General features: G+C 71.4%; 43 protein-coding genes and 1 pseudogene (1 of these 44 running past the window's edge). 29 read left to right on the forward strand and 15 right to left on the reverse strand.

Annotated features, from left to right (window positions below):
* The coding region (locus CAP_RS09835) for a metallophosphoesterase (protein WP_197041099.1) at nt 1-949 on the reverse strand (949 nt) is incomplete at its 3' end.
* Nucleotides 950-1,170: 221 nt separating this feature from the next.
* On the opposite strand from CAP_RS09835, the gene CAP_RS09840 reads away from it, so the two are divergent.
* From CAP_RS09840 to CAP_RS09860, 5 genes are all read left to right on the forward strand, one after another.
* A complete protein-coding gene (locus CAP_RS09840) occupies nt 1,171-2,388 on the forward strand; it encodes a peptidase associated/transthyretin-like domain-containing protein (RefSeq protein WP_231511272.1) in 1,218 nt (405 codons plus the stop codon).
* A 19-nt stretch (nt 2,389-2,407) separates the two neighbouring features.
* Nucleotides 2,408-2,953, forward strand: coding sequence for a 16S rRNA (guanine(966)-N(2))-methyltransferase RsmD (gene rsmD, locus CAP_RS09845; RefSeq protein WP_044239047.1), 546 nt, complete (start codon nt 2,408-2,410; stop codon nt 2,951-2,953).
* 81 nt (nt 2,954-3,034) lie between these two features.
* Nucleotides 3,035-3,418, forward strand: a complete 384-nt coding sequence (locus CAP_RS09850) for a hypothetical protein (RefSeq protein WP_044239049.1) — start codon at nt 3,035-3,037, stop codon at nt 3,416-3,418.
* Nucleotides 3,419-3,436: 18 nt separating this feature from the next.
* A complete protein-coding gene (gene truA, locus CAP_RS09855) occupies nt 3,437-4,234 on the forward strand; it encodes a tRNA pseudouridine(38-40) synthase TruA (protein WP_044239051.1) in 798 nt (265 codons plus the stop codon).
* A gap of 64 nt (nt 4,235-4,298) precedes the next feature.
* A complete protein-coding gene (locus CAP_RS09860) occupies nt 4,299-5,741 on the forward strand; it encodes a trypsin-like peptidase domain-containing protein (RefSeq protein ID WP_044239053.1) in 1,443 nt (480 codons plus the stop codon).
* A gap of 115 nt (nt 5,742-5,856) precedes the next feature.
* On the opposite strand, the gene CAP_RS44155 is transcribed toward CAP_RS09860, so the two are convergent.
* Complete coding sequence (locus CAP_RS44155; protein WP_052374653.1) at nt 5,857-6,720, reverse strand: RNA polymerase sigma factor; 864 nt, start codon at nt 6,718-6,720, stop codon at nt 5,857-5,859.
* Between the two features lie 384 nt (nt 6,721-7,104).
* Here CAP_RS44155 and CAP_RS09870 point away from each other — a divergent pair, with 384 nt between their 5' ends.
* The gene (locus CAP_RS09870; protein WP_052374656.1) at nt 7,105-9,099 is read left to right on the forward strand and encodes a YgiQ family radical SAM protein; all 1,995 of its coding nucleotides are present in this window, start codon (nt 7,105-7,107) and stop codon (nt 9,097-9,099) included.
* A 236-nt stretch (nt 9,100-9,335) separates the two neighbouring features.
* Complete coding sequence (locus tag CAP_RS09875) at nt 9,336-10,559, forward strand: aminotransferase class V-fold PLP-dependent enzyme (protein WP_044239058.1); 1,224 nt, start codon at nt 9,336-9,338, stop codon at nt 10,557-10,559.
* A gap of 15 nt (nt 10,560-10,574) precedes the next feature.
* Here the strand turns inward: CAP_RS09875 and CAP_RS09880 are convergent, their stop codons facing one another.
* Both CAP_RS09880 and CAP_RS09885 read right to left on the reverse strand, forming a co-directional pair.
* Nucleotides 10,575-11,543 (reverse strand): hypothetical protein, encoded by a 969-nt coding sequence (locus CAP_RS09880; protein WP_044239061.1) that lies wholly within the window; start codon nt 11,541-11,543, stop codon nt 10,575-10,577.
* Nucleotides 11,544-11,551: 8 nt separating this feature from the next.
* Nucleotides 11,552-11,803 (reverse strand): hypothetical protein, encoded by a 252-nt coding sequence (locus CAP_RS09885; RefSeq protein WP_044239064.1) that lies wholly within the window; start codon nt 11,801-11,803, stop codon nt 11,552-11,554.
* 625 nt (nt 11,804-12,428) lie between these two features.
* Between CAP_RS09885 and CAP_RS09890 the strand changes: the two genes are divergently transcribed.
* Entirely contained in the window at nt 12,429-12,926 is a 498-nt protein-coding gene (locus CAP_RS09890) for a hypothetical protein (protein ID WP_044239067.1), read from the forward strand.
* A 21-nt stretch (nt 12,927-12,947) separates the two neighbouring features.
* Here the strand turns inward: CAP_RS09890 and CAP_RS09895 are convergent, their stop codons facing one another.
* Together CAP_RS09895 and ligD are read right to left on the reverse strand one after the other, a co-directional pair.
* Nucleotides 12,948-13,427 carry a DUF6841 family protein gene (locus CAP_RS09895; protein ID WP_044239070.1) on the reverse strand — a complete coding sequence of 160 codons (480 nt, stop codon included), beginning with the start codon at nt 13,425-13,427 and terminating at the stop codon, nt 12,948-12,950.
* A gap of 114 nt (nt 13,428-13,541) precedes the next feature.
* Entirely contained in the window at nt 13,542-15,302 is a 1,761-nt protein-coding gene (gene ligD, locus CAP_RS54920; RefSeq protein WP_044239073.1) for a non-homologous end-joining DNA ligase LigD, read from the reverse strand.
* 42 nt (nt 15,303-15,344) lie between these two features.
* Here ligD and ku point away from each other — a divergent pair, with 42 nt between their 5' ends.
* From ku to CAP_RS44160, 3 genes are all read left to right on the forward strand, one after another.
* Nucleotides 15,345-16,328 carry a non-homologous end joining protein Ku gene (gene ku / locus CAP_RS09905; protein WP_197041100.1) on the forward strand — a complete coding sequence of 328 codons (984 nt, stop codon included), beginning with the start codon at nt 15,345-15,347 and terminating at the stop codon, nt 16,326-16,328.
* A gap of 198 nt (nt 16,329-16,526) precedes the next feature.
* Nucleotides 16,527-17,198 carry an MEDS domain-containing protein gene (locus CAP_RS09910; protein ID WP_044239076.1) on the forward strand — a complete coding sequence of 224 codons (672 nt, stop codon included), beginning with the start codon at nt 16,527-16,529 and terminating at the stop codon, nt 17,196-17,198.
* Nucleotides 17,195-18,808, forward strand: coding sequence for a sensor histidine kinase (locus CAP_RS44160; protein ID WP_156040658.1), 1,614 nt, complete (start codon nt 17,195-17,197; stop codon nt 18,806-18,808). The genes CAP_RS09910 and CAP_RS44160 overlap by 4 nt, the downstream gene beginning before the upstream one ends.
* Before the next feature lie 65 nt (nt 18,809-18,873).
* Here CAP_RS44160 and CAP_RS54925 read toward each other — a convergent pair whose 3' ends face one another.
* A complete protein-coding gene (locus CAP_RS54925) occupies nt 18,874-19,830 on the reverse strand; it encodes an alpha/beta hydrolase (protein WP_044239078.1) in 957 nt (318 codons plus the stop codon).
* A gap of 299 nt (nt 19,831-20,129) precedes the next feature.
* Between CAP_RS54925 and CAP_RS09925 the strand changes: the two genes are divergently transcribed.
* Nucleotides 20,130-22,289: a prolyl oligopeptidase family serine peptidase gene (locus tag CAP_RS09925; protein WP_081864728.1), complete on the forward strand. Its 2,160-nt coding sequence runs from the start codon at nt 20,130-20,132 to the stop codon at nt 22,287-22,289.
* Between the two features lie 103 nt (nt 22,290-22,392).
* Here CAP_RS09925 and CAP_RS09930 read toward each other — a convergent pair whose 3' ends face one another.
* Together CAP_RS09930 and CAP_RS52140 are read right to left on the reverse strand one after the other, a co-directional pair.
* Nucleotides 22,393-23,436 carry a phosphotransferase enzyme family protein gene (locus CAP_RS09930; RefSeq protein WP_044239083.1) on the reverse strand — a complete coding sequence of 348 codons (1,044 nt, stop codon included), beginning with the start codon at nt 23,434-23,436 and terminating at the stop codon, nt 22,393-22,395.
* Nucleotides 23,437-23,495: 59 nt separating this feature from the next.
* Entirely contained in the window at nt 23,496-25,613 is a 2,118-nt protein-coding gene (locus CAP_RS52140) for an esterase/lipase family protein (protein ID WP_052374662.1), read from the reverse strand.
* A gap of 175 nt (nt 25,614-25,788) precedes the next feature.
* On the opposite strand from CAP_RS52140, the gene CAP_RS50180 reads away from it, so the two are divergent.
* Together CAP_RS50180 and CAP_RS09945 are read left to right on the forward strand one after the other, a co-directional pair.
* Complete coding sequence (locus CAP_RS50180; RefSeq protein ID WP_231511273.1) at nt 25,789-26,274, forward strand: hypothetical protein; 486 nt, start codon at nt 25,789-25,791, stop codon at nt 26,272-26,274.
* Nucleotides 26,275-26,411: 137 nt separating this feature from the next.
* Complete coding sequence (locus CAP_RS09945) at nt 26,412-27,860, forward strand: lamin tail domain-containing protein (protein ID WP_052374665.1); 1,449 nt, start codon at nt 26,412-26,414, stop codon at nt 27,858-27,860.
* Between the two features lie 162 nt (nt 27,861-28,022).
* Here CAP_RS09945 and CAP_RS09950 read toward each other — a convergent pair whose 3' ends face one another.
* Nucleotides 28,023-30,602: a DUF2169 family type VI secretion system accessory protein gene (locus CAP_RS09950; protein ID WP_044239086.1), complete on the reverse strand. Its 2,580-nt coding sequence runs from the start codon at nt 30,600-30,602 to the stop codon at nt 28,023-28,025.
* A 138-nt stretch (nt 30,603-30,740) separates the two neighbouring features.
* Nucleotides 30,741-31,580 carry a leucine-rich repeat domain-containing protein gene (locus tag CAP_RS09955; protein ID WP_231511275.1) on the reverse strand — a complete coding sequence of 280 codons (840 nt, stop codon included), beginning with the start codon at nt 31,578-31,580 and terminating at the stop codon, nt 30,741-30,743.
* 168 nt (nt 31,581-31,748) lie between these two features.
* On the opposite strand from CAP_RS09955, the gene CAP_RS09960 reads away from it, so the two are divergent.
* The 14 genes and pseudogenes from CAP_RS09960 (at nt 31,749) to CAP_RS10025 (ending at nt 47,073) form a co-directional block, all read left to right on the forward strand.
* Complete coding sequence (locus CAP_RS09960) at nt 31,749-32,525, forward strand: N-formylglutamate amidohydrolase (RefSeq protein ID WP_044239088.1); 777 nt, start codon at nt 31,749-31,751, stop codon at nt 32,523-32,525.
* Nucleotides 32,526-32,627: 102 nt separating this feature from the next.
* A complete protein-coding gene (locus CAP_RS09965; protein WP_044239090.1) occupies nt 32,628-34,805 on the forward strand; it encodes an alpha/beta hydrolase in 2,178 nt (725 codons plus the stop codon).
* A complete protein-coding gene (locus tag CAP_RS09970; protein ID WP_197041101.1) occupies nt 34,802-36,652 on the forward strand; it encodes an inositol monophosphatase family protein in 1,851 nt (616 codons plus the stop codon). Before CAP_RS09965 ends, CAP_RS09970 begins: the two co-directional genes overlap by 4 nt.
* A 231-nt stretch (nt 36,653-36,883) precedes the next feature.
* Nucleotides 36,884-37,816: an alpha/beta hydrolase gene (locus CAP_RS44165; protein ID WP_052374667.1), complete on the forward strand. Its 933-nt coding sequence runs from the start codon at nt 36,884-36,886 to the stop codon at nt 37,814-37,816.
* 29 nt (nt 37,817-37,845) lie between these two features.
* Nucleotides 37,846-38,520 (forward strand): hypothetical protein, encoded by a 675-nt coding sequence (locus CAP_RS44170; protein ID WP_052374669.1) that lies wholly within the window; start codon nt 37,846-37,848, stop codon nt 38,518-38,520.
* 101 nt (nt 38,521-38,621) lie between these two features.
* A complete protein-coding gene (locus CAP_RS09985; RefSeq protein WP_081864731.1) occupies nt 38,622-40,088 on the forward strand; it encodes a DUF2252 domain-containing protein in 1,467 nt (488 codons plus the stop codon).
* Nucleotides 40,089-40,142: 54 nt separating this feature from the next.
* Entirely contained in the window at nt 40,143-40,847 is a 705-nt protein-coding gene (locus tag CAP_RS09990) for a DsbA family oxidoreductase (protein WP_044239093.1), read from the forward strand.
* A 297-nt stretch (nt 40,848-41,144) separates the two neighbouring features.
* A pseudogene (locus CAP_RS55690) lies at nt 41,145-41,640 on the forward strand (hypothetical protein).
* Between the two features lie 87 nt (nt 41,641-41,727).
* Nucleotides 41,728-43,323: a fatty acyl-CoA synthetase gene (locus CAP_RS10000; protein WP_081864752.1), complete on the forward strand. Its 1,596-nt coding sequence runs from the start codon at nt 41,728-41,730 to the stop codon at nt 43,321-43,323.
* Nucleotides 43,301-44,383, forward strand: coding sequence for a hypothetical protein (locus tag CAP_RS44175; RefSeq protein ID WP_052374674.1), 1,083 nt, complete (start codon nt 43,301-43,303; stop codon nt 44,381-44,383). Before CAP_RS10000 ends, CAP_RS44175 begins: the two co-directional genes overlap by 23 nt.
* A gap of 49 nt (nt 44,384-44,432) precedes the next feature.
* Complete coding sequence (locus CAP_RS50185; protein WP_156040661.1) at nt 44,433-45,266, forward strand: AAA family ATPase; 834 nt, start codon at nt 44,433-44,435, stop codon at nt 45,264-45,266.
* 61 nt (nt 45,267-45,327) lie between these two features.
* Nucleotides 45,328-45,732, forward strand: coding sequence for a hypothetical protein (locus tag CAP_RS10015; RefSeq protein ID WP_044239096.1), 405 nt, complete (start codon nt 45,328-45,330; stop codon nt 45,730-45,732).
* Nucleotides 45,733-46,173: 441 nt separating this feature from the next.
* Nucleotides 46,174-46,581: a group II truncated hemoglobin gene (locus CAP_RS10020; protein ID WP_044239098.1), complete on the forward strand. Its 408-nt coding sequence runs from the start codon at nt 46,174-46,176 to the stop codon at nt 46,579-46,581.
* 258 nt (nt 46,582-46,839) lie between these two features.
* Nucleotides 46,840-47,073: a hypothetical protein gene (locus CAP_RS10025; protein ID WP_044239100.1), complete on the forward strand. Its 234-nt coding sequence runs from the start codon at nt 46,840-46,842 to the stop codon at nt 47,071-47,073.
* Nucleotides 47,074-47,475: 402 nt separating this feature from the next.
* Here the strand turns inward: CAP_RS10025 and CAP_RS10030 are convergent, their stop codons facing one another.
* From CAP_RS10030 to CAP_RS10040, 3 genes are all read right to left on the reverse strand, one after another.
* The gene (locus tag CAP_RS10030; RefSeq protein ID WP_044239337.1) at nt 47,476-47,763 is read right to left on the reverse strand and encodes a GlsB/YeaQ/YmgE family stress response membrane protein; all 288 of its coding nucleotides are present in this window, start codon (nt 47,761-47,763) and stop codon (nt 47,476-47,478) included.
* Between the two features lie 144 nt (nt 47,764-47,907).
* Nucleotides 47,908-50,487, reverse strand: a complete 2,580-nt coding sequence (locus CAP_RS10035) for a hypothetical protein (RefSeq protein WP_044239103.1) — start codon at nt 50,485-50,487, stop codon at nt 47,908-47,910.
* The gene (locus CAP_RS10040) at nt 50,484-54,095 is read right to left on the reverse strand and encodes a poly-gamma-glutamate biosynthesis protein PgsC/CapC (protein WP_063748665.1); all 3,612 of its coding nucleotides are present in this window, start codon (nt 54,093-54,095) and stop codon (nt 50,484-50,486) included. The genes CAP_RS10035 and CAP_RS10040 overlap by 4 nt, the downstream gene beginning before the upstream one ends.
* A gap of 345 nt (nt 54,096-54,440) precedes the next feature.
* Between CAP_RS10040 and CAP_RS10045 the strand changes: the two genes are divergently transcribed.
* Nucleotides 54,441-56,885, forward strand: a complete 2,445-nt coding sequence (locus tag CAP_RS10045; protein ID WP_231511277.1) for a hypothetical protein — start codon at nt 54,441-54,443, stop codon at nt 56,883-56,885.
* 58 nt (nt 56,886-56,943) lie between these two features.
* On the opposite strand, the gene CAP_RS10050 is transcribed toward CAP_RS10045, so the two are convergent.
* Nucleotides 56,944-57,671 carry the 3' portion of a PspA/IM30 family protein gene (locus CAP_RS10050; RefSeq protein WP_231511278.1) on the reverse strand. 16 nt of this gene lie beyond the right edge of the window, so only the last 728 of its 744 coding nucleotides appear in the window; its start codon lies off the right edge, out of view; it ends in the stop codon at nt 56,944-56,946.

Consider the following 57,671-nt stretch of genomic DNA (forward strand, 5'->3'; position numbering starts at 1 on the left):
CGCCGCCCGCGCCGCCCGCGCCGCCCGCGCCGAGGGCCGTCCGCTTCCCTGCCGCGGCGTACCCACCCAGCGCCTCGCGCCGCGTCAGCAGCTCCAGCGCCTCCCGCCCGTCGAGCGCCTCGATCCCTGCCACCCCGGCCCCTGCCACCCCGGCGCTCCTGCTCCCCAGGAACCCCGCCGACAGCCGCCCCTGATCGTAGAGCCGCCGCGCCGCGATCTTCGCGAACGAGAACAGAGACGCCCGGTACTTCGCCGGCAGACCCAGCAGCACTGCCGGCACGGGCACCGTCTCCGGCTTGAGCAGGTCCACGAACGCGTACTCCAGCTTGATGTCGTTCATCACGTCCACGACCAGCCGGGTCCCTGCGTTGGGCTCCCAGGCGGGCGGGACCTCGTGTGCCTCCACGGCCTGGGCCACCCGTTCGAGCGCCTTGAAGTCCACGGGGTTCCACGGGTCCACCTGGTTGCCGTGCACGCAGTGCACCCGCCGCCCGCCCACCTCGCAGGTGTACCCCTGTCCATCGAGGCCGAGGCGCACCCGCGCCCGCGCCTCGGTGTCGTCTCCGGCGATGCGCCCCACGAGCAGCTCTGTCACCGTGGGCAGCGCCAGCTCCACGTCGTGGTTGCCGAGCACCAGCACCAGCACCGCGCCGGGCGCTTGCACGAACCCTGCGAGCGCATCCCACACCGGCCGGAACGCCTCGTCCTCGAAGATCCCCTGCAGCTTGGCGGGGGCGCCCAGCGGGTCGAGGTAAGCTGCACCCTCTTCGGCGAGGAAGTCGACGATGTCCCCGTTCAGCACGAGCCCCACCCGGCGCGCCTTCGCCACCTCGCCGAGGTGGTCGATGACGGCTGCCAGCGCGCGGCCCTGGTTGAAGATCTGGTGCCCCGGGATCCCGCCGAGGTGCAGATCGGACACGATGTGAATCTGGTCGAGCGCGTCCATCATGGTCCTGCGGCGCGTCCCACGCCCCTCGCCCAGCGTAGCACGCCACCCTCCCTGCTCTCCGCACCTGAACAGCCGAACGCCTGCCCGCGATCCCTCAGTTTCCCCGTCCCCGCGCGGCGCATCTCCCCTGCCTTGTTTCCCGCCCTTCATCTCCTCCGCGCGGTCCCCACCCCCACCTCCGTCCTTCCTCCCGCGCGGTCCTCACCGCACGGTCCTCGCCCGTGCTCACCCGCCCCAGCCGCCAGATTGCGTTCGCGGTGCGGAGCCAGGTAACGTGTCACCTGAACCCGAACTGGGACCTGATCCTGATGATGAAGCGCGCAGAGAGAACCGGTCTCGCAGCCACGCTGGCCCTCACGGCATGCCTCGCCGCGGCGGCCCCCGCGTCCGCGGACGAGCCCGGACCCAACACGGTCCCCATTAACGTCGTGGCCATCCAGACCGGGGAGGCCTACGACCAGGCCGAGTCGCTCACCAAGGCGCTCCGCGCGGCGATCAAGGCGGTGCCCGGGTGGTCCCTCGCCGAGGGCGACTACGCGCTCGAGGTCCTCACGCTGAGCTTGAAGTGCAGCGACGTCCCCGACGCGGCCTGCCAGTCCCGCATCGCCGACCAGATCAAGGCCGACCGCTTCATCTGGGGCAACCTCACCCAGAAGGGCAACCTCGTCACCGGCCAGCTCCACCTCTGGTCCCGGGGCCAGGGCACCACCAGCACCCCCATCGAGTACAGCGCCAACCTCACCGAGGCCAACGACGAAGCCCTCCGCCGCGTCGCCACCGACTCCATCCAGGCGCTCACGGGCGGTCCCCCCAAGGGTGCGATCCACATCAAGGCCGGCGCCATCTCCGGCCAGGTCTTCATCGATGGACAGCCCGTCGGCGCCTTGACCAACGGCGAGGGCACCTTCCCCGTGGCCGCCGGCAAGCACCGCGTGCTCGTGAAGGCCACGGGCTACTTCGACGCCGAGGCCACCGTCGACGCCAAGGCCACGGGCGCCGCCGATGTCGTCCTCACCCCGGTCCCCAGCAACACCAGCGAACCGCTCAACTGGCGCCGCATCGGCGGCTTCGTCGGCATCGGCGGCGGCGTCGCCCTCGGCGCCGTGGGCCTGGTCAGCGTCTTCCAGGTGAACGGCACCCGGAACAACGAGGCCGTCCAGGACTACCGGGGCACGGTCCAGGGCAACCTGTGCGAGTCCGCGCGCAACGGCACCACGGGCCACACTCGTGAGGCCGAGGTCGCCCAGAACTGCGACAAGGCGCGCACCTTCGAGATCATGCAGGCCATCTTCTTCCCCCTCGCTGCGGTCTCTGCGGGCGCCGGCGTCTACCTGCTCGCCACGAGCGGCGACAGCGCGGACACGAGCGGCACGGGCTGGACCTTCCAGCCTTCCGTCGGCCTCGAATCCGGCAGCATGAGCGCGACGTACCGGTGGTGATCTCCGGCATCGCACCCGGATGCGGGTGATCGCGGGCCGGCTCGGGGGCCGGCGCCTCACCGCTCCTCACGGCGCCGCGACCCGCCCCACCACCGACCGCGTGCGCGAGGCCCTCTTCTCCGCGCTTGGCGATGTGGGCGGACGGCGCGTCTGCGACCTCTACGCCGGCACGGGAGCCCTCGGCATCGAGGCCCTCTCCCGCGGCGCTGCCCGCGCCGTCTTCGTCGAGAGTGGCCGGCCTGCCCTCACCGCCCTCCGCCAGAACCTCAGCGCCCTCGGCCTCGACGCCGAGGCCCTCGTCATCCCCCTCCCGGCCGAGCGCGCCTTCACCCGCCTCGCCGACGAGGCCCCCTTCGACCTCGTCCTCCTCGACCCTCCCTGGGCCGACCTCGCGTCAGCCGCGGACGTCGCCGCGCGCCTTGCCCGCCAGGGCCTCCTCGCGCCGGACAGCCGCCTCGTCCTGGAGCATGCCCGCCGCGACCCACCCCCGCCCCTCGACCTCCTCACCCTCGACGCCACCCGCATCTATGGAGACACCGCCGTCTCCCTCTACACGCGCCCCTGACCGAGAGGCCCCTGATCCAGGGTACGCAGTACTACGCAGTACCCCCTTCCCCTCGGGGCCCTCAAGCAATAGGAATTCAGCATGCGCAGGCTCGCCACCCCGATCGCGCTTCTCCTGGCCGCCCTGGCCCTTGGGTCGCTCGCTTCTGCCTGCGGCTCCGAGGGGACCACGCCTGACTGTGTCAACAACGTCGGCGCGGATGGCATCACGCCTGCGGAAGACGGCTGCCAGCGGTTCGCCGTCTGCCCCGAGGGCAGAGCCGCGGACTGCTGCACGGTCCAGGACAGCCCCTACCAGACCGGCGAAGACCCCTCGTATCCCTGCTGGCAGGCGCGGTGTCTCTACGGCTTCGGCGAGGCCATCGACGTCACCTCGATCTGTGGTGGCGCGTCGCCCGCCGGTAGCGGTGGCGCCGGCGGCGGTGGCCCTGGCGGCGGTGGCCCTGGCGGCGGCGACGCCTCCTGATCGCACCTGGACCGCGCGATGACAGCAGAAGCGCGCGGCGTCCTGCTCACGGTCGCCTACGACGGCCGCCCCTTCTCCGGCTTCGCCATCCAGCCGGAGCAGCGCACCGTCGCCGGTGAGCTCCTCGGCGCAGTCCAGGCCATCGACCCCACCGTCCGCGAGATCCGCGGCGCCAGCCGCACCGACGCCGGCGTCCATGCCCGCGGCCAGCGCGTCGCCTTCGACACCACTGCCACCCTGCCTCCGCGCGGCTGGGCGCGTGTCCTCGCGCGCCACCTCCCCGACGAGATCGCCGTCCGCCGTGCCGCCTTCGTCCGCACCGGCCTCGTCCCCCGCTTCGAGAGCCTCGGCAAGCATTACCGCTACCTCCTTCTCCGCGACCGCACCCGTGACCCCTTCTGGAGTGGCCGCGCCTGGCGCCTCGACGACCCCCAGCATTTCTCCCTCGACCTTGCCCGTGCCGAGGCGGCCCAGGCCGTGGGCACCCACGACTTCGCCGCCTTTCGCACCAGCGCCGACGAACGCACCAACACCGTCCGCACCCTCGCGCGCGTCGACGTCACCGAGGACCCCTCGGATGCCCGCTTCCTCCGCGTCGACGTCGAAGGGGACGCTTTCCTCCACAACATGGTCCGCATCCTCGTCGGCACCCTCGTCGACGTCGCCCGCGGCCGACGCGCCTCGGGGGCCATCGCCCGCGCCCTCGCCTCGCGCGACCGACGCGACGCCGGGATCACGGCACCGCCCGATGGACTCCGCCTCGAGCACATCGAGCTGCGCGACGAGGGGACGGAAGCCTGGCCCGCCGACCCGTAAACCGGCCATACTTCCGGCTCGTGCAGCGCCACGGCACCTGGGACCCTCGCTGCCTGGAGGAAGCATGACTGCCCGACGCCCCGTCACCTCCCTTGCCCTCTTGCTCCCCCTCGCCCTCGCCGGCCTCGCCCACGCCCAGCCTGCGCCAGGCCGCCCTGTCCCGGCGCCGAGCGCGGCGCCGAGCCCCGCAGCGCCGCCTCCCATCGCCACCTCGGCGCCTGGCTCCCGCGGCGCTGCCGCCGCTTCCGGATCCATCCAGGACCTCCGCCGCCTTGGCGACGCCTTCGCCGACGTCGTCGACAAGGTCGCCCCCTCCGTCGTCCAGATCGAGGTTGCCGTCGGTGATGGTGACACCTCGCCCCTCCGCCTCTTCCGGGGTGGCGGCGAGCGCCGTGGCGTCGGCTCTGGCGTCATCTACTCCGCCGACGGCGCCATCCTCACGAACAACCACGTCATCGACGGCGCCCGCGCCATCACCGTACGCCTCCGCGACGGCCGCACCTTCTATGCCCGCCTCGTCGGCCGCGACCCCTCCACCGACCTCGCCTTGCTCCGCATCGACGCCCGCAACCTCCCCGCAGCGCCCCTCGCCGACAGCGACACGGCCCGGGTCGGATCGTGGGTCGTTGCCATCGGCTCCCCCTTCGGCCTCGGCTACACCGTCACCACCGGCGTCCTCAGCGCCAAGGGCCGTGGCGGCGTCGGCGTCAACGCCGTCGAGGACTACCTCCAGACCGACGCCAGCATCAACCCTGGCAACTCCGGCGGACCCCTCGTCGACCTCGACGGCCGCGTCCTCGGCATCAACACCATGATCGTCAGCCGCGGCCAGGGCATCGGCCTCGCTGTCCCCGCGGTCATGGCCCGTCGCGTCGCCGAGCTCCTCCTCAAGACGGGCCGCGTCGACCGCACCTGGATTGGCGTCGGCCTGCAGGACCTCACCCCCGAGCTTGCGGCGGCCATCCCCTCGGCGCCTCCCCTGGGTGCCCTCATCAACACCGTCAGCCCGAGCGGCCCTGCCTCCAAGGCCAACCTCAACCCGGGCGACGTCGTCACCAGCATCCTCGGCAAGCCTGTGCGCGACGCCCAGGATCTCATCCGCGAGATCTTCCTTCACGACGCGGGCGAGGCCGTCACCCTCGACGTCAACCGTGGCGGCAAGCGTTACCAGACCAAGGTCATCCTCGAATCGCGCAACGAGCCCCCGCCGCCTGTCCTTCCTGTCCAGCGCACGGCCTCGCAGCAACCTGGCCTCGGCCTCACGGTGCGCGACGCTGCCGACCCCCGCTCACCGCCTGGCACCAAGGCCACTGTCGTCCGCGTGAACGGCGTCGCCACCGACTCTCCGGCGGACCGTGCGGGCGTCAAACCTGGCGACATCCTCCTTGAAGTCGACGGCAAGCAGCAGCCCACCGCCGCCGACGTCGAGGCGGCCACCCGTGACGGCCGCCTCCTCCTGCGCATCCAGCGCCCCAACGCCGTCCTCTACACGGCCGTCCACCGCTGACGCTTCCTCTCCTTCCGCCTCTTCCCCTCGCCCCTCGCGCCCCCTTCCTCTCCTTCCGCCTCTTCCCCTCGCCCCTCGCCCCCGCCCTCGCCCTCGCGTCCCCTGCTGCGGCCCGTCAGCGCTTCTTCGGGCGTCTCCGGGGGGGTAGACGCCGTGCCGGGAGCACCACCTCGGCGCTCTCTGGCATCAGCGCTTGCCGCTTCTCCTCGCTCAGGCGCCGCACGAGCGCCTGGAAGTCGATGCGTGCGAGCCGTAGCCGGTTCTGGGTCGTGTTCCGGTTCAGGCCCAGCTCCTCGGCGATCTGCGGCACCTCCAGCTCGAGCAGATCGTGCAGCACCAGGACCACCCGTCGCTCGATGTCGATCCGATCGAGGATCTGGACGATCAGGCTGACCCGCTCTGACTCGGCGAGAAGGGTGTCGGGGGCTGGTGCCTCGCCGCCGTCGTCCTGTCCGGACCTCGGCGGGAGCAACCCTGCGAGCACCTCGCGACGACGGTAGGCCCGGTGCCGGTAGTGGCTCACCTGACGCCATGCGATGCCGAAGAGCCACCCGCCCAGCGGGCTCCAGGATTTGGAGGCAGTGGGAGGCGCCAGGGCCCCGCTGGCAGAGGGCGTGGCGCCGCCTGCCCAGTCCACGCCGAATGCGTCGCCCGCAGCGATTGCGCGGATGACCTCGAGGGGATCGTGTGCGGAGCCTGCCGCGTCCCTGTCGAGTGAGAGCCCTGCATCGAGCGCGAGCCTCAATGCGCGTGCATCGCCTTCTTCGTCGGCGCGGCTCCCTCGGACCGAGCGGCTCCTCCGGCCTGTGTCGTCGTCCTCGTCCGCGCCGGTTTCCCGGTCTGCGTCGTCGTCCTCGTCGCCTTCACGGCCCTCGCTGCGGCGGCTGCGCGCGTACCTCCGCACGTCGAAGCGGTCGAGGGCCGTGAACGACGCGAGGAGCACGTCCTGCATGACGTCGTCGAGGTCTACCTTGGCCACCCCGAGGGATCGGAGCGTCCGGCGCAGGTGAGGGATGTTATTCGTGTGAATCGAGCTCCAGCTGATTCGCTGCAAATGGCCTACGGTATTCGATGAAGCCTTCACGTGCCTTGATTACGGAGCCCCATGTCGTTCGATGAGACATCCGTCATCATCGGTATGCTTCAATGCTTCAAGGCCATTCTTGCTGTGTTTTGTGAATGATTGAGGCACGATTCAGAGCACGTCTTCGCCTTACTCGCACCCTCGTCTGACACGTGCGCCATTTGCAACGCGCCTCTCCGAGATGCTTTCCCCAGAGCGCGTAAAGATTCTCCCTCGCGACCGCCCGCTCCTGGCGTTTCCCTTGCCGCGCGCCGTCTTGGCCCTTACGGTGGCCTCGCCGTGCAGTTTGTTCAGCTCCGCAAGAGCGCCCGCTCCCGCCCCCGCGATCTACGCGCCTTTCTGCCCACCACCCGCGAGGAGATGGAGGCGCGCGGCTGGGATGCGCTCGACATTCTCCTGGTCAACGGCGACGCCTACGTCGACCACCCGGCCTTTGGGGGCGCCCTGATCGGCCGCTTCCTCGAAGCGCGCGGCTACCGGGTGGGCATGATTTCCCAGCCACCCTGGCAGGACACGAGCGATCTGCTCCGCATGGGCCCCCCCCGGATCATGGTGGGCATCACCGCGGGCAACCTCGACTCCATGCTCAACAAGCTGACGGCCCAGAAGAAGGTCCGCAGCGAGGACCAGTACTCCCCGGGCGGCCAGGTTGGCCTGCGCCCGAACCGCGCCGCTATCGTCTATGGAAACCTCTGCCGCCAGGCTTTCCCGGGCGTTCCCATCATTCTTGGTGGCATCGAGGCCTCTCTCCGCCGCATTGCGCATTACGACTACTGGTCCGAGCAAGTGCGTCGTTCTGTGCTCCTCGACGCGAAAGCCGACCTCCTCATTTTCGGCATGGGTGAGCGCGCCGTATGGGAAGTCGCCGATCGTCTCCGCAATGGCGAGAGCATCCGTGACATCCGCGACGTCCGCGGCACGGCCTACGCCCTCCGCAAGGGCGCGTGGGAGCATCTCGAGCCCTCGCGCTACGTGAAGGACGGCAAGACCGTGGTCTTGCCGAGCTACGAGGAGGTCCGCGCCGACAAGCAGGCCTTCGCGGAGATGTCGCGCGCGTTTCAGTTCGAGACCAACCCTGGCAACGCCCGCCCCTTGCTCCAGGCGCACGGCGCCGAGGCCGTCTACTTCAACCCCCCGGCCATCCCGCTCGACACCCCGATCATGGACGAGCTCTACGACCTGCCTTTCGCCCGCGCGGCGCACTGGTCGTACGAGGAGCCCATCCCTGCCTTCGAGACGGTCAAGCACTCCATCGTCACCATGCGCGGCTGCTTCGGCGGGTGCACCTTCTGCTCCATCACCGAGCACGAGGGCCGGGTCATCCAGTCGCGCTCTGCGGAGAGCATCCTCCGCGAGGTGCGCGCGCTCCGGCGCATGGACGACTTCCGCGGCGTCATCACCGACCTCGGCGGCCCCACCGCGAACATGTACCAGATGCGCTGCAAGGACGAGGCGATCGAGACCTCTTGCCGCCGCCTCTCCTGCGTGTACCCGGGCGTCTGCGAGAACCTCAACACCGACCATGGTCCCCTCCTCCAGCTCATGAAGTCGGTGCGCGAGGAGGCTGGCGTGAAGAAGGTCTTCATCGCCTCCGGCGTGCGTTACGACCTCGCCGAGCGCTCCCCGGAGTTCGTGCGCGACCTCGCCCGCCACCACACTGGCGGCCAGCTCTCCGTCGCCCCCGAGCACAGCAAGAAGGACGTGCTCGACAAGATGAAGAAGCCGGGCATCGAGAGCTACGAGCGCTTCGTCGATCAGTTCCGGTGCGCGAGCGAGGCCGCGGGCAAGGACCAGTACCTGGTCCCCTACTTCATCTCCGGCCACCCTGGCGCCACCTTGCGCGACATGGTGGACCTCGCCCTCTACCTCAAAGAGAACGGCATGCGCCCGCGCCAGGTGCAGGACTTCATCCCCACCCCGATGTCCATGGCCACCTGCATGTACCATACGGGCATCGACCCCTTCACGCGCGAGCCTGTCTACACGGCCCACGACATGCGCGAGAAGCGCCTCCAGAAAGCGCTCCTCCTCTACTGGGACCCGGCGCACCACGAGGAGGCCCGCGAGGCCTTGATCAAGGCGGGCCGCGGAGACCTCATCGGCACCAAGCCTCGCTGCCTCGTCCCTCCGGCGACGGGCAAGGGCGCCCTCCCTATCCGCATGTCCCGCGCCCACCCCAAGGGCCGCGCCCCCGAAGCCCGCCCGGGTGACGCCCCTCCTCCCGCGCCCCGCCGCCACCCGCGCGACAACCCCCGCCCCCCGCGCCCGCGCTGACCTTCCCCGTGCGGCGACGAACGCCGGGTAGCGACCAACGGGAGCGTAGGGGCCGCAGGCCCCTGATCCAGGGTACGCAGTACCGACCAACGGGAGCGTAGGGGCCGCAGGCCCCTGATCCAGGGTACGCAGTACCGACCAACGGGAGCGTAGGGGCCGCAGGCCCCTGATCCAGGGTACGCAGTACCGACCAACGGGAGCGTAGGGGCCGCAGGCCCCTGATATAAAAACGGAGTATGCGTCACACTGCTGAGAGCGCGTCGCCGCGCGAGTTCACTGCACGGCTCGGGGATCGCGGCTTGTTCCCGCATCTCCGGCCGCTCGTGTACCTCAACCATGCGGGCATCAGTGCGCCCTCGCAGCCGGTGCGCCTCGCGGTCATCGCGTACCTCGACGAGTACGCCAAGCTCGGCTCTGCGGCGTATCCCCGCTGGCATGCCCAGCGCCTCCGCCTCCGTGACAGACTGGGCCGCCTCGTGGGGGCCACGGGTGCGGACATCGGCTTCGTCCAGAGCACCACCGCGGGCCTCACGGCCATCGCCCTCTGCTTCCCCTGGCGTCAAGGCGACCGCATCGTTCTCTTCACGGGCGAGTTCCCGGCCAACGTCACCCCCTGGCTCCGGGCGGCGGAGCTGTTTCGCCTCGAACCTGTCTTCCTTCCTCTCGACGGCTTCCGCACCGCTGACGGCGACGGACTCGCGCGACTCGAAGAAGAGCTGCGCCGTGGGGTGCGCCTCGTCGCCACCAGCGCCGTCCAGTTCCAGACTGGGCTCCGCATGCCCCTCGCCGAGATGGGTGCCCTCTGTCGCGCCCATGGTGCCGAGCTGTGTGTCGACGCCGTCCAGGCGTGTGGTGCGGTCCCCGTCGATGTCGGCGCGGCCCAGATCGACTACCTCGCCTGTGGCAGCCACAAGTGGCTCATGAGCCTCGAAGGTGCTGGCTTCGTGTACATCCGGCCCGAGCGCCTCGCCGCGCTTCGACCTTCCGTGGCCGGGTGGCTCAGCCACGAGAACCCTGTCAGCTTCCTCCTCGAAGGCCCGGACCGCCTCCGTTACGACCGCCCCATCCGCCAGCGCGCCGACTTCGTGGAGGGGGGCAACGTCAACGCGGGGGGCTTCGCCGCGCTCGAAGCCTCGCTCGACCTCATCGACCAGATCGGCGTCGCGCAGATCCACGCGCATGCCAACGCCTTCAACGATGCCCTGGAGCCAGCGCTCGTCGAGCGCGGCTTCGCGAGCCTCCGCTCCCCGGACCCTGCGCGCCGCTCGGCCATGCTCTCCCTCCTCCCGCCTCCGGGGATCGACGTCATCCTCCTCCGCGCTGCGCTGGACGACCTCGGCATCACCTGTGCGACCCCGGATGGCGCCCTCCGCTTCTCGCCCCACTGGCCCAACGCCATCGACGAGACCGAGCAGGTCATCTACAGCGTCGACGAAGCCCTCCGCCGCCTGCGCGGCTGACAAGCTTCGGAGGTATCAGGTGGAAGTGCGAGGTGGAGGGGCCTGCACCTCGGGGCTGCCAGCGGCAGATGCCGCGCCCTCGCTGTCGCGCAGGATCGAGCGCATGACTTCCACGACCTGCCGAGCCACCTGGATGGTCTGCTCTGCGTCTGCCTCATCCGCGAGCTGCCCCGCGTGGATGATCTTGTTCCGCTTCGTGTAGCTGCTCGTCAGCTTCTCCCACAGCTTGTCGGGTTCTCGGAACAGCGAACGGCCCGCGATCAGATACATCGCCGCGCTCATCTTGTTCCGCAGGCCGAAGTCGTTGTCTTTGAAGAAATCGCGGCCCTGTCCCCACTCATCGCTCAGCTTGCGATCGACGAGCTGGTCATAGATGCGGTTGAACGTCGCATCGATCGTGCTCCAGCAGAACAACACCGCTTCTCGGAAGCGGCCTGTATGACGAGCTTCCTCGGCATCGAGCAGGAAGAGGTCTGCCACCTCGGGCTCCTGTTGCTCGATGAGCCCTCTCCGGATGGCGTCCTCTAGCTGACGTACCGAAACTGGTCCTGACACGGCTCCAGGGGGGCCTGGCGCATGATGGATATCCTCGATCCATGGTTCCTGCGTGGCGAGGACGGCAAACCTGACCGGGCTGATGCCGTATCTCGTCAACTCGACGAAGCTTGGATCTTGCGTCAGGACCCGGTACCAGCGGATCAGGCGATTGAGGTGGTCGAGGAAGATCCTCTGTTTCTTCTCCGCGGTCTTCTGACGTTCCGCTTCGTCTCCGGGCTTGTTGTCTTCAAAATCGAAGTACGCCCGGGAACGGGTCGTCCCCGCATGGCTCCCCCCGCCCTCCGGCGCGATTTGCTCGATGCCGATGCCGCTCTTGAAGTCCCTCCCCGGTTTGCTGTCCTTGCTGACTGCGACGTCATAAACGCCATCGGGGAGCAGAAAGAGGTAGGGGAGGTCGACGCTCAGCCTGATCGTTGTCGCGGCCATGCTCCCCTTCATGAAAAGAGAAGTCGGAACTTGTCGGTGAACCCGAGCTTCGATGCGATGGTTCGGATTTCGCCCAGATACGTGTCGGTCACGCTCGCCTTGTCGACGCCTCGACCGAAGGAGACGTAAGCGACGAGGATGCCTGCAGCCGAGAAGAAGTCGGCACGTACCTGTGCATTCTCGCTCCGGAACGTCCCCTTGTAGTCGCCATAGAAGCTGGCGACATCCGGACCGAGAGAAGGGTCTTTCTCGAAGGTCATGCTGACTTGCTCCGCTTGAGTCGAGTGTAAGCTTCGGGTGTTCGAACCGTCAACGACATCACAGCAAGCCGCGTGCCAGCAGCAGACAGGGGGGCTTGAGGCGTGCACGGTGCCCTCGTCACCTGCGGCCGACCTCACCGTGCGCGCGACAGGTGCCCTCGTCACGCGCGTACGACGTCACCGTGCGCGCGACAGGTGACGTGGGCACGCGCGTACGAGGTCACCTGTCGCGCGACAGGAGCCCTCGACCGGCGTGAACGACGTCATCTTGCACGCGTCAGGAGCCCTCGACCGGCGCGTACGAGGTCATCTTGCACGCGTCAGGAGCCCTCGACCGGCGCGTACGACGTCACCTTGCACGTGTAAGGACCCCCGACCGGCGTGAACGACGTCACCTTGCACGTGTAAGGACCCCCCGACCGGCGTGAACGACGTCACCTGTCGTGCGACAGGAAGGCACGTCCATGGTTGCAGACGGTTCCTGTCGCGCGGCCGACAGGGTGGAGGACCGGTGTGGCACGGTCCTGTGGGACGGAGACCGGGCAGATCACGAGGAATCTCCGGGGTGTACGCGGCCTGCCTTGCGTTGACAGCGACGCCTCCCGGCTTATCGTGAACGGCTCTCATGGGTCTCCTCAGCTCTCCTGCTGTGCGGCGGACGCTCCTCGGTGTGGGCGTGCTCGCCTTGATGGCCACCCTCGCGACCTCGTGCCGGAAGTCGTCCGGTGAGGCGACACACACGGAGGCTGGCGCGGATGCCGGCGCGGATGCCGGGGATGACGGGGGGGCCGCGGCGCCCCTGCCGCCCGGGGCCAAGGCGTGCGGGCACCCGGCGGCGACGCCGAGCCAGGTCGTCACCGCGTTCCTCGAAGCCAGCAAGGCGCGCGACCTGCAGGGGATGCTCTCGTGCTTCAAGCCGCAGCACCGCCAGCGCATGGCGGGGCGCGAGGCGCGGCTCGAAGAGCTGACCGTGCTCTCGTTCACGCTGGGGCAGGAGACGATCGACGGCGAGAGCGCGGAGGTCCAGGCCACCGTGCAGCGCTACGACGGCCGCGGCGGCATCGAGCACAAGCGCGACCCCATCCGGCTCGAACGCGAGGGTGGCGCCTGGTACTTCCGCTGAGGCGTCCGCCAGCGCGCACCCTCACGTCGCGCGTGCGGGGTCCGGGCTTCCGGACGGCTGACCCGCCGGCTTGAGCCCGTACTTCTCGTAGAGGGCCATCTCGTCGCCGGCGATGAAGGCGATGATCACGGGGCCCGCCTCCCGGAGCTGGAGGATGTAGGTGACGTCGAAGTCGATGGTGAGGGGCTCGCCGCTCTCGGGCCGCGCGTAGTCGGCGCCGTAGAAGACCCGCACCATGACGTGCGCATCGTCGATGGGGGTGACGGCGACGTCGCGCAGCCGCATGCGGCGCGTGCCGATGGACCTGTAGAACGCGTAGCCCTGCTCGAGCGTCTCCGTGAAGCTACCGTCGTTGTTGCCGAGGGAGACCTCGTTCGGGCCGGCGCCGAGGAAGTGTTCCGCGAAGTGGCTGCGGATGGCCGTGGCGTCGACGGCATCGCCGAGCGAGCGGTTGTAGGCGGCGACGTAGCCCTCGAAGAAGCTGCGGACATCCGGGTGCATGAGACCTCCTCTTTCTCTGGAGATGCCAGGCGCGGGCGAGAGGGTGCGCTGGAGGAGCGGGCACGTCGCGCTTTCCTCCCCGGGCCCTGCCGCGGGACTCGCCTGCGGCCCGGGTCAGCCGGCCCGCGCGCCGTGGGACCTCTGCTCCAGCTTCTTCACGGCGGCCGCGACGTCGGGTCGCGCGGTGAACAGGCCCTTGAGCAGCTCGCCTTCCCGGGCCACCCGCTCGGGCGCGGTGAGCAGGGTGAAGGCGGCCAGGTCGAGGTGGGTGGTCACCTCGTCCCAGTGCACCGGCATGGAGACCGTGCCTCCGGCGTTCGCGCGGGGGCTGTAGGCCGCGGCGATGGTGCGGTGGCTGCCGGTTTGCCCCGTGTCGATGAAGACCCGCGCCCCGCGGCCCGCGATGCGGCGCTCCATGGTGGCGGACTTCGGGTCGTGCTTGACCAGCATCTTGCCGAAGAGATCGGCGAGCATCCTCGCGGCCTCGAAGGGGATGCCGGGACCGAGCGGGACGAGCACGTGCATGCCGCTCTTGCCGGAGGTCTTGGGGTAGCCCTCGAGCCCCACGTCCTCGAGCATCTCCCCGAGGGTGACCACGAGGGGGATCGCGGCCTTCAAGGACGACTGCTTGACGTCGAAGTCCATGGTGAAGAAGTCGCAGGACTTCAGGTCGGACACGCGCGCGGCGAGGGTGTGCAGCTCGATGGCGCCGAGGTTCGCGACGTAGAGGAGGGTCTCGACGTCGTCGACGATGATGGTGTCCACCGGGTCCGACGGGTCGTCGGTCGGGAGCCGCTCGGTGCGGATCCAGCTCGGCGCCCCGCGGGGGACGCTCCACTGGTGGAAGTGCTTGCCGCTGATCCCGTCGGGGTAGCGGACCATCATCAGCGGGCGGTCCTTCAGGTAGGGCAGCATCGCCGGGGCGATCGCCTCGTAGTAGGCGCAGAGGTCCCCCTTGGTGATCCCGTCCCCCGGCCAGAGCACCTTGTCCGGGTGGCTGATGGAGACCGCGTGCGCCAGCGATCTGGAGGGCGTCAGCGTCGCCCCGGTCGCCTTGGTGGCCTTGGCAGCCTTGGTGGCCTTGGTGGCCTTGGTGGCCTTGGTGGCCTTGGCAGCCTTGGTGGCCTTGGTGGCCTTGGTGGCCTTGGTGGCCTTGGTGGCCTTGGTGGCCTTGGTGGCCTTCTTCGCCGCCGTCTTCCTGGCTGCCTGCTTTCGCCCCTGGGGAGCGTGCTCCTCCGGGTGGGCCGTCCCCTGCGCGTCGAGCTCCTCCACGGTGAGCCCGCTGAGGACCGAGCGTGGCGCCTCGGCGACGAGATCGGTGCCGGGTGCCGCGTAGGCATCCGACCTCTTGAAGAGCAGCCACTGCTCCTTGCCGGTCGTGGTGCGCTCGCCCTCGCGCCCCCTGTCCGAGGTGCGGATCAGCGTGAACGCGCCCTTGAGCTTCTCCCCCGCGAACTCCATGTCCAGGTGACCCTTGTCGAGCCCCTCTTCGGCCGAGCCGCTCGTGTACCGGATCTTGCCGCGATCCCAGAGGATCATCGGGCCCGCGCCGTAGTTGCCCTCGGGGATCACCTCCTCGAAGTCGATGTACTTGAAGGGGTGCTCTTCGGTGCGCACCGCGAGGCGGCGGTCCTTGGGGTCGAGGCTCGGGCCGCGCGGCACGGCGAAGCTTGCGAGCACGTCGCCCACCTGGATGCGCAGATCGTGGTGGCGGCGGGTGGCGTCGTGCAGATGCACCACATAGACACCCTCGTGGGTGCCTTCTTTCTTCGCAGGTGACGACTTCTTGCGCGCTCGCCGCTCCTCGTCGGCGCTCGGGAATGGCTCGTTCGTACGGCGTGGGTCCCGCTTTCTCCTGTATTCGTCCAGTTTCATGGGAGGGAAGCTCCTGGCATGTACCCCGCTAGGATGCCGATCATGGCCCTGCGCGCGAATGCCTCCGGCACGATTTCCTTCGGTCTCGTGACGATCCCTGTGAAGATCTATACCGCGACGACCTCGCACCGCGTCTCGTTCCACATGCTGCATGAGAAGTGCGGCACGCGGGTGCACATGCAGTATGTCTGCCCGACGGACGAGGAGGTGGTCAGCAGGAAGGAGCTGGTGCGCGGCTTCGAGCACGCGAAGGACCAGTTCGTGACGCTGACGGAGAAGGAGCTGAAGCAGCTCGAAGGGGAGCGGTCTGACCGGATCGACATCCTGGAGTTCGTCCCGGAGTCGGCGGTCGACTTCACCTACTTCTCGGACACCCACTACCTCGGGCCAGGCAAGGGAGGCGATCGGGCCTACCTGCTTCTCGCGCAGGCCATGACCCGGACCGAGCGGCTGGCCATCGGCAGGTACGGGGCCCGCGGCCAGGACCAGCTCGTGCTGCTGCGGCCTTACGAGGGCGGCCTGGCCATGCACAAGCTCCACTACGCCGACGAGGTGCGCTCGATGAGCGACGTCGACTATCCGCGGAAGGTGCCCTTCAAGCAGGCGGAGATGGATCTCGCCGAGCGGCTCATCGACCAGCTCGCCGTGGATAGCTTCGACCCCGGGCGCTACCACGACGAGTACCGCGATCGGGTGCTGGAGGCCGTGGATCAGAAGATCGCCGGCGAGGAGGTCACCGTGGCTCCCGAGGCGCCGCCCGCCAAGATCGTCGACCTCTTCGAGGCGCTGAAGCGCAGCCTTTCTGACAAGTCCGCCGGCAAGGCGGCGCGGGGCAAGACGAAGCGCGGGAGCAGCAAGGACACCCGCGAAAGCACGGGCGAAGCTGCGAGCGAAAACACGAAGAAGGCGCGACCCCGCAGCACCGCGGTGGCCCACCGGACACACGCCAAGGCAGCCCGTCGCCCCGGCGTGCACAAGACCACGGGACGTCGCCGTTCCACCTCCCGCACCGGCACCAGCGGCTGACGCGTCACGGCGCGCCTCACCCGTGGGTCAGGCGCTACACCTGAGACTGCGCAGCACTGTCGAGCCGAGCACACGGTGGTGCGCCTACGGCGCGGGCATGAAACGCAGTCCGTATTCTCCCGAGGAGGGTGCATTGTTCGTTCAGAACAAAGCCCCCATTCCTTGACGGTGCTCAGGTGGGGAAGCACGTTCGTTGCCATGAGCCGGTTCATCTCCGACGCAATCGCTTACTGGACGGCCGACGAGCTGCTCGATGCGATGGCGCCCGCGCTGGTGACGGCGCTCGATGCCGGCGAGCGGGTCGTCTACCTCGCGGACGATCTGCCGAAGGAGACCATCGCGTCCGCGCTCCGTGCGCGGGGGATCGACGTGGACGCGGCCTCGGCTTCGGGCAGGCTGGAGATCACCACGGCGTCGGAGGTGCTCTTCCCTGGCGGGAGCTTCGACGCGACGCGGGCGCTCGCGCGGTTGTCGGCGTGTGCCTCGTACGCGGGGCGGCGGCTCACGGGGGGGTGCGGGGAGGACTGCGCAGGGATCCGGGGCGTGGTGGTGGGGCGCGGGGGAGCGAGGGCTCCGGTGCGCCTCGCGATGGAGATGACCTACCTGCTCGCGGACGTGCCGGCCATCGAGCTGGCGCCGGCGCTGGAAGCGCAGCTCCAGGTGGAGACGCTGGGAGGCGTGCCGTTCACGCGGGTGTGCGCCTTCAACGCGGCGCGCGAGGTGACCGACACGGTGGCCGACGTGCTGCGCCTCCACCCGTTCGTGAGGACGCACGGGATGCCGCTGCCGAACCCCTACTACCGCCCGTGGCGCGAGCTGCACGCGGTGCGTGACCTGACCCCTCTTCCCGGGCGGGGGGTGAGCGCGTGAGGGGCCCGCGCGACGGGAGCGCTGCGCTGTCGGGAGCGGGCCCGTTGCCGGGGGCGATGGCGCTGTCACGGCCCTTCCTGGAAGGCGCGGCGCGCACGGCCAGGGCGCTGTGGGAGGCGGTCACGCCGTCGCCATCGCTCGCGTCCACCTCACCTCCGCGCAGCTCGCGAAGCGCGCGCAGTCCGCGGAGCGAGGCGCCTGCGGGAGGGGAGAGCAGAGGAGAGCGCAGCGCCCAGCGAGAGGGAGAAGGGAGCCGCGCGGAGGAGCGGCTCGCGCTCCTGGAAGCGCTTCTCGGGACCGGAGATCCGGGGACATGCGTGGGGCATGCCGTCGCCTGGCTGGAGGAGCAGGCCGGGGTGCGGCAGGTGGTGTGCGCGCTCGTCGATCCTGCGGGGCAGAGGCTGACGGCGGTGGCGAGCCGGGGTGTCGCGCGGGACGTGGTCGACGCGCTCGCGCTGGACCTCGACCGGAGTGAACACCCGGTGGTGGCAGCGCTCGCCGCGGAGACGCCGCAGTGGGTGGACCTCGAAGGAGGCCCGACGAGGTCGAGGGCCGAGGCGCAGTTCCTGGCGCATCCGCTGGTGGGCCACGGGCCAGGGGGCAGGGTGCCCGTCGGGGTGCTGCTCACCGGGCTGCTGGAGGCGCCGGCAGAGCGTGACGTGCAGTGGCTCCTCGGGGTGCTGTTGCGGAAGCTCACCGTGGGGGGAGCTACGGGCGCCATGCTCATCGAGACGGCTGCGGTCTCGCCCGCTGGGAGCGCGACGAGCGCGGCGAGTGCGGCGAGTGCGGGAGGGGATGTCCAGGCGCCGCGCGAATCCTGCGAGGGGCGCGAGGCTGGCGCCGAGCTGTCGCGGCAGCGCGAGATGCTCAGCCAGCAGCGGGTGGCGCTGGAGGAGGCGGCGGGGATGAAGATGCAGTTCCTCGCGGGGATGTCCCACCAGATCCGGACGCCGCTGAACGCGGTGCTCGGCTACACCAGCATGCTGCTGCAGGGGCTGGGAGGTGGGCTCAGCGAGCGGCAGCGGGGGATGCTCATGCGCGTCGACGAGAACGCGCGGGCGCTGCTTTCCACGGTGAACGACGTGCTCGACGTCTCCCGGATGGAGGCGGGGAAGATGCCGGTGTTCGTGGGGGAGGTGCGCATCGAGGAGATCGTCGAGGGCGTGCTCGACGAGCTGGGGCCGGCCATCGCCCGCTCGAGGCTCGCGGTGCGCACCGAGGTCGCGGCGGAGCTGCCCGCGGTGCGCACGGACCGGGCGAAGGTGAAGCACATCCTCCTGAACCTGATCACCAACGCGCTGAAGTACACGCGCGAGGGCTCGGTGACGCTGCGGGCAGCGTTCGAGGCGCAGACGAGAGAGGTGGTGCTGTCGGTGGTCGACACCGGGATCGGGATCCCGGAGGAGCAGCGGGGGGCGCTGTTCGAGGACTTCCAGCAGGTGGACAACGCCGTGAACCGGAAGCAGGGCGGCGCGGGGATGGGCCTGCCGATCAGCCAGCGGCTGGCGGCGCTCCTGGGGGGGCGCGTCGAGGTGTCGAGCGCGCAGTCGGCGGGGACGACGGTCACGCTGCGGCTGCCGCTCGACGTGGCGGACGCGGCGCGGGGCTGAGGCGAGGCGCGGGGCGCGGGGCGCGAGGCGCGAGGCGCGAGGCGCGAGGCGCGTCGCTGCGTGCGTCAGGGGGCCTGGGCGAAGAGCCAGGTGAGGGCCTCGCCCATGATGCGCTCGGCGTCGGGGCCGTACTTTCCGTGAGGGGCGCCGGGGAGCACCAGGTAGGTGGCGGTGACGCCCGAGGTGGCGAGCCTGGCTGCGGCTTGCTGGAGATGGTCGCGGCGGTCGAGGGCGCCGGCGACGATGGCCACGGCGCTCCCGCGCGCGAAGCTCCGGGCCTCCGGGGCGAGGGGGCCAGCGACGAGGGCGGTGCGGGGGTAGCGGCGTGGAAAGGTGCGGGTGAGGTCCTCGGCGCGCGAGGCGCCAAGGGAGTAGCCGACCACCGTGAGCGAGGTGTCGTCGAGGGGGACGGCGGGCGTGTCAGAGGAGCCAGCGGCGCCGCGCGCGGCGGAGACGGCGGCGAGGGCCCGGGTGATGCGGCGGTCGAGGCCCGTGAGGTCGTGGCTCCAGGTGGTGCGCTGGCGGTCGGGGCAGGGGACGTCGCCCTGCACCGAGACCACCGTGGCGCGCGTGGCGATGGCCGCGGCCCAGGCGCGGTAGGCGAGCGGATCGCCGCAGCGGCCGTGGAGGTAGATCACGACGCGTCGCTCGGTGAGCGGCCCGTGGGCGACGAAGGCGGGGCGGTCGCCCGGAGGCTGGACGGTGGCGGGGAGGTCTGACGGAGGAGGGGCAAGCGGTGCAGGGGAGCCAGGCGGTGGAAGGGAAGCGGCAGGGGCTCCGGGGGGCGCGGCGGCCGTGGCAGAGGCGGCGGATGCGGCGGATGGGGGGGCGGAAGGTGAAGCGGGGAGGGAGAGGGACGCGGGGAGGGAGAGGGACGCGGGGAGGGAGAGGGACGCGGCGCGGACGGTGGCGGTGGCTCCGGGCGCCGGGGGCGCGCGGGGGGCAGGGGGGGCAGGGGGCGAGGCGCAGGCGGCGGTGAGCACGGCCGCAACGAGCGCGAGCGCGCGGGTGATGGCGCTCATGCTCTCCACGGAGCTCGGCGGCGAGGCAGCTTGCCCAAGCCGCGTAGCTTACCAGGCGGCGCGGGAGGTTCGTGGAGCGTGGGGCCCTGCCGGTACCGGCTCCGGGTGGGGCGGAAGGGACGTGCGTTCCTCGTGAGACCCGGCGCGCCTGGGGGGGGCAGGCCCGTCAAATCCGTCGGCTGTGCAGCCCCGGGCTGCCATCGAGCGAGTATGCTCGCGGCGTGCGACTCACGGCCCTCGTGCTCCTCGGCCTCTGCGCTGGCGCCTGCGGCGGCGCGGGGCAGCCTGAAACTCCAACCATGTCTTCGACGCCCATGTCCTCCACGCCCGAGACTCCCCCGAACACTCCCCCGTCCGCAGCTTCGTCCGAACGCCTCGCCTACCCGGCGACCCGCACGGTGCCCATCCGCGACGTGCTGCATGGCGTCGAGGTGGCCGATCCCTACCGGTGGCTGGAGGACGTGAAGTCGCCGGAGGTGCAGGCCTGGATGAAGGCGCAGGACGACTTCACCCGGGCGCAGATCGACGCGCTGCCCGGGCGCGAGGCGCTCGCGGCGAGGCTCAAGGAGCTCTACTACATCGACGCGGTGTCGGCGCCGCGCCACCGGAAGGGGCGATACTTCTACTCACGGCGGCACGCGACCAAGGAGAAGTCCGTCGTCTACTTCCGCGACGGCCAGAAGGGCGAGGAGAAGGTGCTCTTCGACCCCAACACCTGGAGCGAGGACGGCTCGGTGTCGCTCGGCTCGTGGCACCCCTCGTGGGACGGCAAGCGCGTCGCCTACAAGGTGCAGCGCAACAACTCCGACGAGGCCACCATGCACGTGCTCGACGTGGCCACGAACAAGAAGTCGGAGGTCGACGTCATCGAGGGGGCGAAGTACGCGAGCGCCTCGTGGACGCCGGCAGGGGACGGGTTCTACTACGTCTGGCTGCCGACCGATCCTGCGGTGCCCACCGCGGACCGCCCCGGCTACGCGGAGATCCGCTTCCACAAGCTCGGCGAGGATCCCAGGAAGGACCGGGTGATCCGGGAGCGGACGGGCGATCCTTCGACGTTCGTGGACGCCACGCTCTCGAAGGACGGCCACTTCCTCATCCTCACCGTGCAGCACGGCTGGGCCACGAACGACATCTACTTCCGCGACCTGCGCAAGGGCGGCGCGGCCGGCGCGGGCGGCGCCTCCGGCACGGGCGGTTCCAAGGACGTGCCGCTCGTGGTGGGCAAGAAGGCCCATTACTACGCGGAGGTCTACAAGGACCGCTTCTACGTGATGACCGACGAGGACGCGCCCCACTACCGCGTCTTCGAGGTGGACCCGGCCCGGCCCGAGCGCGCGGCCTGGAAGGAGGTGGTGAAGGAGCGCGCCGACGCCACGCTCGACAGCTTCTCGATCATCGGGGGGCACCTCGCGCTCGGCTACCTGAAGAACGCCTCCAGCCTGGTGGAGCTCCGGGCCCTCGATGGCAAGCTCGTGCGCGAGCTCAGGCTTCCGGGGATCGGGACGGTGGGCGGGCCGCTCGGGCTGCCCGACGAGGACGAGGCGTACTTCTCGTTCGAGTCGTACACCTCGCCGCCGGAGATCTTCTCGACCTCGATCAAGACGGGGAAGACGGAGACGTACGCGAAGATCCAGGTGCCGGTGGATTCCTCGCCCTACGTGGTGGAGCAGGTGTTCTTCCCGTCGAAGGACGGCACGCGCATCTCGATGTTCATCGTGCGGCGGAAGGACATGCCGCGCGACGGGAGCACCCGGACGCTGCTCTACGGCTACGGGGGGTTTCTGGTCTCGATGTCGCCCCACTTCATGTCGTCGATGTACCCGTGGCTGGAGCAGGGGGGCGTGTTCGCGGTGGCCAACCTGCGCGGCGGGGGCGAGTACGGGGAGGACTGGCACAAGGCGGGGATGCTGCTCGCGAAGCAGAACACGTTCGACGACTTCATCGCGGCGGCGGAGTACCTGGTGCGCGAGAAGGTGACGCGGCCGGACCGGCTGGTGATCCAGGGCGGGTCGAACGGCGGCCTCTTGATGGGGGCGGCGGTGACCCAGCGGCCCGACCTGTTCGCGGCGGCGCTGTGCGCGGTGCCGCTGCTCGACATGGTGCGCTACCACCTGTTCGGGTCGGGCAAGACGTGGACGGGCGAGTACGGCTCGGCGGAGAACGCCGAGCAGTTCAAGGTGCTCCACGGCTACTCGCCGTACCACCACGTCAAGGCCGGGACGAAGTACCCGGCCATGTTCCTGCTCTCGGCCGACAGCGACGACCGGGTGGACCCGATGCACGCGCGCAAGTTCGCGGCGGCGATGCAGGCGGCGACCACGGGGGGGCCGGTGCTCCTGCGCATCGAGAAGAACGCGGGCCACGGCGGCGCAGACCTGGTGCGGTCGGCCGTGGAGAAGGGCGCCGACCAGTACGCCTTCGCAATCGCGCAGACCGGCGGCATGACGAAGCCGTGAGACGTGAGGGCGGCGGGGGGCGCGTGTCCTCCGCCGCGCCGCGGGTGTCCAGCGCCGTGCGCTGTGGGTACTCAGCGCGGCGGGGGCTCACCCCAGCGCGTGCTCAGCGCCGCGGGTGTTCGAGCAGGGCGCGTTCGAGCAGGGGGCGCTGCCGCCGGGCCGAGAGGGCGAGGGAGAGCTGGCCCCGGGCGCGGTGGAGGTTGTGCGCGACGCGGGAGGGGAAGCGGGTCGGGTCCCAGCCGAAGTAGCGGTCGTCGAAGGCGTCGCGGCAGAAGCGCGCGGCGAGCTCCAGGGCGATGCGCTCGGCAGCGCCGCCGAGGGCCTCGCGCTCCTCGGCCGTGAAGGGTCGCACCGCGGTGTAGCCGGCCACGGCGGCCGCGAAGATGGGCACGTCGAACTGCGTGTCGGTGACGTCCTCGCCGGTGGGGTTGCACCAGGAGCGAAAGGCGTCGCCCAGCTCGACGTCGAGGGGGTAGCTGGCGAGGGTGTCGAGGTCGAGCAAGCAGAGGGCGCGGTCGTCCTCCGTGAAGCGGAGGTTCGAGATCTTCAGGTCGCCGTGGCAGTGGCGCGGGGGAAGGTCGAGGCGGCCGTGCCACGTGCGCCAGGCATCGAGGATGGCCTCGGCGAGGGCGCGGGCGTCGTCAGGCGCAGGAGCGCCGTCGCGCGCGGGAGGGCCTTCGGGCGCGGGGGTATCGGTGAAGGCGATGTCGCGCAGGCGCTCCATGTGGAGCGGGGTGTCGTGGGCGCCCGGGCGGATGTGGCGGTAGTCGTGGGTGAGGTCGTCGAGGGCGTCGTGGAAGCGGGCGACGAAGGCGGCGGCCTCGCGGGCGAGGGCGGGGGATGAGACGCGGTGCAGGGTGCGGCCGGGGATGAAGTCCATCACCCGCCAGACGCCGCCGCTCTCGTCGCGGGCCCACAGGGCGCCGTCGTCGGCGCGGACGAGGCGCGGCGTGGTGAGGCCGCGGGTGGCGAGGTGCGCGGTGATGGCCTCGATGTCGTGGTGGACCTCGGGGGCGAAGACGGGGTGGACCCGCTGGACGACGAAGCGGGGCGGGTCGCCGGCGACGAGGGTGGTGTTGATGAGGCCCGCGTCGGCGGCAGGGCGGATGGAGAGGCCGCGCAGCGCGGACCAGGCGTCGGGGATCACGGCAAAAGGAGGCTAGCCGGGCATGAAGCGCCGGGGAAGCGGCGCCAGGCCGTGGGGACCTACGGAAGAGACGCGAGCTGGTCCTGGATGCGCTCCCAGACGGCAGGGGTCACGCCGACCTCCAGGTGGCCGTGGGGGACGCCCTCTTGCAGCGAGCGCGTCGCGCGCTCCTCGTCGGTCCAGCCCTGGGTGAGCTGCGCCTGCGCGGCGATGCTCACGTCGAAGAGCACTCCGTCGCCGTGGGGATCGCCGGTGGGGGTGTCCATGCCGTCGAACTCGAAGGGCGCGCCGGCGCCGGCCGTGGTCCCGTGCACCACGTAGAGGAAGTCGAGCGCGGTGCTCAGACCGTGGGCGCGCAGCCGGGTGATCAGGTTGCCGCCCATCTCCATGGCCGCCTCGATGCCGAGGCCGTCCATCAAGCGGTAGCGCGCGTAGCCGCCGGTGTACTCCTCGGCGTTGAGCGCGTCGTACGAGACGTGGCGCGCCTCGCACGCCGAGGCCTCGGGCTCGTAGGCGGTGTTGCGGCAGGTGGTGTGGCCCTCGTCGTCGAGGAGGTATCCCGCGCCGATGTAGGGGGGCGCGGGGTTGTAGTCGACCTTGATCCGGATCCACTCGCGCCACTTGGCCTCGTCGGTGTCGATGGTGGACCAGTCGTTCGCGGGCGGGTCGTCCTGGCGGTCGGGGATGGGGTAGTCGGCGCGCAGGTCGTAGGCGACCTGGAGCTGGCCCCAGTACGCGGACACGTGCTTGCCGTTCTCGTCGACGGCGCCCCAGGTGGCGAGGTTGTACTTGTCGAACTCGTAGTCGGTGTCGTCGAGGCCCTGCTCGGTGTTGAGCGCGCGCAGGCTCTCGTCCCACACCGGGAGGCCCTCGGCGTCGAGGCCGGTGATGTTCGAGAAGTAGATGCGCCGCCAGTAGTCGAGCCAGGTCTCACCGCGGTACTCGCACACCGAGGGGGCGTAGGGGTTCGCGGGGATGTAGCCGAACGTCACGCACTGGACGGCCTTCATCCAGCTCCAGACCATGGGGCCCTGGCCGATGGGGGCGTTCTCCTCCGTGCTGGCGATGAGCAGGTTGTTGTACGGGTGGCGCCAGTTCAGGTCGAGGCCGCGGTGCGGCCCGGAGAGCGCGACGTAGGTGCGCACGTCGGACGCGAAGCGAGGCACGCGGCGGGCCTGCTCGGCGGCGAGGCGCTCGAAGTGCTTCGGGCCCCAGTCGTCCCAGGTGGCGACGTCGCTCAGGTAGAGGTCCGCGGAGATGACGCCCTTGCTCCAGCCGACAACGTCGACCTTGGCGGCGCCGGTGAGGGCGCGGATGCGGTCCACGGCGTTGGCGAGGTGAATGGCCTGGTTGAAGTTGTCGCCGTGGAAGCTGCCGAAGGTGACCGCGAAGGTGCACGTGCCGTCCGCTTCCAGGGCCTGGACGAAGCCGGTGGTCTGCGTCGTGCCCGGGTAGGCGTTGCCCTCGCTGTCGTTGCCGCCCGGGTAGAGCCAGACGTTGCCGTTCTGGAGCGCGCCGTGCACGAGGAGCACGGGCGTCCTCTCGGTGTCGCACGCGAGCTGTGCCGTCTCGGGCCCGTGGTGGAGGAGGACGAAGCGCGCCTCGGGCCGGGTGGGGCCCGGGGAGGGGCACGTCGCCGCGCCGGTGGTGCCGACGGTGCCCGCGCAGTCGTTCGCGTAGTGGAGGTTGAAGCCGTCCACGAGCTGCTGGTTCAGGTCCCCGTTGTAGGTCTGCAGGGGGTAGGTCGCGTCCTCGTAGGTGTCCTCCCAGCGCAGCTTCTGGGTGCGGAGGTTGTAGCCCTCGCTCCGGAAGGCCTGGAAGCCTTCGAGCAGCTCGGTGCGCCCCCAGGACCAGTCCGGCGGGGTGACCTCACCGACGACGCGGTGCCCGTCGGCGTAAGCTTCGTCCACGGGCGGGTCGAAGTAGACGTCGAACGGCGCTGCCACGGGCTCGGAGGGGTACGCGCTGGTGCCCGCGCCCGCACCACCTTCACCGCCGGATCCGCCCGTGCCCGCGGCGCCGGCACCACCCGCGCCGCCTGCGGCACCAGCGCCGCCGTCGCCTCCGGGCGGTTGCGACTCGTCCGACCCGCACGCGACGGCGGCGAGGCTCATGGCCAGCGCGGCGCCGCGCAGCAGTGTGACGTTCAGTCCCCCCCGGGACTTCGTGGACTTCATGGTCACCTCCCTGCGCGGAGCGGCGCGCACCCGAGCGCAGACCTCCCGTGACGCAGCAAGGAAGGCTAGGTCCGGGGGCGCTCGGCAAGCAAGAGGGCGCTGGGAGCGACGGGAAGCGGTCATGCCCTGGGGCGCACTTGCCGCCGGCTGCTACGATCGCGCCATGCTTCGAACCATGCTTCTCGGACGTCGCGGGACGCTCGCGCTTGCGGCGCTTGCGGCGCTCGCGCTGACGACGCTCGGATGCGAGACGACGGAGTGCACGGAGATGGGCTGCGTGTCGTCGTTCGCCGTCACCTTCGCCCACGCGGGCGCCTGGGAGGCGGGGAGCTACCGGGTGACGGTGACCGTGGATGGCGGCGCTCCGGTGGCGTGCACGGTGACGCTGCCGCTCGACTGCAACGCGCCGTCGCCCTGCCCGAACGGAACGCCGTTCTACATCTCCACCGAAGGGTGTGCGCTGGACCCGGCGCAGCACGTGCTCGGCGGGGTCGACTTCTGGGGCGTCACGCCGGCCTCGGTCGCAGTCAGTGTCCACCGCGAGGGCGTGCTGCTCGGGGAGGGTTCCTACAGCCCGAACTACACCACCTCGCAACCCAACGGGCCTGACTGCGAGCCCACCTGCAAGAATGCACCGAGCGCGGAGCTTTCGCTGCTTTAGCCGTATCTTTCCGCGGGTTTGATGGAGATTGCGCCACCGCCGCACAGGCGCGGTGGTGCCCTGAAGCGCCGTGATACCACCGCCTCCTACCCCGGCACCGCGCGTGCGCGGTCACCCCCCCGGGGAGGAGGCGCCCGATGTCCAGAAGGCAGCGATTCCACATCTCCTGGTTGGCCCCCCTCGTCCTCGCGTCCTGCGCGCTCCCCGTCGAGGAGGCGCCGGAGCCGCGCGCGGAGGACTTCGCCCAGGCGGTGAGCGTCCCGTCGCGTGGGAGCGCGAGCACGCTTGACGTGGCGACGTGGAACCTCGAGTGGTTCGGGGTCACCGACATGGGGCCCGCGAACGAGGCGCTCCAGCTCCAGAACGCGCGTGACGTCATCCTGGGCGCGGACCTCGACATCTGGGCCGTGCAGGAGATCAGCGGGTCGAGCCACTTCGCCGACCTGCTCGACGCGCTGCCCGGCTACGACGGCTTCCTCTCGAACGACCCGTCGGTGGCGAGCGGGTCGAGCTACTACTACAGCAGCGAGCAGAAGGTCGGCATCGTCTACAAGACCAGCACGGTGACCGTGAACAGCGCGAAGATCATCGTGACCGCGGCCAACAATGACTTCGCGGGCCGGCCGCCGCTCGAGGTGCGCCTGACCGTGAACGTCAACGGCGCCGTGAGCGACCTCGTCCTGATCACGCTCCACGCCAAGGCCAACTCCGATCTGGACAGCTACACGCGCCGCGGGAGCGCCTCCGTCGCGCTGAAGTCGTACCTCGACACGACCTTCCCCACGCAGCGGGTGATCGTCCTCGGTGACTTCAACGACGACGTCGACACCTCCATCCGCACGGGCCAGCCCTCGCCCTACGCCAACTTCGTGGCGGACACGGCGGACTACAGCTTCGTCACCAAGATCCTCTCGGACACCGGCAAGCACTCCACGGTCACCGGGACGCAGATGCTCGACCACCACCTGCTCACGAACGAGCTCGCGCAGCTCCTCGTGAGCGGCTCGCCCCAGGTGTACGAGGTGGACCAGTACGTCCCGAGCTACGCCGCGACGACGAGCAACCACTACCCGGTGCTCGCCCGCTACACGGCCCCGGGCGCGCCGCCCGCCCCCGGCGCGAAGGTGTTCCTCAACGAGATCCTCGCCAACGAGCCCGGGTCGAGCACGAGCGGCGAGTTCGTGGAGATCGTCAACGGCGGCGCGAGTTCGGTGGCGCTCGGGGGCTACACGCTCTCCGACGCGAGCGGCTTGCGGCACACCTTCCCGGCGGGGACCACGCTCGGCGCGGGCAAGGCCCTCGCGGTCTTCGGGAGCGCCGCGGGCATCCCGGTGGGCGTCACCAACGCCGTCGCCGCGTCGACGGGAGGGCTGAGCCTCAACAACGGCACCGACTCGGTGATCCTGGCCAGCCCGGCGGGCACCGTGGTGGACACGATCGTCTACACCAGCGCGCTCGCGTCGACGGACGGCGTCTCCATGAACCGGAGCCCGGACGGGAGCGCCACCGGCACGGTCGTGCTGCACACCACCCTGAACGCGGCGCTCGCCTCCCCGGGCAAGCGCGTGAACGGCGCCGCGTTCTGAGCCCTCATTCACACGGCAGGGGCTCGCGCCCCCGCCCCCCGCCGAGCAAAGCTCGTCGGGGCCCCCCACTCCGCGATCCACCCGCGGTCTCCAGAGCGTTCTGCCGCTTCGGGCCTGACGCCCGTCGCCCCGGGAAGCGGACCATGTCCCCGGCCGTGTGGTTCAGGCGTGCTTCGAACGTGGCACCACGCGCGCCAGCGCCACGGTCCGGAGCGCGACGGCGTGCTGCTCGTACTGGTCGAGCTGCAGCCGCGCCTCGGCCAGGAGCCTCACCCGGAAGCGCTGGTACATGGGCAGCTCGGCCGCGAGGGCCTCGGGCAGGTAGGTGGGCATCGGAGCCTGCCCCGAGGCAGGGGTGAGCAGGCCCCGCAGGAAGCTCTGCCCGAGCAGGGTGCGCTTCTGGTAGGCGCGCTGTTCGAGCAGCGCCCGCTCCGCGTGGGCGTCGAGGTGGTTCGGCGGCAGCGCGCGGTAAGCCTGGGTGAACGCCTCCTTCACGCGGGTGATCAGGGTCTCCACCACGCTGCCGGCGCGGTCCATGCCCGGGGTGGCGGAGATCTCGGTCACCGCGTCGAGGGTGTCCTTGAGCCGCTTGTCGCCGTGCGCGAGGGGGGCCGCGGCCGCGAGCATGGCCTTGAGCATGGCGGCAGGCTCGAAGGGGAGCTCCAGCTCTCCTGTGGCGAGGACGAGCGGGGGCGCCGTGGCGCCGTCGTCCATGGATCTGCCGATCAGCTCCTCGAAGGTCTCGGGGTCGCCCGCGTCGGCGCTGCGCAGGAGCGCCACGATGTCGCGGCGGTCGCGCGCCTTCTGCTTGTCGCCCGCGGCCTCGGGGTCGATGTCGTCCTCGCGCGGCAAGGGCTTCACGTCGACGAGGAGGCGCTTCCACTCGGGCTGCTTGCGGATCCGGGGCACGTGCTTCGGGTCGAGCCACACGAGTTCGAGCAGCTCCGCGGCGCCCGTGCGCGCAGGGGAGGGCGCCTGGTGCGGCCTCGGGGCAGGCGCCGCTGCACCGGGGATGGGGGTGTGGGAGGGATCGGCAGCGGCGTTCGAGACGGCGAGGACACCGAGCGGCTGGGGAGCCGGGTCCGGCGTGCGCACGCCCGGAGCGCTCCCGGGCGGCGCCTGCTCACCCGAGGCGGCGAGGGCCTCGCCCACCGTGCGTCCGTTGCCGCTCGGACGCGCCGGCGGGACCGATGCTGCGGCAGGGGGCTTCATCAACGGCGGCGGTGCGGGGTGCACCGCGGGGGACACGGGGGACGCGGGGGGCGTGGCGAGCGGAGATGCAGAAAGAGGCGGAGCGAGGGGAGGGGCTGCGAGGGAGGATGGGGAGAGGGGAGGCGCGGCGAGCGGTGCGGGGGGTTGCAGGGGCGCTGGCGGCTGCGCGGGGGAGGATGACGGAGGTGGTGGTGCGTGCGGCGCTGGCGCTGCGTGGGGCGGCGGGATGGGGAGCGGCGTCGAGGTCACCGGGATCGAGGCCGCCAAGGCCTGGGTGGAAGCAGGGCCGTGAAGCGGCGACGAAGGCGGGGGAGGCGGCGCCGCCGGACGGTGGGTGGGGCCCGGCGACGAGGGCGGTGAGGCTTGCGGCGACGCGCTCATCGGGCTCGTCGTCGGCCGCTTGGGAGGAGCCGCGCCGTGGACGGGCTTGGTGTTGAGCCAGGCGGGGGCGGCGTCCGGGCGTGGTCCGTCGAAATGCGCGGTGGCGGTCTGGTTGCGGGTCTCTTCCTCGATCTCGATCGTCTCGCGCCCCGGGGCCTCGGCGATGGTGACCACCACCCGGCCGGAGACGTCGGGCTTGCGCAGCGGCACCTGGCCGCGCCACGTCAGGGTGCAGAGGCCGCGGTCGGTGTCGATCCACAGGGTGTCGCAGGTCATCCGCAGCTCCACCGGCCGTTCGCCGAGGATCTCCGCGGTCACCGCGGGCTGCAGGCCGGGCAGCTCGGTGACCAGCAGAGGGTGCTCGCGGTGCAGGTTTTCGAGGCGCAGGCGCTGGTCGGCGCGGAGCACCGCGGCCTGCTGGTCCACGGGGGCGACGTTGAAGAACGAGGGGTCGAGGCGCTCGGGCAGCGGGGCGCGCCGGTGGTGCGTGCCGCCCCAGGTGGTGGCGAGGGGGCCGAGGATCCGGGTGCGGGGCGGCCAGGAGGACGCGATGGGTCCGAAGCCCACAGGCTGGGTGTTGAGGTGCACTCCGAACTCCGCGGCGCCCTCCCAGGTGCTGCCTTGAATGCGGGCTGGTCGAAGGTTCGGGAGTCGCACCCGCCGATGCTCATCGGTGCGGTTCTTGGTCATCCCGACCGGGTTCCACGTGCCCGAGCCGCCCGCGGCCCGCTCGTACACGAGCGGCATCGAGGTGAACCAGGGACCCTCGGTGATTTGACCCTCGGCGCCCAGGGTGCGGTCGACCACGACGCCGATGGACTTGTCGATCTCCGCGACGTTGAGGCGGGCGAGGAGGTCGTGCACGGGCTGGCCGCGTGGCGCGAACGCCTTGCCCACCAGGACCACGTCGGCCTTGGGCTTGAAGGGGACGAGATCGCCGGGCGCGTAGAGGCTGCGCGCGGGGTCGTCGTTCCAGTGCTTGTCGTCCTCGGTGGGGTGCTCCTGCTGCTCGGCGAGCCGGCAGGTGCCGGGGAGCAGCTCGAAGGTGGCCTTGCAGACGATGGTCTGGGTGATCTCTCCGGTGCTCCGGCGCCAGAGCAGCGAGGTCGCCCTGAGGGGGCACAGCGAGATGACGTCGAGCCCGGGCATGCGCCGGAGGATACGGGGAGCGAGGGCTTCTCGGTAGCTCACCGCGTCGCTCACCGCGACGGCGCCGACGCCTCGGCGGTGCGGTGTGCCTTCTCCCTCTGGCGGGCGCTCACCTTGTGGCCGCCTCTGCGCTGCGCGTCAGCCCTCGTGGATCTTGAGGCCCGGGATGCCGAGCAGCGGGCTCGTGTCGTGCACCGCCGACCCCTCGATGTAGACGCTCTTCAGCTTGCGCAGGCCGCGCAGGGGGCCGAGGTCGTTCACCCGGGTCCGCTTCATCTGCAGCATCTCAAGCTTCTCCATCTTCGAGAGGGGGGAGAGATCGGTCACCTCGGTCTCGTCGAGCTGCAGCTCGGTGATGTTGGTCAGGCCCGCGAGGGGCGCGAGGTCGGCGACCGGGGTGCGGCCGATGTCGAGGCGGTCGAGCTTCTTCAGGTCGGCGAGCGGGGTGAGGTCCTTGACCATGGTCGCCGAGACGCGCAGCGATTCGAGCTGGAACAGGCTCTTGAGGGGGGTGAGATCGCTGATCTTGCCGGGCGGCAGGTAGAGGCCTTTCAGGATCTTGAGCTCGGGGAAGATGCAGGGGTCCAGCTCGTCGAGCTTGGACTCGGTGAGGTTCAGGGTCTTCACCTTGGCGAGGTCGGCGCGGACGATGGGGCCCGTCTTCTTCGAGGCCTGCAGGCGGATGACGCTCTCGAAGTTGGCATCCGGGAAGGCGATCTCGGCGTCCTTGGAGCAGACCACGTTCTTCTTGGGGGCCGCGGTGGGGGCGGCGCTCGGCGTGGGCGCCGGGGTGGGTACGGGCGCGGCGGCGACGGTGGCGGAAGCCGTGCTCGTGGGCGACGTCGTCGCGGACGGCTTGCCGTCGTCGCAGGCGGTGAGGCTCGCGGCGAGGCAGGCGGTGAGGCAGGCGGCGCGCGTTCGCGTGGACACCGCGGAGAGCACGGGGCGGTGGGCGAGGAAGGCTGGGCGGTGGCGCATCGGGGGGGATGCTACCCGTACTGCGTCTCCTAGATCAGGGGGTCTGACGCGGCCCCTGCGCTCCCCGGGGGCGCCATCCCTGGTTTCCCCGCGGGGCGAGGAGCCAGGGAGCAGGGACGAACTTGGAGAACACTGTACTAGTACTGCGTATCAGGACGTGGAGGACTCATGGGTGAGCGGGTCTCAGCGCAGGACGAGGTCGTCGTGGAGGATTTGCTCGACGCGGACGAGCCGCCGCCTTTCGAGGTGGTGAACGAGGGGGGGGCGTCGCGGTGCGTGCTGCTCTGCGAGCACGCCTCGAACTTGCTCCCGCGCCGGGTGGGTGATCTCGGGCTCGACCACGCCGACATGCAGCGCCACATCGCGTGGGACCTCGGCGCCGCGGCGCTCGCGCGGGAGCTGAGCCGGCGGCTCGACGCGCCGCTCTTCCTCGCCGGGTACTCGCGGCTGGTCATCGACTGCAACAGGCCGCTCTGGGCGAAGACGTCCATCGTGGAGATGAGCGAGAGCACGGCCATCCCCGGCAACGTGGGCCTGCGGGAGCCGCAGCGGCAGGCGCGGGCGCGGGCGCTGTTCGAGCCGTTCCGCGACGCCATCGCGGCGCACCTCGACGCGCGTCAGGCAGCGGGGCGCCCGACCGTGGTGGTCGGGGTGCACAGCTTCACGCCGGTGTTCCTCGGCGCGGCGCGTCGCTGGCAGTGCGGCATCCTCTATGCGGCCGCGGAGGCGTTCGCGCGCCAGCTCATCGAGCGGCTGCGGCAGGAGGTGGCCGAGGTGGGTGACAACGAGCCCTACCGGGTGAGCAACGAGAGCGACTACACGGTGCCCATGCACGGAGACGGGCGCGGGCTGCCGGCGGTGCTGATCGAGACGCGGCAGGATCTCCTCGCGACGAGCGCGGGCATCGCGGAGTGGTCCGAGCGCCTGGCGCGCGCGCTCGCGTGACGCAGCGCTCCCCAGTCTGAGCGCGGGGGCGGTGGATCGGATCTCCCGCGCCGGAGCCGCGGAGGCTATGCTTGCTTCCCGCCACGAGGGCGGGTGTGCGTCATGCCCATCAGGAACAGCGGCTTCTTCGTCCAGAGCGCCGGCCGTGGCGGCTTCTTCGTCCAGGGTGCTGCAGGCCGCGCCGGTTCGGAGCTGCTCGTTCCGCTCGACGGTGCGCCTTACGGGGTCGCGCACCACGCGCTGGATACCTCGGTCGAGCCGCCGGTGTGGCGTTACGTGGGCAGCTTCGGCGCAGCGCTGGGCCCGGTGGATGCGGTGTCCCTCATCCGCAGCAACTTCGGCGATCCAGGGAACCTGGAGGCCGTGGCGTGCGCCGCAGGCCGCCTGGCGCTCTTCTGGCGCCCTGCCGAGCCCGGGGCATCATGGAGCGAGCCCCACCTGCTCGCGTCCGGCGTGACCGGGAGCCCCGCGCTCCTGCAGGGAACCTGGGGACACCGCGGCCACTTCGAGCTGGTCGCCCCGCTGGCCGAGGGCGGTCTCGGGCACTGGGTGCGCGACAACGACACTGCGGGCCTGCCCTGGCATGGCCCCTCGGTCTTCGGCGTGTCCGCCGGCCGCTTCGAGGCCGTCACGCTGATCCAGGGCGATCTCGACGGTGCCGTGCACCTCGACGCAGTCGCCCGCACGGGGGACAGGCTCGTGCACTTCCGCTGCGGCCCCGACCGGGTGTGGAGCGGCCCTGTCGAGGTGCTGTCGGGCGTCGGGGGGCGCCCTGCGCTCGTGCAGGGCAGCGGGGGCCGGCGCGGACACGTCGAGCTGGTGGCGCCGCTGCGGGTGGCCGGCGTGGGACACTGGTACCGCGACGGCGACGACCCGGCGCTGCCCTGGCGCGGCCCTCAGATCTTCGCGACGGAGCTCGGTCGCTGCAGCGAGGTGTCTCTGCTGCGGCGCGACGACGGACCCCAGGGGCGCATCGAAGCCGTGGTCGTGGCAGGAGATCACGTGGCGCACTTCTCGCGTGACGCGTCGGGGTGGTTCCGTCGCGCGCTCTTCTCGGCGGTGCCCCCACCGCGCACGACGGCCGGGACGCCGCTGGTGACGCCAGTGACGCCAGTGACGCCAGTAGCGTCGCCTCTGCCGGTGCCGGCTGCGCCTCTGACATCCCCACCCGCCCAGTCCCAGCCCGAGGCTTCATCCTCTGTGCCTGCATCTCCTCACGCGGGGACCTCTGGCGCAGCGGCAGCTCCAGACAGGCCAGGGCGCACGCCGCGTCCCGGTGCCTCACCGCTCGGCGCGGGGCCCTATGGGGCTGGCTTCCGGCGCATCATGGACCTGCCCGTGTCTCGGCCGGGGCCCTCCGACGAGGGCGCCTCTCCCGAGGGGCACCTCGACGCGGAGGCGCCGCGTCCGGAGCAGCGGCGGACCGTGGCCCTGCTCTACTACCCCGCCGCGGACAGCGGGGAGGACGCCGCGGTCGCCGCTGGAGCGCCCTTCCCGGTGCTGGCGCTGGCGCACACGCGCCGCGCCCACGGCGACGCGCTGCCAGTGGACGCGCACCAGGATTACCGCCAGCTCTCCGGCCTCATGGCGCACCTCGCGCGCCGCGGCTTCGTGGTCATCGCGCCCGACATGTCATGGCTCGTCGGCGCCTCCCCCGCGAACCACGAGGCCACCCACCGCGCCGCCGTGCTGCGGGATGCGCTGGCGCACCTGCGCGCCGGGTCGCGGGGACCCATCCTCGCCGACTTCGAGCGCCTCGGTCTCATCGGTCACGGCGCCGGTGGCCTCGCCGCGCTCGCCCTCGCCCTCGACCGGGAGAGCCTGTTCGAGGTCCGCGCCGCGGCCCTGCTCTCACCGCACCTCGACGATCTCGACCTCGCTCTCGCCGCAGCGCTCCCGCCGACGCTGGTCCTGCGCGGCGCCGCAGACGTGAGCCCCGAAGCACCCTGGTCTCCCCGCCACGCGTTCTCGACGTCGCCCGCATCGGCCACATCACCTGCGGCGTCCACGTCGTCCACCCGTGCCCCGTCACCCCGGCACCTCGTCACCGTGCCCGCTGCGAGCCACGCGGGCTACACCACCTCGCTCGCGGTTTCCGAGCCTCCCGGCGGCGTGGCCGCGCTGCCCCGGCGCGAGCAGCAGCGGGTCGTCAAGGCGTACGTGACGGCGTTCTTCGAGCACTACCTGCGCGGCGAGGACAACCTCGCCTGGCTCGCGGGCGACGCGCCCGTGTCCGAGCTCGAAGGGCTGTCCATCGAGGTCCGGCTGGAGGCGCCGTGAGCTCCCGCGCCGGCGCCTACGAGAGCCCCCTGGCGCTGGCCACCGAGGCAGCGCGCGCTGCCGGAGAGCGGCTGCGGGCCGAGCTGCACCTGCCCGGGGGCGCCGAGGGCGAGGGGGGCCACGCGCCCGTCGACACCGAGGTGGAGCATGCCCTGCGCGCGCGCCTGCTCGGAGGCACGCCGTACTCGTTCCTCGGCGAGGAGACCGGCGCGCAGCCAGGGGCCGACCCTTCCCACTGCTGGATCGTCGACCCCAACGACGGCACGCGCGCCTTCCTGCAGGGCTCGCGCGTGGTGTCGGTATCCATCGCCCTGACCCGCGATGGGGTGCCGGTGCTGGGCGTGGTTTACGCCTACGCGGCGCCGGACGATGAGGGGGATCTGTTCACGTGGGCCGAGGGGTGCGGACCCCTCCGCCGCAACGGCGTCCCCGTCGAGGGCTCGCTCGCGCAGCGCGACCTCGGCCGCTACGAGATGATCTACATCTCCGGCTCCGCCGAGCCCTACGCCCCGGAGGCCACCCTGGCCGTCGCGCCAGCGCGCTTTCACCCGCTGCCGAGCATCGCGTACCGCCTCGCCCTGGTCGCCGCCGGGGAGGGCGTGGCGACCGTCGCGTTCGGGAACATCCGGAGCTGGGACATCGCGGCCGGTCACGCGCTGGTGTGCGCGGCCGAGGGCGTGGTCGTCGACGGCGCCGGCAAGACGATCGTCTACGGCCCGCTCGGGGAGATCCAGGCGGAGCACTGCTTCGGGGGAGCCCCCGCCGCCGTGAAGGATCTGCAGGGCCGCAGCTACGAGGCCTCCCCGCGCCAGATCGTCCCCTCCACGTGCGCCTACGACCTGCTCCGCCCCGCGCCCGGGCGCCTCGTCACGGACGCGGGGCAGCTCCGGCGCGCTCAGGGGTGCTTGCTCGGGCAGCTCGCGGGAGACGCGCTCGGCGCGCTCGTGGAGTTCGGGCGCAAGGGCGACATCGCTGCGGCATACCCGCAGGGGCTGGACATGCAGGACGGCGGGCTGTGGAGCACCCTGGCCGGTCAGCCCACCGACGACTCCGAGATGGCGCTGATGCTGGCGCGCTCGGTGGTGGCGTACCGCGCGTATGCGCCTGGCGCGGCCCTCGACGCGTACCTGCACTGGTACAGGTCGCGGCCCTTCGACATGCGCCACACCATCCGGCGCGCGCTCGGGGCCGCGGCTCTCGCCGACACCACCGAAGAGGCGCTCGCCGCCGCGCTCGCAGCGGCCGATCCGGAGAGCGAGAGCAACAGCTCGCTGATGCGGGTCTCACCGCTCGGGATCCTCGGCGCGGGGCGCCCCCGCGACGCCGCGGCCTGGGCCCGGGAAGACAGCGCCCTCACCCACCCGAGCGCGGTCTGCCGCGAGGCGTGCGCGGCGTTCGTGGCGGCCATCGCGGTCGCCATCGCCGGCGGGGGCGCGGAGGGCGCGTACGCTGCGGCGCAGGAAGAGGCGGCGCGGGGCGGCGCAGTGGCCGTGCGAGAGGCGCTCGCCGCCGCCCGGGAGGCGCCCCCGGAGATCGTCTCGGCCCAGGCGGGCTCGGTGCGCATCGCCCTGCAGAACGCGTTCTACCGCCTGCTGCACGCGCCGTCGCTGGAGCAGGGGATCGTTGACACCGCGTCCGAGGGAGGCGACGCCGACACCAACGCCGCCATCGCCGGGGCCCTGCTCGGCGCGGTGCACGGGCGCGAGGCCGTCCCCGTGCGCTGGAGGCGCCTCGTGCTCACCTGCCGCCCCATCCGGGAGGCGTCCGCTGCGCGGGTGAGGCCGCCGGAGTTCTGGCCGATCGACGCGCTCATCCTGGCGGAAGCGCTGCTCGTGACGGGTCGCTGAGCACGCGCTGGAGGGGCCGGGCGGTGAGCATGCCCCCGGTGCGCGCAGCGCCCAGGGCGTGGCGGCGCCTGGGCGTGGGTGTTCGGCGACAGAAATGAAGCGCTTGGACGTCGCGGGGCCGCGCGGGGCCGCGCTCGAACACGCAGACCACCACGGATCTTGGCCCCTGCGCCCTGGAAACCTGGACGTCCGGGTGTAGGCTCAGAGCACGTCACGCGAAAGGGGGGGCCCATGACCGCTCGACGTCCTGAGGACTATCTCCACCACGAAGCACAGCTCGATGGGATCCGGATCCACTACGTGCGCGAAGGACGTCAGGGCAGGTTGCCGCTCGTGCTGCTGCACGGGTGGCCCGGCTTCTGGTGGGAATGGCACCGGAACATCGGGCCGCTGGCCGAGCACTTCGACGTCATCGTGCCGGATTTGCGCGGCCACGGTGACTCCGAGAAACCCGACCTCTCCTGCGTGGATCTCTTCCGCATCGACCACGTGGTCGACGACATCACCGCGCTCCTCGACCACCTCGACCTCGCGCGGGTCTGCCTGGTCGGCCAGGACTGGGCCGCGCTCGCGGTGCACAAGCTCGTGCGCCGCCACCGCGGGCGGGTGATCCGCGCTGCGGTCCTGAACCCCATCACCCCGGGCCTCGACGTCCGCGCCTTCAGGTGCACCTGCACCCTCGACGATCCCCACCCGCAGGGTGGCGCCAAGCTCCCGGCCGTGGCACTCGGCGACCTCGAAGGCATGGCGTGCCGCAGCTTCTTCGAGCACTACCTCTGCACCGGCTCGCGCGACGGGCGCCAGCTCCAGGGTGAGGAGCGGCAGATCTATGTCGACAACTTCCTCAAGCCCGGGAACATCCAGGGGGGACTCAACTACTACCGCGCCAACTTCGGCGGCGGGGGGGCCGCGTGGGACAGCGCGGGGCGCGTCGCCTCGGACTGCCCCATCACCTTCTTCATGAACCAGCCGGTGCCGAGCGGGTGGCACGACCTCGTGTCGCACTGGTACACGCGCTACCGCATCGAGCACCTGCCCGGACACGGTCGGCACGCGGTGCGCGAGCACGCGGAGCACGTCAGCCGGCGCCTGCGCGAGGTCCTCCTGAGCAAGGCCAGCGACAGGCCGGGGAGCCAGCGCACGAGCGCGCTCCCGCCCCAGTAGAGGTCCGTTGTAGGCTGCGGTGCCGCTCCATGCACCCGCCGCCGCATCCTCCGCCGTACCCGCCGCCGCCGCCCTCACCCTACCAGCAGCCGCACCAGCAGCCGCACCAGCAGCCGTACCCGCCGCCACCCTACGCACCTCAGCCCAGGAAGCTCCTGCCGACGGGCTGCGTCGTCGTCCTCGCCGTGGTGGGCGTGCTGGTCCTGGGCTTCGTGGCGGTGATGGCGTTCGGCTCGTACCTGTTCGTCACCAGCAAGCCTGGCAAGGAGATCATCGACATCGTCGGCAAGGGCGCCAAGGTCGTCGGCGGCGTGGCGCAGGTCTTCGAGGATGCCAAGCGCGCCCCGGGCACCAACGAGGTGCGCGCCCTCGGGTGCGACGGGGCCATGGCGCTCGACGTGAACGAGGTCCTCGCGGCCTTCAACCAGTTCGACGCCGGCCTCCCCACCACGACCCCGAAGGTCTCCCTGATGGTGGTCTGCTCGATGAACGGCCTCTTCGCCAAGCCGCCCGACTGCGACGCCGTGGCCCGCGCCTACCTGAGCGGCGCCGGCGCGCCCGCCGGGAACTTCGCGGCCACGGTGACGCTGAGTGACCGCAAGTCCAGCAATCACTGCTCGATGGAGTACGCACCGAGCGGCGCGCGTGTCGGCCCCTTCGCCGGATCGATCCCCGTCGCGCCGCCCTCGCCAACGTCGCCCTAGCCCTTCGTTTCCGAGTGCGTCCCGGATCCTCGGCGGACCCTGTCATCGAACTGTCGCCCGGCCGATGCGGGGTCCTTGCCGAGGGGCGTTAGATCCGGACCATGACCCGACCGCGCATGGCGCGCGACCTCCTCGCGCGCCTCGCTTCCCTCGTCGCCCTCGTCGCCCTCGCGCCGCTCGCGCCGCTCGCGTTCCTTGCGCCCCTCGCCGGCTGCGTGGCCGAGGACGCAACGGCAGACGCTCCCGTTCCCGCGCTCAGCCAGGCGCTCACCGCCCACGTGCGCACGGACGCGGTGGTCGACGCCATCGAGGCTGCCAACGCCGGGCTCGACCCGGCCCTCCGCGCCGAGAAGTTCGCGGCCATGCAGGCGTCACCCTTCGCCTTCTTCCGCGGCTCGAACCACCTCTACTGGCAGGACCTCGGCGTGCTGCCTGCCCTCCAGACCTACGGTGGCCGGACCGGCACCCGCACCTGGCTGAGCGGAGACATGCACGTCGACAACATGGGCTCCTTCGACGACAGCCAGGGGACCGTCGTCTACGCCCTCAACGACGTCGACCAGGCCATCCTCGGCGACTACCAGCTCGACGTCTGGCGCCTCGCCGTGAGCATCGCCCTCGTCGCCCGCGCGAACGGCGGCTTCAGCGGCGCGGACCAGGCCGAGGCGCTCGACGCCTTCTCCGAGGCCTACCTCGACGCCATGGCGGACTTCGCCGGGAGCGACGACGAGCGCACCCACGCCCTCACCAAGAGCAACGCCCACGGCAAGCTCGACGAGTTCCTCGACGAGGTCACCGACGACAACAGCCGCAAGTCCATGCTCGACGCCTGGACCGTCAAGCGCAGCGGCAAGCGCGTGCTTGCGGTCGACACGCACCCCGACCTCACCGCCGTCTCCGCGGCCGTGGACGCCGACCTCCGCGCCGCGATGCCTGCCTACCGCGCGACCCTCACCAGCGTCGGCGTCGCCTCCGCGTCCTTCTACCAGGTCAAGAGCGTCGCCCGCCGCCTCCACGCGGGCCTCGGCTCGCTCGGCGTCGACCGCTTCTACGTGCTCATCGAGGGCGCTTCCGCCTCCCAGGACGACGACCGCATCCTCGACGTGAAGGCGCAGCCCCGACCGGCGGCCTACGACCACACGAACCCCGCCGATGTCAGTGCGACCGAGGCTACCTCGGCGAACGACCACGCCCGCCGCGTCGTCCTCGCCCACCAGGCGCTCGGCGCCCGCGTCGACCCGCTCCTCGGCTGGATGGGCCTCGCCGACGGCCAGCGCTACAGCGTCCGCGAGCGGTCCCCGTGGAAGGACACCTTCCCCACCGAGGACCTCACCAGCCTGACCCGCCTCACCAAGCTGGCCGAGCAGTGGGGCGAGGTGCTCGCCGCCCACCACGCCCGCGCCGACCGCGACTGGAACGCAGCCGTCCAGCCGCACGCGGTCGACGACACCATCGACGCGCTCACGGACGGTGATCATGCAGGCTTCCGCGCCCTGGTGCGCGCGGTGGCTCTCCCGTACGCCGACCAGGTGGCGCTCGACCACCAGAGCTTCCTCGACGCCTGGTGAGCGCGGCCCCGGTCCGGACGAGCGCGGCGCGCGGACAGGATTTACAGTCCCCGGATGAAGGTCGAGATCTGGTCCGACATCGCCTGCCCCTGGTGCTACATCGGCAAGCGCCGCTTCGAGCAAGCCGCGGCGCAGTTCGAGCATGGCAAGGACATCGAGGTGAGCTGGCACAGCTTCGAGCTGCAGCCCGATGCCCCGCAGGTCCGCGAGGAGTCGCTCGTGACGGCGCTCTCCCGGAGCAAGGGGATGAAGCCCGAGCAAGCCGCGGCCATGGTGGCGCACGTCGCCGAGGTGGGGCGTGGTGACGGCCTCACCCTGGATTTCGACCGGGTGCGCGGCGCCAACACCTTCCTCGCCCACCAGCTCATCCACCTCGCCGCGGCCGAGGGCCTGCAGGATGCCGCCAAGGAGCGGCTCCTTCGTGCCTATTTCACCGAGGGGGCGACCGTCAGTGACCTGGAGACCCTGGTGCGGCTCGCTGGCGAGATCGGGCTCGACCCGGACCGGGCGCGGAGCGCTCTCGACAAGGGCGAGTTTGCCGACGCCGTGCGCGCGGACGAGCGAGAGGCGCGGCAGCTCGGGGTGCGCGGGGTGCCGTTCTTCGTCATCGACCGTCGCTATGCGATCTCGGGCGCCCAGCCCGCCGAGGCGTTCGTGGGAGCGCTCCGCAAGGCGTGGTCCGAGTCGCACGAGGCCCCTGCTGAAGGCACCGCCGAGGGCGCGGCGTGCTCGGCGGACGGCTGCGACGTGCCGTCCTGACGGACCTGGCGTGCTGGGTTCGAGCCCGCGCCCACCGTCCTCCCCCCAGGAACGGTGGGCCCATGTAGGGTGAGCGCGCCTGGCAGCGAGCGCCGGGGTGTCCTGCAGTGAGCTTCCTTGCTCGGGAGCTCCCTCCGCCCCGTCCGGGAGTGAGGCGCCCTACTCGGTACCTCGGCCGCAGACTCAGGGCAGACGTCTGCAGACTCAGGGCAAGCGTCTGCAGACTCAGGGCAAGCGCCTGCAGACTCAGGGCAAGCGCCTGCAGAGACGCTCGATGACGCCCAGGGGCGGCGCTTCATCGAGGACGGGTTCCTCCGGATCGACGAGGCCTTCCCGCGGGAGCTGGCCGACGCGGGACGGGAGATCATGTGGTGCGATCTGCCGCATGACCCGGAGGACCCGAAGACGTGGATCCAGGCCGTGGTGCGGCTGCACGGCTACGGGCACGAGCCCTTCCGGAAGGCGGTGAACACCCCCGGCTGCTCGCGGCGTACGACATCTGCTCGCGCCGGCCGGTGAGGAGGGGCTGTCCTTCCTGGAGCTGGGCGCGCAGCTCGCGTCGACCGAGCACCGGCCGGTCGCGCTGGCGACGGGCGCGGCGGGCACGGTGTACCTGTGCCACCCCTTCCTGATCCACGGCGCGCAGCCGCACCGAGGGCGCTCGCCAAGGTTCATGGGGCAACCGCCCCTGTATGCGCGGGGGCCGCTGCAGGTCGAGCGCGCCGACGGAGACTACTCACCCGTGGAGATCGCGGTGCGGGTGGGGCTGGGCCTCCAGAGCCTGCCCCGGTAGGCACCCCGACGCTCCCCGCCCCGGCTGCAGGGCCGGGCACGCCGTGGCCGGCTGGAGGTACACTCCGCGGCCGCGATGCAGAAGACCATGTCCGCTCTGGGGAGCACGGTGGGTGACATCCTCCGGCGCAGCGCGCGGCGCGCGCCTTCGGCGCCGGCCCTGCACTTCGGGGAGCGCTCCTTCACGTACCGGCAGCTCGACGAGGCGAGCACGCGGGTGGCCGCGGCGCTGCTCGCGCGCGGGCTGTGCAAGGGAGACCGGGTGGCGGCGTTCGGCAAGAACTCCGACGCGTACGTGCTCCTGTGGCTCGGGGCGGTGAAGGCGGGGCTCGTGCACGTGCCGGTGAACTACGCCCTCGCGGGGGCGGAGCTCGCCTACATCGTGCGGCAGTCGGGCGCGCGGGCGATCTTCGTCGACCCCGCGCTGAGCGCGGCGTTCGCGGGGTGCGGGGTGTCCGTGGAGATCACCGGAACGCTGCGCGATGGAGAGGACGGGTCGCGCGACGTGCTCGCGTGGGCGCAGGCGAAGGGAGAGCTGCTCGTGCTGCCCGAGGGGGTGGAGGACGACGACGTGGCGCAGCTCCTCTACACCTCCGGGACGACGGCGGCGCCGAAGGGGGCCGTGATGACGCACCGGGCCTTCGTGCACCACTACGCGAGCGCGGCCATGGCGCTGGAGATGCGGGGCACCGAGCGGCAGCTCCACGCCCTGCCGCTCTACCACTCGGCGCAGATGCACGTGTTCCTGATGCCCTCGCTGATGCTGGGCGCCCCGAACTGGATCCTGGAGGCGCCGGATCCCGCGCGGGTGATCGCGGCCTTCGCGGCGCACGACATCGAGGCCTTCTTCGCGGCCCCGACGGTGTGGATCGCGCTGCTCGCCCAGCTCGACAAGGGAGCCGAGGGGGCGCGCTCGCTGCGGAAGGCGTTCTACGGCGCCTCGATCATGCCGGTGCCCATCCTGCAGCGGCTGCGGCAGCTCTTGCCGGACATCGGGTTCTACAACTGCTTCGGCCAGTCGGAGATCGGCCCCCTCGCGACGGTGCTCCGGCCCGAGGAGCACGACGCGCGGCCGGCATCGGCGGGCAGGGCGGTGGCGTTCGTGGACATGCGGGTGGTCGACGACGACCTGCGCGACGTGGCCGCGGGCGAGGTCGGGGAGGTGGTGTACCGCTCTCCCCAGCTCTGCGCGGGCTACTGGGAGAAGCCCGAGGAGACCGAGGAAGCCTTCGCGGGCGACTGGTTCCACTCGGGAGACCTCGCCCGGATCGACGCGGAAGGCTTCATCACCATCGTCGACCGCAAGAAGGACATCATCAAGACCGGGGGGATCCTGGTGGCGTCGCGGGAAGTGGAGGAGGCGCTCTTCACGCACCCGGCCGTGCGGGAGGTCGCGGTGATCCCGCTGCCCGACCCGCGCTGGATCGAGGCGGTGACGGCGGTGGTGGTGCGCAAGGAGGGGTCCGGAGAGGTCGGCGAGGCAGAACTCATGGCGCACGCCCGCCAGACGCTCGCGCCCTTCAAGGTGCCGAAGCGGGTGATCTTCGTGGAGGAGCTGCCGAGGAACAGCGCAGGCAAGCTGCTGAAGCGGGTGCTCAAGGAGCAGTTCGGAGGGGCAGCCGCGGAAGGCAGAGACGACGGGAGAGACGGGGTAACGCGGCATGGCGTCTCGTCGGAAGGGTGAGCCGCGGGCGTCGTCGTTCGACGACAAGCTCGCCAGGATCCGCGCGCTCGAAGGAGAGCCGGCAGTGACGGCGACCGCCGAGCTGCGGCGGTATCTGGGCGAGGCGAACGGTTTCCTTTCGGGCGAGGCGGCGAAGGTGGCGGCGGCGATGGAGCTGTCGTCGCTCGCTCCTGACGTGGCCGAAGCGTTGCTGCGGCTGCTCCGGGCCGGGACCGAGGCCGACAAGGGATGCTTCGGCAAGCGGCAGCTCGTGGAGGCGCTGATGGCGTTCGACGCGAGCACGCCCGAGGCTCTCCTGGTGGGGCTGCGGCACGTGCAGAAGGAGCCGGCGTACGGAGGGCCCATCGACACGGCCGCCACGCTCCGGGGCCTGTGCGCGCACGCGCTGGTGCAGATGCACTTCCGGTGGGCGGAGCTGGAGGTGGCGCCGCTCCTGATGGACCCGGAGCCGGAGACGCGGACCGCGGCCGCGGAGGCGCTCGCAGCGTCGGGGGAGACCTCGTGGGCCGCCGCGCTGCACGTGAAGGTGCTGGCCGGCGACGCGGAGCCGGAGGTGCTCGGGGCCTGCTACCGGGGGCTGCTGGCGCTGGATGCGCGGCGGTACCTGCCGCTCGTGGCGAAGGTGCTGGGAGAGGGGGAAGCGGGGGGAGCAGGCGCGGAGAGCGCGGCGATCGCCCTGGGGGAGTCGCGGCTGCCGGAGGCGCTGGAGGTGCTGAAGGAGGCGCTCGGGAAGGGGAGCCGTGGAAAGGGCGGGGGCAGCGGGAGAGGCGAGGGGAGGGGGCAGGGCGAGGGAAGAGGGCGGGGCGAGGAGAGCGGGAGAGGGGGCGCGAACTTGCGGCTGGTGGAGTCGGTGCTGCTCGGGGTGGCGCTCTTGCGGTCGGAGGAGGCGAATGCGTTTCTGGTGACGCAGGTGGCCGAAGCCCACGAGGCGCACGCGGTGGCGGCGGTGGCCGCGCTGGCGATGCACCGGCACGACGCGCGGCTCATGGTGCAGGTGCGGGAGGTGGCGGAGCAGCGGGGATCGCGGCGCCTGCGGGAAGCGGTGGAGGAGAAGCTCTGAGCGGAGGGGCGGTGGCGGAGTATGCTCGGGCGTGCGTACGGGAGAACGGATGGATCGGCCTTACATCGAAGAACTGCGCGTCGAGAACTACGGCTGCATCCAGGATGCGACGCTGAAACTGACGCCATTGCACGCGCTCATCGGGCCGAACGACAGCGGGAAAAGAACTCTCCTGAGAGCGCTGCCGACGCTCGGGTTTCTTCTGAGCTCCGGTTCAGAAAAGCTCGATGGTGGGCTTATCAGAAGGAGCCTTGCCGCTCAGCAAACGAACACAGGAATCACAGCATCAACCCATAACATCAGTTGGTCTGTGGAACGAGAGCCGACGGGACTGGTACGGTGGCAGTCATTCGCCAATGCAAAGGGATCCATTCCATGGGATACGATCTCATGGCAAGGATTCGGACCGATCGCAGGGAATAGCCCCGTAAAGCTAGTTGCTGACGCGCTTCATAGCATCCGGCTCCTACGTCTCGAGCCGGACGCTCTCCGCACCCCTCACCCCCTCATCCAGGATGGCGAGCCACTGCAATTCAAAGACGAGCGTGGGACCGCATTGCCCGCGATCTTCGACGCCATCATCACCCGCGACATCCAGGCCATCCTGGAGCTGAACACGGAAGTCTCGCGCCTCTTCCCCGACGTGAAGAGCATCCGCCTCACCCATCCGAGCCCCGCTACCAAAGCGCTGGGTGTGAAGCTCAACAATGGTGCATTCATCCCCGCCGACCTGATGAGCGAGGGGCTCCTCCAGACGAGCTGCGGAGAAGCTCATCGAGCACAGGGTGGCGTCGAAGGATGGCAAGGCGATGGTGAGCGTCGTCGAGGTCGCGGACCTGGACGCCATCCCCGGGGACGCGGCGTCGCTGATGCGCTGGGTTGAGAGGGCGAGGGCAGTGCTGCCCGCCTGTGTCGAGGCGCAGCGCCCAGGAGCGCGGTGAGCGATGACGCCGTCCAAGGTCGCGCTGGTGCTCGGAGGGGTGGTGGTGCTCGGGGTGGGGGCGGCCGTGGCGCTGGTGTTCACGCTGGATGGGGGGCCGGAGGGACCGGATCCCGCCTGGTCCGAGAGGGTGCCGTTCGAGGCGGCGCGGTGGCGGTCGGCAGGGGCGCTCGAACGGGGCGCGATGGCGCTGGAGCTGAAGCGGACCCGGGCGCTCGAAGGGCGGCGCATCGCCGAGGTGGAGCGAGAGCTGGGGCGCGCTCAGCGGATGCCTGGGTCCACGCACTACGCCTGGTCGCTCGGCAAGCGGGAGGGCGGCGGAGATCCCTACGAGGAGCTGCTGGTGGCCAGCGTCGACGAGGAAGGGGTGATCCGCAGCGTGCTCATCGTGGACGACGAGGGGGAGTGATGCGCGCCGTGAGGTCAGGGAGGTGGCGGAAATGTTCCGCGTCCGCCCACAATGTGCAGCCTTTCATCAGGATCTTTCAAGGTTGCATGGCGAGATGGAGCGAGGGGTTCCTAACTGTCCGGAAGGGCGTGAACAAAGGCATGGCACAAGGGGTGCAATATCCCCCGCCAGCGCTGCGCGGTCCTTCATCCCCCCCCCAAAGGGCTGTGCGGCGCGCTAACCCGGCACGCCGTGTTGCTCGCCTTCCCCCCCCCCGGCGAGACCACGGCGTGCTTTTTTTTGTCCATCGCCTGCCAGAGCCAGCGCGAGGGTCGGCTCGGCCCGAGAGCGATGACGGGCGTGTTCGTGTGTCGTGCTCGTCGTGGGGCGTGCGAGCGGTGCGTGCGAGCGGTGCGCGCGAGCGGTGCAGCGGGCGCGATGACGCGCTAGACGAGCGGGGCGATGTCGTCCCCCGGGTCTCTGGAGAATCCCTACGATCTCATCGGTGGCGCGCCCGTGGTGCGGAAGCTGGTGGAGCACTTCTACGATGCCATGGAACGGACCGAGCCCGAGCTGACCCGGCTCCACGCCTGTGATGCCGAGGGGCGGGTGTCGCGGGAGAGCCGGGACCGGTTCGCGCTGTTCCTGATCGGGTGGCTCGGAGGGCCGCAGGCGTACACGGAGCGGCACGGTCACCCGCGGCTCCGGATGCGCCATGCGCGGGTGCCGGTCAGCGTGACGATGCGCGACGCATGGCTCCGGTCGATGACGATCGCGATGGACGAGGTGGAGATCGCGCCCTCGCTGCGCGCCTACCTGGAGCCGCGCCTCGCGGAGGTTGCCAACTTTCTGCGCAACCATCCCGGGTGATCGCGGCGGCGGGAAGGCGTTCGGGCAGTGTCGGGGCGGGGCCGTCTGTGTCCGCGCTGCGCAGTGCGATCGGTGTGGGGGGAGCGGCACCAGTGGGGAGGGAGGCACGGGTGCGACTGCGGGAGACTCCCTGGATCAAGCTCGGGAGCTGCCGCTTTGCGTCAAGGGGTCGCGTCAATTCCGTTGCGGAGGTGTTTCACCTCCGTTAAGCCCCCCCGGAGAGACGGCGTGGTGGCGCTGTTCGGAGGATCTGCAGCGATGAACGAGTCACACGAGAGCGGGTGCACGGGGCTCCAGCCGGGCCGCGCCGCCGGGGATGTGCGCCATCTGCAGCGGGTCGCCGCCCTGCGTGAGGAGATCGAGCGCAGGGTGGATGGGCGTGAGCGGCGCCGCTTCCTGCGCCACCTGGAAGGGGAGTCGGTGCGGGTGCGGGAAGCGGTGGAGGCCGTGGCGCGCAGGATCTACCGCGAGGAGCCCGAGTACCTCACCTGAGTCTCCATGAGGGGACTCGCGTCCCCTCGCCCCGCCGGGAGTGAATCCCGTCGGGGCCCCACTCCCCGCGAACCGCTCGCGCCGGCCGCGACGCAGTGCTCCTGGGCACAACGTCTCGCCGTGGGTTTCCCTGAAGGTGAGGGCATGAGGGCGCGTCGGAGCAGCCGCGGCGCGTGACCCACAAAATGGTTCACGCCGGTGGGAAGGCCCTTGTGCTGGAGGGGTCGGGTGCAGTGCACGGCACCCGTGCTCCCATCCGCCACAAGGGCCTTCCCACCGGCGCGACCTGAAATCCGCCGGGAAGGCTTCTGGCGTCAGAGGCGCGTCAGAGGCGCGTCAGAGGCGCGTCAGAGGCGCGTCAGAGGCGCGTCAGAGGCGCGTCAGAGGCGCGTCAGAGGCGCGCTAGATGCGTGTTCTGTACGAGGACCGTCGGACCATGGACAGCACCGCCAAGAGGATGATGGCGCCGAGGATGGCCCAGAAGATCTCGATGGTGTGGCCGTCGATGGTCACGCCGAAGAGTGACGGCATTCCGATCCAGCGCGCGAGCGAGGTCCCGATCAGTGCGCCGAGGAAGCCCACCACGACGGAGCCCAGGAATCCTCCTGCGCTGAACCCGACGATCATCTGGGCAACTGCGCCGCACAGGGCGCCGACAAGGATGAGCAGCAGCAAACCGACCAGGGTCATGATGTCCTCCGTGCAGAGGACTTTGCAGCGCATGTGCCAGGCTGATCTCCGCAGGAGTTGCTCACATCGGTCGCGCGGAGGGCGCCATGCACGGGCGCTGGGTTGGCAGGGAACGCCTGAATTTCCAGGCTGATCTTGGGGGTGTCAGTCGTCCTCGACCCACACTCGGGGGTCGCCGGACTTGCCCTCGGGAGTTTGGCCGACGAGGACCGCGCCGACCCAGAGGCGGCGGGCCATGCCCTCTTCCTTCTGGCCCTGGAGCCAGAGGCGCACGGTACGGTCGCCGGGGCTGAGGTCGTCGCCGAGGCGGATGACGGCTCGGGCGATGCCGTCAGTCCCGCGGCGTTCGGTGGCGGCTTCCCAGAGGGTGCCGCGACCGAACTCGCCGGTGCGGCCTGCGAGGAGTCCTTTGGGGAGGGTGATGCGGTGGAAGAAGGCGCCGGTGGTGGAGCCGGGCCTGGCACCTTCGATCTCGTAACGTACGCGGAAGGTGGCGTTGCCGCCCTGCGTCACCATGAACAGGACGAGGTGCAGGGTCTCACCCGGGTTCTGCGGGAAGGTGAGCACCATGGGGCGGGTGCCGGCGAGCTCGAAGACGTCGCGGCGGCGGACGATGGCGCCGCCGTCGGCAGGGGCCGCGTCCATGTAGGCGGCGCCGTTGTCGCCGAGGCCCTTGATGGCGAGGTGGTGCTTGCCAGGGGGAAGATCGGCTTCGAGGGTGCCCGCGAGCGCGGCGATGCGGTCCTCGGCGGCGACGGCGCCGTCGGCTTCGAGGGTGACCTGCTTGCCGAGGCGGGAGCGTTCGGCGCGCCAGGTGACGACGACCCGACCGGCGCGGGAGCCCGCGGCCTCGATGAGGGCGACCTTGGGCTCGATGAGCGGGGTCCAGGCATCGCCCGGGTAAGCCTCGCCGGCAGACTGGTAGGCGGGGGAGAGGAAGCGGCGGCGGACGGGGGCGTTCTCGGGGATGAGGGGGCGCTCCGGGACGTCGCCTGGCTCGCGCGCGCCCTTGCCGATCTTCTCGATGCGCACCTGCTCGCGCAGATCGGAGAAGCGGTCGTTGCGCTCCAGCACGTCGAGGTTGGCGGCGCGAACGTCAGTCCAGGTGCTGATGTCGAAGGGGGCGTAGCGCCAGGTCTCGTCCTCCTGGAGAGGGACGCGGTAAGGGATGCGGTAGAGGGTCTCCAGCACGCCGGGCTCCAGGGTGCGCAGGCGGATGCGGGTGCGGGGGTCACCGGTGATCTCGATGCTCTCGGCGCCCTTTGGGACGCGCAGGATGGCCATGCGCGGGTCGGTGGCGTCGAAGCCCTCGTTCCACCACTCGAAGCGGGAGCGGGGGAGGGTAACGTCGAGCCTGGCGGTGTCCAGGTCGCCAGGGCCCCAGCGCGCGACGACGCTGGCCTCGCCCTCCTCGACGCCGGCGCCGAGATCGATCTCGGAGCGCATGAGGATGCCGAGGAACTCCTGGCCAGGGGCGATGCGGGCGACGACGGGGGCGCGGGGGTCGAGGTCGAGGTAGCGCACGATGCGCACGTCGGGCGGGGTCTCGACGCGGAGGCCCTCGGGAGTGGGGCGGTGGAGGATCTCGCCGATCTGGACGTCGGTCTGGTCGCGGGGGACGGCGAAGCGGACGCCGAAGTCGGTGCCGGGCGCGTCGAAGACGACGGTGCGGATGTCGTCGCGGAGGAGCGAGACCACGGCGCGGCCTTCGGCATCGAGGGTGACGGGGAGGGGAGCGACGAAGCCGTCGGCGATGCGCACGGTGCGGCCCGGGGGGCCTTCGAGGTGCAGGTCGGCGGGGGCGCGGAGGTTCAGGGCGGCGGCGTGGCGCTCGCCGATCACGAACTCGCTCGCGCCGCGGCCCTCGGCGCGGGGGTAAGGGGTGCGGAAGCGGCGGAGGAGGAGGCGCGAGACGTCGTAGTCCTTCTTGTCGACGCCCGCGGCTTCGAGGCGGCGGGCCCAGGTGGTGAGGGCGCGCTCGCGGGCGCGGTCGGGCAGGTCGGCGAAGCCGAGCGAGGAGATGTTGAAGACGAGGCGCTGGCGCTCCTCGGAGTCGAGGCTCTGCTCGAAGACGGTGCGGAGAGCCTCGCCGCGCTGGTAGCGCCCTTCGAGCCGGGTGAGGAGGGTGAGGCGGGGCATGACCGGCGGTGCGTTGTAGGCGGGGCGCTCGTCGGGGCCGGGGGGCGGAGGGGCGGGCTTGGCGCGGAGGCGGAGGGTGCCGCCCCGGGGGAGGGCGTCGCTGGTGACGACGAGCGAGGTGCGCGGGTCGGTCACGGGGCCACCGCCCTCGGCGAGGCGCGCCGCGTACTCGCTGGTGGCGGCGGGGCGATCGGGGTCGCAGCTGATGCGGCTCTCGAGATCGAAGTCGTGCTGGGCGACCTGGTGCCCCAGCTCGTCGATGAAGGTGGCGGTGAAGCCGTACGGATAGCGCAGCGCGGAGTCGCACAGCGCATCCCCCTGGGGCGGCAGGGCGGCCCAGGAGGTGATCTCGACGGCGTCGATCTCGATGGGGACCTTGACGAGGAGGTCGCGGCCTTCGTCGACGTGGTAGGCGAGGATCTCGTCCTCGGCAGGGGGCGCGCGGCCGATGGTGGGCGGCCTGCCGACGATGTTGGAGAGGCCGAGGCCGACGACGGCGATGAAGGTGAAAGCGACCGGCCAGCGCGGGTTGCCGACGCGGGTGTTGATGACGCGGTGCTTGGCGGTGAAGAGGCCAATCGTCATGGGGTCGCTCCGGTGGGCGAAGCGGAGGGAGAGCCGGCGGGTGATGCGGCCGGTGCGCTGGAGGGCGTGGGCGAGGGCGCAGGCGCGGGCGTGGGGAGGGAGTGCAGGGCCTCGGGGCCGACGCGCATGGCGCTCGATCCGATGGCCACGGCGCGGCGGAGACGATCGAGGGTGGTCACGCGCTGCGGGGTGGCGGCAACGGCCATGGCGTCGATGGGCAGGAGGAGCGCTTCACCAGGGCGGGCGGTGATCACCCAGGGCTGTCCGCTGCCCCGATCGCGGACGATCTCCAGGGGGCACTGACCTCGGGCGCCGCGCCGCTTGGCCTGGGCTTCGAGGTCGAAGGGGTTTCGCTGCGTAGCGTACCAGCGGAAGCCCTCGACCGCGGCGTCGAGGTCGCAGTCGGGTGGCGCGCGGCGGGTGGGGCAGAGGGAGGCAGGGTCGCCGGAGGCGAGGGTAGTCAGGCCATGATCGGCGAGGAACGTGGGAGGGAGGTCGACGCAGGCGGCGAGCCACGCGGCGCGCGAGGCGACGTCGCCGGGAGAGGCGGTGATGCCGAGGCGTTCGAGGCGCTGGAGGAAGCGGTCTTCCTCGCCGGCCGCGGAAGGGGCATCGGCCTGGTTCGTGGCGGAGGGGGCGCTCACGTAGGTGCGGCGCAGCTCGAACAGCTCGCGCATGGCGCTGCCGAGGTAGACGATGCCGAAGCGTCCTTCGGCGAAGCGCTTGCTGTAAGCCATGCCGGCATCCATGGCCGCGCTGTAGGGGACCTGCTCGCGGGTGCCGTCGAAGATGGTGGTGCGCAGGGCGAGGTCGTCGCGGAAGGTCTGGAGCAAGGGGCGCGCGAAGGGCGGGAAGAGGTCGGGGCGGAACAGCTCGCGGCCGAAGGAGATGACCACGTCGCGGTCGTGGCTGCGATCGGCCTCGATGGCCTGGATGGACAGGGTGTGATGGCCGCGGCCGAGCCAGATCTCGTGCCAGCGCTGGAACCAGGAGCGCAGCCCCTCGCGGCGACGCACGTCGGCGGCGCCCGTGGGATCGGCGCTGGGCAGGGCGCCGGCGATCAGGAGGGATCGGGCGGAGGTGGCGCGCGCGATGGCGAGGCCAGCGCCGAAGGCGCCGATCTGCCAGCGGGGTGCGGGTACCTGGATGAGGAGAGGCGGCGAGGTGCTGGCAAGAGGAGACGCCGGCGGCGCAGGAGGCGCAGCGTCGGCGCTGCTTGTGGCGCTGGCGGTGCTCGCAGCGTTCGCGGATGCAGCGGCGCTGGCGGATGCAGCGGCGCTGGCGGATGGCGCGGCGCTGGCGGATGCAGCGGCGGTGCCCTTGGTAGAGGGGGGCGTGGGCGGAGGCGGGGTGATGTCGAGCGCTGACGGAGCGGTCTGCAGGAGGATCCAGGTGGGATTGCCACGGCGCGCGGGGAACACTTCGCCCTCGGGCGTGGCAGGATCGCCGGGGGCAGGCTCGACGAGGCCCCACGCTTCGGGAGGGCCGCCCTCGGGACCGCCGATGCGCACCGCGCGGAAGCCGAGCCAGCCGAGCACCGCGCGCTCCCAGGGCGAGGGCTCGCCCTCGTCGCCGTCGAGCAAGCGCCGAGCCGCCACGGCGTCGAAGAGGCGCAGCTCTTCGAGGAGAGGCGCGCGGAAGCCGCCCGGTTCGACCGAGGTGAGGCCATACATGCGCGCGGAGAGCTCGTCGGAGAGGCGCCCCGGCCAGCGCAGGGTGGGGAGGACGCCGAGGCGCGTCGCGCCCACGCGCTCGGCGACGCGGAGGGGGATGCGCAGGCGCGGGGCGTCCTGGAGGCGGCCGAGCTCCGAGGCCTGGCGGAAGCGGAGGTCGAGCGAGGCGCTCAGGGCCTTGCTGATCGCGGCGACGGGCAGGCCGACGGCGGAGCCGACCACGTTGAGGGCGGCGCCGCTCTCGCTCGTGCTGGTCTCGATCTGGAGCAGGCGGACCTCGCCGAGGTGGCTCAGCATGGCGACGACGAAGGCCTCGTCGTGGCGGCGGATGGCGGCATGGCGCGAGAGGATCACCACGCCCGAAGCGTCGAGCGCGTCGGCGATCTGCAGCGCCGCCGCGGGGAGCGGGGAGCCGGCGTCCGTGGCGGAGGCGACGATCAGCCAGGGCACGGACGGGGTGCGGGTGCGGAAGGCCGCGCGGGGGACCGTCGGCGCGTGGTCGGCGTCGCGCAGGCGGCCACCGAGGACGATCCACGGCCTGCTGGCAGCGCCCTCCTCGGCCAGCGCGGAGACTCCGGCGGTCTCGGCGTGGCGGCGGGTGTCCTCGGTGAGGTGCCCGCGGTCGAGCACCTCGCGCGCGATGCGGTGGGCGACGACGCGGGCCTCGGTGTCGGCGGCCGTGAGTTCGGGGCTCGGGATCGGGCCGGGGCGCGGCAAGGTGTCGGCGAGGAGGAGGGAGAAGGCGGCGCTGCCGGTCGCGCGCGCGCGGGCCTGGGTGGGCCCGGCCTGCGCAGGGTCCGAGAGCGGGGCTGGCGGGGCGGTGACGAGCGGCGTGCCAGCGAGGCCCGCGGCAATGGGGGAGATGCTCCCGCCAGCGCCGAGCGCGACGAGCACGTAGCCGATCACGTTGCTGACGAGGAACGCGGTGAGCGAGACCTGGAGCGTCGGCATGATCACCACGCCGACGTGCTCCTTGTTCCACATCTTCACGGCCAGCAGGCTGGGGAGCAGGTAGCCGAAGCCGAAGTAGTCGATCATCTGCAGGCCCGGCATCCACTTCGCGGCGGCGAAGCCCATGATGAGCTTGAGGATGTAGCCGGCGATGTAGACGAACATCATCCGGCGGGGGCCCACGAGGAGCATGCGCGAGAAGGGTTTGCGCGCGATGAGAAAGCGCGTGAGGAAGTAGATGACGAGCGCCTCGATGGTGGTGGTGAGGAGCTTCGTGGGCTCGTACCAGGCCACCGCGAGCAGGGCGGGGACGAGGATGCCGTTGTAGTCCCAGCCGTAGAGCACGTTGCCGCGCGCGCCGAGCAAGGCGCCGATGACGAGCAGGAGGTGGGCCTTCGGCGACTCCAGGAACTCGAGCGACAGGCTCTCGTTGAGGACCTGGAAGCGCGAGACAGAGAGGTTCGTGTAGCGCAGCAGCACGCCGAGCAAGGCGGCCGTGACGGTGGTGACGACGGCGAGGCGGGGGCCAGCCTTCTTGAACCCGGAGTTCCAGAAGGCGTTGGCGACGAGGGGGACGAGGACGAGGCCGAGGCTGTACAGCTCGCGGGAGTGGGCGAGGCCGCGGCTCTCGGCGAGGCGAGGGACGGCGCTCCCCTCGATGCCGAGGCGCACGAACACCGCGCCGACGATGAACAGGTAGAACCGCTCACGCCCGAAGGCGGTGGACCACACGCCGGTGCGCGAGACCCACCGCCCGAGGAGCGCGACGAAGGCGTAGGTGAGGACCGACTCGAAGACGATGAAGGCCGCCGTCACCGGGGCCGCGAAGAAGACGGTGGCGAGGTAGCCCGGGACGACCAGGCCGGCGTATGTCCAGCCGAGGGTCTCGGTGAAGAAGGTGCCGATGAGCAGACCGATCAGCACCGCCGTGTGGAGGCTGCGATCGAGGCCGTTGGGGGGAAAGATGTTGAGGGGGAACGTCATCCGGGGTGCTTGCTGCGGTGCGCCGAGAGTACGCTCGCCCCTCCGGATCGGGCGAGGGGTCGGGCGAGATGGGTGATCCGGCCTCCAGGGAGGGGTCCTGCGCCCGCAGGGGTCTCAGGGGACAGGGTAGGATGGCCCACGACTACAGCCCGGATGTCCAGGGAGTACCTGAGTGGGACGTCCGGCGGGTGCGTCCTCGACTGACCCATTCACGCAGGTGTCGCCTCCGACGTGCTAGGCCGCTACCATGGACACCCGCGAGGGAACTGTTCGACTCCCCGCGAATGCCGGTCCCACCCGCAGGATGTCCCTGGCGCGTGAGCTGGCGCTCTTAGTGCGATGAAGATGGCCACCTTCCTCCGTCCGCGGATCCCCAAGCCGTTCCGCACTGCGCGGCCGATGGCCTCTGGCCCGGTGCGGCGGCTGCCGGCGTGGCTTGATGGCGGCGTGGCGGCAGTCGCCGTCGGGATCCTGGTGACGTCGGTGGGGCCGCTTCCAGGCGTGGACGCGGCGGGGCGGGGGTGGGCCGTCCAGGCAGCCGGCGACGCGGCGCCCTCGGAGCGGGCGGTGCTCGTGACGGTCTCGCCGGAGACGCTGCGCGGGGGTACGTGCGGGCGCGCGCTTGCCGAGGTGCTGCGCGCAGGAGAGGTGCGCGGAGCGCTGCTCCTCGAACCCTTGGACGCGCTGTGCGCGCTGGACGCGGCGTCCGGCGCGGCGCTCGACAAGGTCCCCGCACATGCGACACCGCCGAACGCGTCCCTCGGGGTGGGGTCGCTCCACCTGCGCGGAGGCGCGGTGGTGGGGTTCACGCCGGAGGCGGAGGGCGCGCTCGGCACGCTGGGCCTCGTGCCCGAGCGGTGGGTCACGCCGCACGCGGTGCCGGTGATGGCGCTCGGCGATCTCGCCCAGGGCGCCGTGCCCCCGGAGGTGCTGCGCGGGCGAGTGGCGCTGGTGGCCATGGGGACCAGCGGCGCACTGCTTCCTGGCGATGGAGCCGCGGCTTTGCTGGGAGGGCTCGCCGAGGGCGGTGGTCGTCGGGAGGCTCCTTTCTGGGCGGCGCCGCTCTTCGTGCTCGCCGCGGGTGCGCTGATGCGGTGGGCGTCGCGCCGCGGGGTCCTCGCGGCCACGCTGGCGTTCGCGACACTCGCGGCCGCGCTCTTCGGGGGTCAGGTGCTGCTCGCGGGTCGCGTGGTGGCGGGCCTGTTGCCCATGGCGAGCGCATTCCTGGGGATGGCGGTGGCGTTCGTGGGGGTGCTCAGCACGCGGGCGTTCAAGGCGTCGGCGGCTGCGCGCAAGGCCGGGGGGCTGCTCGAGCGGGCAGCGCCGAGCCGGATGGAGAGCATGTACACCCTCTCCGACGCGGACTTCTGGCTGCGCGTGGCGCGGCTCGCGGAGCAGGCGCACCCCTCGGACGCGGCGCTCGTGGCGGATCTGCCGCCGGCAGGCTGGCACCTGCGCTTCTGGAACGACCGTCAGGGCGGCGAGCGGATGGTGGCGGAGAAGCGCCGCGACGTGCGGCGGACGCCGTTCAGCGACACGCCGGGCGTGTACAAGAACCAGGCGCTCAAGGGTTTCCTCACGCGCGAGGAGATGCCCGTGGTCGCCATCCCCCTGATCGCGTCCGGTGATCTCGAAGGGTACGTGTTCCTGTGCGGGACCGCCGCCGAGACGACCTTCACGCGGGAGCCCGAGCGCGCCGAGCGGCTCGGCAGGGAGCTGGGCCTCCTGGCGAGGCGCCGGCGCCTCGCACGCAGCGTGGTGGTGGCGGGCGGTGGGCGCGACAAAGCGCTGGTCACCGGGGCCGAGGGGGTGCTCGGGGATCTGCGTCTGCTCGGCGCGGCGATGCGCGGGACGCCCGCCGAGGTGCTCGTCGCCGACACCTTCGGGGACGTGCGGATCATGAGCCGCGAGCTGCTGGCCTGGCTCAAGGCGCGCGAGGTCTCGGTGCCGCCCGAGGGCCCCGGGGGCGTGCTCGCGCCAGGGTCGCTGTCCCTGAGCGAGGTGCTCGCGGTGGCGAAGGGCGTCGGGGCTGAGAAGGGCGCGAACACGCGCGCGGCGTCGCAGATCCTGACGCGGGTGATGGAGCGCGAGGAGGGCCTCGACGTGCCCGTCGCGGGTCCGGAACCTGCCGTGCTGCACGTGCGCGCCGTGCGTCAGGAGGCCGACGGGCTGTCGTGGGTTGCCGGGTACGTCGCCGCGCTGACGCGCGTCGAGTCCGGAGGGGCCGCAGCGAACGTGCGCTCGATCAGCGGCCGTGACTCGTTCGATCCGCTCGTACCCTTCGCGCTCGGCGAGGTGGTGGTCGACGCGGTGGCGGCGTGCGCGCGGGGCTCGGGTCGCGCGCTGAAGCTCGATCCCATCCGCGGGGCGACGCACACCCTCGGCCACCGCGCGGAGCTGTCCCAGGCGCTGGAGGCGTTCCTGCTCGACATCTCGTCGCGCGCGCTGCCGGGGCACCAGCCGGCAGTGTCGGTGCGGGACACGCCGCAGGGACCGCAGCTCTCCATCCTCGACGTGGGCTTCGGGCTCGGCTTGCCGGAGTCGGCGCTGGAGCGGGTGCTCGTGGCGCCGAGCGCCGCGCCCTCCGGCCTGGAGACGCTGGGGCGGCTCATCGTGGCCGTGGAAGACAGCCACGGTCAGGCGGAGCTGCGCACGAACGACGGCTGGGGCATCACCCTGGTGATGACGTTCCTGCGCGCGCAGCCGCGGCTGGGTCAGGAGACGGCGCGCGCGACGCCTGCGCCTGCCTCGTCTCCGAACGTGTACGCGCTGGGCCGGAAGCAGGGCTGACGAGAGCCGCCAGGGCCGTGGCGACCGTTCGGCAGCGCGGCAGCGCGGCCCGAGCGCTTCAGCTCCCGATGCGGATCTTCTTCTTCAGCGCTGCCAGCTCGTCGTCGACGGCCGAACCGCCCGGCTTGTCGGCGTCCTTCGCAGAGGCACCGCCCCGGCCTTCGAGCTGCGCGAAGCGCGACTCCAGCTCGCTCGCGGACATGCCGCCCTCGCGCAGGGCATCCTCGACCTCGCGGGACGCCGCGACCTGAGCGACCTGGCCCTCGATGTGGTCCTCCATCCGCCGGAACTCGGCGAAGGCCCCGCCGGTCGACTTCGCGCCGAGACCCTCGGCGCCACCGCCAGCCTTGGCCTGACGCATCTGCGCGGCGAGCGTGCCCTTCTTCGCTTGCAGCTCTTCCTGCTTCGCTTCCATCCGCTCGAGTTCGGACTTCATGTTCAGCACCGTCGAGCGCTGCTCCGCGCGCATCGCCTCGGCCCGGTCACGCTCGCTGACGACGCGCTTCTTCTGGACCAGCGCCTCGCGCGCCAGCTTCTCGTCGTCTGCCTTGAGCGCCAGCTCCGCCCGCCGCTCCCACTTCTCGGCCTCGGCGTCGAGGTCCTCGACCTTCTTGCGGAGCACCTTCTCGGCCGCCACCGCGTCCACGAGCTCCTTCCGCGCCGCCCGGATCTGCTCCTTCATCTCCTCGACGATGAGGTCCAGCGACTTCTTCGGATCTTCCGCCTTGTCGAGGAGCGCGTTGACGTTGCTGGAGATGACCTTCCCCATCCGGTCGAAGATGCCCA

The sequence above is a fragment of the Chondromyces apiculatus DSM 436 genome, from assembly GCF_000601485.1.
Lineage (GTDB): Bacteria > Myxococcota_A > Polyangia > Polyangiales > Polyangiaceae > Chondromyces > Chondromyces apiculatus.

Coding starts and splice junctions, on each gene's coding strand:
- rsmD (WP_044239047.1), top strand. CDS start 2,408: ATGCGGGTGATCGCGGGCCGGCTCGGGGGCCGGCGCCTCACCGCTCCT.
- CAP_RS09850 (WP_044239049.1), top strand. CDS start 3,035: ATGCGCAGGCTCGCCACCCCGATCGCGCTTCTCCTGGCCGCCCTGGCC.
- truA (WP_044239051.1), top strand. CDS start 3,437: ATGACAGCAGAAGCGCGCGGCGTCCTGCTCACGGTCGCCTACGACGGC.
- CAP_RS09860 (WP_044239053.1), top strand. CDS start 4,299: ATGACTGCCCGACGCCCCGTCACCTCCCTTGCCCTCTTGCTCCCCCTC.
- CAP_RS09875 (WP_044239058.1), top strand. CDS start 9,336: ATGCGTCACACTGCTGAGAGCGCGTCGCCGCGCGAGTTCACTGCACGG.
- CAP_RS09880 (WP_044239061.1), bottom strand. CDS start 11,543: ATGGCCGCGACAACGATCAGGCTGAGCGTCGACCTCCCCTACCTCTTT.
- CAP_RS09885 (WP_044239064.1), bottom strand. CDS start 11,803: ATGACCTTCGAGAAAGACCCTTCTCTCGGTCCGGATGTCGCCAGCTTC.
- CAP_RS09890 (WP_044239067.1), top strand. CDS start 12,429: ATGGGTCTCCTCAGCTCTCCTGCTGTGCGGCGGACGCTCCTCGGTGTG.
- CAP_RS09895 (WP_044239070.1), bottom strand. CDS start 13,427: ATGCACCCGGATGTCCGCAGCTTCTTCGAGGGCTACGTCGCCGCCTAC.
- ligD (WP_044239073.1), bottom strand. CDS start 15,302: ATGAAACTGGACGAATACAGGAGAAAGCGGGACCCACGCCGTACGAAC.
- ku (WP_197041100.1), top strand. CDS start 15,345: ATGGCCCTGCGCGCGAATGCCTCCGGCACGATTTCCTTCGGTCTCGTG.
- CAP_RS09910 (WP_044239076.1), top strand. CDS start 16,527: ATGAGCCGGTTCATCTCCGACGCAATCGCTTACTGGACGGCCGACGAG.
- CAP_RS54925 (WP_044239078.1), bottom strand. CDS start 19,830: ATGAGCGCCATCACCCGCGCGCTCGCGCTCGTTGCGGCCGTGCTCACC.
- CAP_RS09925 (WP_081864728.1), top strand. CDS start 20,130: ATGTCTTCGACGCCCATGTCCTCCACGCCCGAGACTCCCCCGAACACT.
- CAP_RS52140 (WP_052374662.1), bottom strand. CDS start 25,613: ATGAAGTCCACGAAGTCCCGGGGGGGACTGAACGTCACACTGCTGCGC.
- CAP_RS50180 (WP_231511273.1), top strand. CDS start 25,789: ATGCTTCTCGGACGTCGCGGGACGCTCGCGCTTGCGGCGCTTGCGGCG.
- CAP_RS09945 (WP_052374665.1), top strand. CDS start 26,412: ATGTCCAGAAGGCAGCGATTCCACATCTCCTGGTTGGCCCCCCTCGTC.
- CAP_RS09950 (WP_044239086.1), bottom strand. CDS start 30,602: ATGCCCGGGCTCGACGTCATCTCGCTGTGCCCCCTCAGGGCGACCTCG.
- CAP_RS09955 (WP_231511275.1), bottom strand. CDS start 31,580: ATGCGCCACCGCCCAGCCTTCCTCGCCCACCGCCCCGTGCTCTCCGCG.
- CAP_RS09960 (WP_044239088.1), top strand. CDS start 31,749: ATGGGTGAGCGGGTCTCAGCGCAGGACGAGGTCGTCGTGGAGGATTTG.
- CAP_RS09965 (WP_044239090.1), top strand. CDS start 32,628: ATGCCCATCAGGAACAGCGGCTTCTTCGTCCAGAGCGCCGGCCGTGGC.
- CAP_RS44165 (WP_052374667.1), top strand. CDS start 36,884: ATGACCGCTCGACGTCCTGAGGACTATCTCCACCACGAAGCACAGCTC.
- CAP_RS44170 (WP_052374669.1), top strand. CDS start 37,846: ATGCACCCGCCGCCGCATCCTCCGCCGTACCCGCCGCCGCCGCCCTCA.
- CAP_RS09985 (WP_081864731.1), top strand. CDS start 38,622: ATGACCCGACCGCGCATGGCGCGCGACCTCCTCGCGCGCCTCGCTTCC.
- CAP_RS09990 (WP_044239093.1), top strand. CDS start 40,143: ATGAAGGTCGAGATCTGGTCCGACATCGCCTGCCCCTGGTGCTACATC.
- CAP_RS10000 (WP_081864752.1), top strand. CDS start 41,728: ATGTCCGCTCTGGGGAGCACGGTGGGTGACATCCTCCGGCGCAGCGCG.
- CAP_RS44175 (WP_052374674.1), top strand. CDS start 43,301: ATGGCGTCTCGTCGGAAGGGTGAGCCGCGGGCGTCGTCGTTCGACGAC.
- CAP_RS50185 (WP_156040661.1), top strand. CDS start 44,433: ATGGATCGGCCTTACATCGAAGAACTGCGCGTCGAGAACTACGGCTGC.
- CAP_RS10015 (WP_044239096.1), top strand. CDS start 45,328: ATGACGCCGTCCAAGGTCGCGCTGGTGCTCGGAGGGGTGGTGGTGCTC.
- CAP_RS10020 (WP_044239098.1), top strand. CDS start 46,174: ATGTCGTCCCCCGGGTCTCTGGAGAATCCCTACGATCTCATCGGTGGC.
- CAP_RS10025 (WP_044239100.1), top strand. CDS start 46,840: ATGAACGAGTCACACGAGAGCGGGTGCACGGGGCTCCAGCCGGGCCGC.
- CAP_RS10030 (WP_044239337.1), bottom strand. CDS start 47,763: ATGACCCTGGTCGGTTTGCTGCTGCTCATCCTTGTCGGCGCCCTGTGC.
- CAP_RS10035 (WP_044239103.1), bottom strand. CDS start 50,487: ATGACGATTGGCCTCTTCACCGCCAAGCACCGCGTCATCAACACCCGC.
- CAP_RS10040 (WP_063748665.1), bottom strand. CDS start 54,095: ATGACGTTCCCCCTCAACATCTTTCCCCCCAACGGCCTCGATCGCAGC.
- CAP_RS10045 (WP_231511277.1), top strand. CDS start 54,441: ATGGCCACCTTCCTCCGTCCGCGGATCCCCAAGCCGTTCCGCACTGCG.